The sequence below is a fragment of the Nitrospira sp. genome, from assembly GCA_037045225.1.
Taxonomy (GTDB): Bacteria; Nitrospirota; Nitrospiria; order Nitrospirales; family Nitrospiraceae; genus Nitrospira_A.
The window spans coordinates 3,670,038-3,726,768 of sequence record JBAOHZ010000009.1 but is presented as its reverse complement, the minus strand read 5'-3'; the positions used below and the strand labels follow the sequence as shown (position 1 = coordinate 3,726,768).

Below are 56,731 nucleotides of genomic sequence, written 5' to 3'. Positions count from 1 at the left end.
AATTACGCATCGTAGTTCAGATTGGGAGACAACCACCGTTCCACTTCGCCGACCGGCAGGTTCTTGCGCGTGGCATAATCCTCCACCTGATCGCGATTGATCTTGCCCACGGCGAAATACTTCGCCTCCGGATGCGCAAAATACAAGCCGCTGACCGCAGCGGCAGGCAGCATGGCATAGGATTCGGTCAGCGTCACCCCCGACTGAGCCTCGGCCTTGAGGAGATCAAAGAGCGTTCGCTTCTCCGTGTGATCCGGACAAGCCGGATAACCCGGAGCCGGACGGATCCCGCGGTACCGCTCGCGAATCATGTCCTCAGTTGTCAGCACTTCGGTCTTGCCATATCCCCATTCGACCCGCGCCTGCTGATGGAGCCATTCAGCAAAGGCCTCCGCCAGCCGATCCGCCAGGGCCTTGACCATGATGGAATTGTAATCGTCATGGTCATTCTCGTACTTCGCACAGAGCGCCGGCACGCCGATGCCGGCCGTGACCACAAATGCCCCCACGTAGTCGGCACGTCCCGAGTCCTTGGGCGCAACATAGTCCGCAAGCGCGAGGTTGAACTGATCGGCCGGCTTCTCCATCTGTTGCCGGAGCGTGTGGAAGGTGGCGAGCACCTCACGCCGATCCTGATCCCGATACAGCTGAATATCATCACCCGTGCTATTGGCTGGAAAAAATCCGTAGACGCCGCGGGCCGTCAGCAGATCACCCTGGATGATTTCTTCCAATAAGGCCTGCGCATCGGCCAGCAGTTCCTTGGCCTTCGGCCCCACCGTTGCATCGTCCAGAATCGACGGATACCGGCCGCGCAACTCCCACGTATGAAAAAACGGCGACCAATCGATGTACGGCACCAACTCCCGCAAGGGCATCCGATCGATCTGACGCAGGCCGATGAACGACGGCGTTGGAATATCGACCGTGGCCCACTCGGTCGCCAGCCTGCGCTTCCGAGCTTCTTCCAGGCTGCGCAGGGTCTTCGAGCCACGATCCTGATGCGCCTGACGGATGCGATCGTAGTCGGCGCGAACACCGGCCGAGAAACTCCCCCGCTGCTCGTCATTGATCAAACTCCCCACGACACCGACGGCCCGCGATGCGTCGAGCACATGCACCGTCGCATGACCGTAGGAGGGCGCAATCTTCACCGCCGTGTGCGCTTTGCTGGTGGTGGCCCCGCCGATGAGCAACGGCATCGTGAATCCTTGCCGCGTCATCTCCTTGGCCACATGCACCATTTCATCCAACGAGGGGGTGATCAACCCGCTGAGGCCGACCATATCCACCTGTTGCTCGCGGGCCGTCGCCAAAATCTTTTCGCAAGACACCATCACGCCAAGATCGATGACTTCATAGTTGTTGCATCCCAACACCACGCCCACGATGTTCTTGCCGATATCGTGCACATCGCCCTTGACCGTCGCGAGCAGCACCTTGCCGTTCGCCCGTGAGGTGCCCAAGCGTAATTTTTCCGCTTCCATAAACGGCATGAGATAGGCCACGGCCTTCTTCATGACTCGAGCACTCTTCACGACTTGGGGCAAAAACATTTTTCCCGATCCGAACAGATCGCCCACGATGTTCATCCCGGCCATCAACGGACCCTCGATCACGTCGAGCGGCCGGGTGGATTTTTGCCGCGCTTCCTCCACATCCTGATCGATGTAATCCGTCAGACCCTTCACGAGCGCATGAGCCAGGCGCTCCTCGACCGGTCTCGTGCGCCACTCATCGTCCTTGACCGCCGTCTTGCCCTTCTGCTTGACCGTATCGGCAAAGGTCACCAGCCGCTCCGTGGCGTCCGGCCGTCGATTCAACAACACGTCCTCGACCAGCGTCAGCAGATCTTTGGGAATCTCCTCATACACAGCCAGCTGTCCCGCATTGACGATACCCATATCGAGACCGGCCTGAATGGCATGGTAGAGGAACGCGGCATGCATCGCCTCGCGCACAACGTTATTGCCGCGGAACGAGAACGAAATATTGCTGACGCCGCCGCTGACCTTCGCCAGCGGCAAGTGCTGCTTGATCCAACGGGTGGCTTCGATGAAATCGACCGCGTAGTTGTTGTGTTCTTCAAGGCCGGTCGCAACCGTGAGGATGTTGGGATCGAAAATAATATCCTGCGGCGGCACTCCAACCTGTTCCGTCAGTAAGCGATAGGACCGCTCACAAATCTCGATCCGTCGCGCCACCGAGTCGGCCTGGCCCCGTTCATCGAACGCCATGACCACGATGGCCGCCCCGTACCGGCGGATGAGCCGCGCCTGCTCGAGAAACTTCGCCTCGCCTTCCTTCAGGCTGATGGAATTGACGATGCCCTTCCCCTGCAGGTTGCGAAGGCCTTCTTCGATGACCTCCCACTTGGAGCTGTCCACCATGATCGGCACGCGGGCAATGTCCGACTCCGCCGCCAGCAGCCGCAGAAACTTCTGCATCGCCGCTTTGGAATCCAACATACCCTCGTCCATATTGATGTCGATGACCTGCGCCCCGCCCTCCACCTGCTGACGCGCGACGGTCAGCGCCTTGTCATAGTCACCGGCCAGGATGAGCTTCGAAAAGGCCGGTGAGCCGGTAATATTGGTACGCTCCCCGACATTGACGAAGTTGGACTCAGGCCGTACCGTCAAGGCTTCCAGGCCGCTCAGGCGCAAATAGGACTCGACCTTGGACGGATGCCGCGGCGTCACGCCGTTCACGGCCAGCGCGATGGAGCGGATATGGTCAGGCGTCGTCCCGCAACAGCCGCCGACGATATTCAACCAACCGTTCTGGGCCCACTCACGCAACTGCGGCGCCAAGGAGTCCGGCGTTTCGGGAAACCCTGTCGGCAGCAACGGATTCGGCAATCCGGCATTCGGATGGCTACTCACAAAAATCGGCGCGATCTGCGAGAGTTCTTCGATCAGGGGACGCATTTCCTTCGGCCCCAATGCGCAGTTCATACCGACGCTGAGCAGCGGCACATGCGAGATGGAATTCCAGAATCCTTCGACCGTCTGCCCTGAAAACCCGCGATTGCTCCCGGCTTGAATGAAGGTAACCGAGGCCATGATCGGCACCTGCCTGGCCCCTTCCGCAAACAGCTGTTGAATAGCAAAAAATGCCGCCTTGGCGTTGAGCGTGTCGAAAATCGTCTCGACCAGGAGCAGATCCACGCCGCCATCCAGCAACCCGCGCACCTGCTCGCCATAGGCTCGCACCAAGTCGGGATACGTCGTCCCGCGTGCCGCCGCATCGTTCGAATCGGTCGAGACAGAGGAGGTTTTGGTGGTGGGGCCGATCGCCCCCGCTACGAAACAGCGCCGCGCGGGCTGCGCCGCGACGACCTGTGCCACGGCTCGCTTGGCGCATTCGGCTCCGGCTTTCGACAACTCATATCCCAGGTCGTCCATGCCGTAATCGGCCAACGACACGGACTGCGAGTTAAACGTATTGGTCTCGATGATATCCGCCCCGGCTTCAAGGTACTGCCGGTGAATGGCTTCAATGACATCCGGCCGGGTCACATTCAGGAGGTCGTTGTGTCCCTTGAGATCTTTGTTCCAGTTTCGAAAACGCTCTCCGCGAAACGCGGCTTCGTCCAGCTTATAACGCTGAATCATGGTGCCCATGGCACCGTCCAGGATGAGGATGCGTTCTCGCAGGAGGTCTCGAACTTCATGTACCGGCATGACTACCTATGTCTTTCTGCCATCGGGCGTCGGGTGTGTACCGACTGCGTCAATGGCTGGCAATGGAACGGCCATCATATCGGGAACGGACTTTTTTCAGCAAGCTGTTGCAAAGACTCTGCCTTGACATTGACTACCCTGGCCGATACGATGCCCACCATTGTCTGCCCGAGCCTGAGACAATCCTATGGCGCATCAGACAGTCTCCCGCCTGTTGGCCCTTTGCGTATGCTGCATCAGTATCGCCCTGTCGGGGCTCGATCCCCTGTGGGCAGGCCCCTATTTCGACGACGGCTACCTCGGACTCACCCAGACCGAACTGCACGAAAAGCTGGGCTTGCCACAGGCGGTCCGTGACCGCAAGTCCGCGCTGCGCGTCTTCACGTATTACCCGATCAACGATTGGGATCAGTACTTCAAGAAGGTCGTCTCGCCGGAAAACGGAGAAGATGTCTACACCTTCAAGCGTGAGGGCATCGACGTGCGCTATTCATTCAGCTATACCTTCGACCCGAACGACCACAACGACCAACGGCCGCTGTTTGTGCGTCTCGTTGATATCGAATTCACGCCACCGGTCTCCTTGAGCAAGATTCCCCAACTTGTGCCGGAGTTCAAACCTTCAGAAGAGGCGGCGGCGCCGGTCTTCCGATCCAACATCATGCTGCTCTTTTTTTCTGGGAGTCCCTCTCCTGAGGCGCGTTTTCTTGTGCGGGAAAAGGGGAAGGAAGCACTGGATTGGTCACTCACCTTCCAAATGTTTGCCCTGCAGGGACTGCCCGAACCCTTGACGGTTAAAGCTCCGATCGACCGTCTCGAAATCAGTACTCAGAGTCTTCCGCTGGTGAAGCTTCGCCAGCGCAATACCCACGAACCGGTCCTCAACCCCTACTCCAAGGCCTTCGCACAACAGCCGCCGCCGCCGCCGACTGTGAAAAAGATTCCGCTGCCGAAATACGCCGATTGAGTCGGTCCGAGCAGCTCTGCTCGCTCACGCCTCACCGCGAACATCGACCGGATGACACATTTATGGTATCGCATGAACCGTCACCCTGCCGGCGGTGAGTTACGGGGCGGACGGTTCGATCTGCTCTAACTGGCTGGCCGTGCGGGCATCTTGTGTACGATAACTGTGCTCGGTCTTGCTCTTCATCTTCCCCATCACATTGTCCATGGCCTGCTGCTCCGAACCCGGCTGAGAGGCGCCGGCGATGATCCCGATCGGGGATGACCCTACCACGGCAAAATGATAGACCGCCGCGACACCGACCAGCACCAGAGAACATTTGCAGAGCAGCCGTACGGCGGGATTCGAACTGAGAAAGATCAACACAAGCAGCGTCAATCCGCAGAAGCCGGCGACCATGACTACGGCGGTTTGATAGGCTGTGAACCCCTTGATTTGCCGCGATCCAACCTTCGCCGCCACGAGGGTAAGAATATCGCCGATCACCCCTTGAGAGGCCGCGGACCTGCTGAGGGTGGTCCCATCACTGGCCGGCTGCGCACCGCTTCCAGGCACCTCCCCGTTGGCCATTGTCCGCACGCGGCCGCGAAACTCCGCCGGCACTTGCTGCAGATTGTCCGTCAAGACGGCTTGGCCCTGCCCGTCGGTGTACACATAAAGCGGCCCTGCCTGTGCCATACCCCCGCCCTGGCACAGCAAGCAGAAGCCCATCATCACCACCCAATCCCGACATCGCCCCCTCGTGCAGAGCCATATCCTCATCGTATGCCCTCCAACAGACCTCCTTCAAGCATAGCAGGTCTCCCCAAAGGGGCCAGAAAGGGTGGTTCTTGCGCCAGATGGTTCCCCCTCCCTTGACGGACCGAAAAACGATTGTTTAGCATGCAGGAGCACTGCGACCAGTCTTGCCCATTCGATGACGGAAGGATCATTGTGACCGATCAGACGACCTCTGCAGCTCCCGTTTCGTCCCTCCCCCCGGCGGTGGAACCGACGCCGTTCATCCGCCAGCGGCCGGTCCGGATCATTATCTATACGTTCCTTGGATTATTCGTGGTCGCCCTGATCGCGTTTCGTTTCGTGCCGGGCTGGCTGGATCCGGACTTCTCGAAACACATCGAAAGCCACCGCGTGATGGTCGGCATGGACCGTAAACAGGTCCTCGAGTCCTGGGGATCCCCGAATACGATGAATGTGACGCACACCAGCGACGGATTGCGGCGTGAAGAATGGATTTTCGAAGATTGGGAAAGTCCGGCGGTCGTGAAACACCGCTACTTATATTTCGAGGAAGGCACGTTGATCGGCGGGCATTTTTCAGGATCGGATGTGCGGCTCCCCCTCCCCACTGCGCCTGAGCCGGTCAAACCGAAGGGGCACCCCTAGACACGCATTACAGGCACCCACCCGCGTCGTTCTTGGAACAGTCACCCTCTCAACCGTCCCCCATGGGAAAAGAGTCTGGCTCGGCAGGATCGAGGTGGGCGGTTAGCCTAGTTCCTCAGTCGTATCGCGAATCTGTAGGGCAAGGCGGCTGATCAACACCTCGGCTCGCTGCTTGTCGCGCTCCTCCACCATCACCCGGCTCCCCAACAGCGCCACCCCTGGGTACAATGCCCCGATATGTTCGTGCTGCACGGCGTAGGTGATTCCATTGCCGTCGAGCAGGCTCTTGATCAACGCCAACTCACCGACGTCGCCCGATTCGCACAGGGTCACCAGCTTCGTGGAACTCTCAGGGTGCTGTTTTGACATGACGGGCGGTCTCCCGATTCGCAGTTCGAAGCCACATTCCGATCAGGCTTGTCTGGAGGCGGCAGGCCGAGCGGCTGACAGTGCGCGATTCGTTGCAATTCTGTTGGTTGGTCAATACACTGACTCACGAGTGAGTGTTGCGCCTTTCATCAGGTCGGCCCTCTCACCTACGCGTGAGGCGAGAAGCATCCATCGGATGGCAGGAGCCGACGGCCCAATAGAAACGACTTACGGGGTTTCCGTGATCTGCACGCGCCGTTCCTTCCCGGCGCCCCCGGATACGGTCAGCACGCGTTTCCACTCGCGGACTTGGTAGATCGCCCAGGCCTGTGGCTGATCCTTATAGAAGGCATCCGGATCCTCGCCTGAGGCATTCAGATAGATCGGCTCGGTAAATCCTTCGTCCAGGACATAATCCAGCAGGCAGTCGGTGGTAAACCCCTTGCCATGCAGGGCCACTTCGGCAAGGAAGTTGAGAATCTGGTCGGAGTCTTGAATCGTGATAGGCTTCATCTGATCGGTGGCTGATTGTAGCCAGTGAGAAAGAAGGAAGGCAAGGCATGACACACAAGAGATTGACCCGTACGAAATTTCTCGAGCAGCTGTTGGCGATTATGGACCGCAAACACCACTGGGCCTGGCCGATCATCATGGGACCGGGAATCTCAAAAACCCAGCTAAAACTCCATTATCAACAGGAGTTCCTGGTCTACGTTCGCGACTTCCCTGTCCTGCTCGCCCGCGTACATGGGCAGAACCCGCCTCCCGACGTGCGACGCATGTTAGCCGAGAATATTTATGAGGAAGATACCGGCGGACTCTCCTTCGGCCGCTCCCATCCGGAACTCTTCAACGAGATGATGCGCGGTCTGGGCTTCGACGGTGAGACGTTTCGCAAAGCAAAACTCCTCCCGGCCAGTATGCGGTATCGGAGGTGGCTGGAAAAGGTCACGGCCAGTCGCGACTGGGTGGTGGGCGCAGCCGCCCTCGCCGTGTTTGTCGAGGGCAGTATCAAGGACCGGCAGGAGATCCAGGCTCCATCCAAGCCGAAAACCGAGGCCGAGATTGAAGCCTATATCGACGCCCATCCCCTGATTCGTCACCATGGGATCGGCCGACAGCATATGGATTTGATTCGCGCCCACCAGAAGGTGGAGGCAGGTCATCGACAGGATGCGTATACCATGGTCGTCAATTACGCCGAGACCCGAAGCCAACAAAACGCCGTGCTGGCCTGCGTGACCAAAGGCCTCGCCTTGTGGATGGCCTACCGCGACAGCATTGCCAAAGCCTGCAAGCTGAAGAAGGCCTAACCTGGATGAGACTGGCTCCTGTGCGGCTTCTGACACTCTGCCTCTTTCTGATCATCGGCTATCAGCCATTCGCTCTCGGGGCGCCTCTGGTTGACGACATGGTGCTCGTCCCGGCTGGTGAGTTTCGGATGGGGGCGAGCGAGGAAAGCGGGGGCCTTCCGGATGAGCGCCCGCTACGACTCGTCTACCTCAGTGCATTCTGGCTCGATCGCTACGAGGTAACTAACGCCGCCTATCAAGAATTCGTACAGGCCACCGGGCATCAGGCACCTGCCAACTCCGCCCCGGCCTTGACGTTGTGGGAGCGCAACGTCCCTCTGCCCGGCATCGAGGCACATCCCGTCGTCAATGTCAGTTGGTTGGATGCCGTCGCCTTCTGCCGCTGGGCGAACAAACGTTTGCCGACTGAAGCGGAATGGGAAAAAGCGGCACGGGGAACAGACGGGCGCACCTACCCCTGGGGCAACGAATGGACCTTCGAGCACAGCAACAGTGCGAGCTACTGGGCCCGTCACACGGTGCAGTTCGCCGATAGCACGGAGTGGGACGCGTTCTGGGTTAAAGGTGTCGGCGCAGCGATCTCGAAGGAGAAGGGACTCAAGGGCGAAATCCTAACCTTGCCGGTGGGCAGTTTTCTGGGCGGCGCCAGCCCCTATGGAGCCTTGGATATGGCGGGTAACGCTGCCGAATGGGTGCAGGACTGGTACAACCCCAACTACTACCGCGCGGCGCCGCTCACCGATCCACAGGGTCCTGAACGCGGGGCCATCAAGGCCATGCGCGGAGGTTCCTGGCTCAAACCGGCAATCAGCCTCCGCACGACCGACCGCGACTGGGGAACGATGGATAGCCGTCCGTCGGGAACCGGGTTCCGTTGTGCCCGAGATGCCTACTGATCGGGCTCTCTCCCGCCGCCGGGTCATGTCGCATGCCGAGGGCTCCGTTTCTCCCCTGTTCTGCCTGCTCAAATTTGAAGAGATCCTAGGTACCCTACACAATGGCCGCTATACTGCAGATACGCGCGCCGCATCATCGCTTCGCCGAATGCCGATCGTTCGAACACCGTACCATGAGACTCCACACCCGCAGCTTCACGACGACCGGCATCCTCGTCCTGCTGACAGTCCTCATTTTCCTCATCGAACTGACATCTGAATTCAGGCTGGCCACCTGGCTTCCGTATTTATTGCTACCTATTCCGGTTTCGCGCCTCTATCCACGACACATGTTCCTATATGCCGTGGGAGTATGGTCGCTGTTGATTGCGGCCGGAGGCCTCGCACCACTCCCAGCCGACGAAGCGACGAACGTGCTGGCCGGTCGCGCGATCGGTCTCCTTGGTCTATGGATCCTCACCTATCAGCTCGAGCGACAGCCGGCCGGCTGTCGCCTGGGCGAGAGGAGTCACTTCACAGTACCGGGATCGACACTTCGCCAGGTGCCGGAGTCTGCCTCCCAACCGGCGCAGCCGGTCCTGCCGCCTGCGCCGGAAACACAGAACGCCCGCATGTTACTGGTCGACGATTCCATTGAATCGCACACACTGATGGGATTCTATCTCCGGAATACGCCGTACGACCTGGAGCTCGCATCGAATGGCGAGCAAGCCGTCGAGAGTTTCCAGGCAGGTCGATTCGACATCGTCCTCATCGACCTGCACCTGCCCGGAATGGACGGCTTCACCGCCACCCGCACGATGCGCGAATGGGAAGCCTCTCAGAAGCGCCCCCCGACCCCGATCGTGGCACTGACCGCGAGCAGTGCTGCTGACATGCAGGCACAGAGCCTGGCGGCTGGCTGCACGGAATTCCTGACTAAACCCATTACCAAGGCACAATTGTTCACCACCTTGCGTAAATACCGCCTGCCTGCTCCGGCGTGCGACACAACGGCAGCGCACACTCAGAAGTCTTCCGAGGTGGCAGAGCGCATCGACGACGAACTCCGGCGACGCCGGCCGGCCTTTCTCGCCAATCGCCGCAAGGATCTCACCCTGATGCAGACCGCCCTGATTCAGGAAGACTATGAGACGATTCGAACCACTGGACACCGCATGAGAGGCCTCGCAGGCTCATTCGGGTTTGCCGACATCGGGGCGCTCGGACAACGACTGGAACAGGCGGCTCGATCCAAGGATCATCAGGCGATTCGGCGGGAACTCGACGGACTGGCGACCATCCTCGCCGGAGTCGATCAAGCCGCCTAAAACAATTTCAGGAGCCCCTTCGGAGGAACAGAGGGAACATGAGCATTCTGATCATCGACGACTTCCAGGAAGAGCGGGATCTGCTCCACACCATTCTGCAGAGCGCAGGATTCGGCCCGCTCCTCCCGGTCGGCACCGCGCGGGAGGGGCTGCAACTCCTCGGGGTCGGAAAACGTGGAAAGCAGACCAGTGGAATCGACTTAGTGTTGATGGACCTCGAAATGCCGGAGATCGATGGACTGGAAGCGTGTCAGCGCATCCGGATGGAGGAGTCGTTACAGGGGCTTCCTATCATCGTCATTACGGCGCATACGGAATCGAAGGATATTCAAGCCGCCTATACAGCCGGCGCCACGGACTATATTCGCAAGCCGGTCATCCCGGCTGAGCTGATCGCCCGGGTGGCCAATGCGCTCAGCTTGAAACAGGAAATCGATGCCAGAAAACTTCGCGAGCAGGAACTCCTGGAGCGGACCAAAGAACTCGACCATGCCTTCGAGCAGATGACCACGCTCCATGGTACGATCCACATCTGCGCCAAGTGCAAACGTGTGAAGAGCGACGGTTCCTATTGGCAACGCGTGGAAGACTACCTACGCCGGCAGGCCCGCACCAGAGTCACCGAGGCCGTCTGCGAGACCTGTCTGCATCAGGCCTATCCTCACCTGAAGTAACGACGTCCCCGTCACGGACGCCGTTCCTCTCCGACCTCCAACACAAACTCCACCGCCTCAACGCGCACCACCGGCATGATCAGGCCCCGCCCTTCTACTTCGTGGGAAAAATCGTAGATCAACGACTCCTCCGGAATCAGTCGACCGAGCATCAGCACCGAAACAGGAACAGGCCTTCCCTGCCGAGCTTGCACCCTGAGAGCGGCCGTATCCTCGCCGGCCAACGCGATGAGCGGCGACGGCAGATCCTCATACTTGAACCGCACCTCGCCCCATCCGGTCTGGTTGAACTTCGGCCCTAGCACCACATGAAATCCGCCCTCCTGCTCATCGAACCCGGACAGTTCGCCAAGCCAGACACAGGCAATCAGCCATTGTAGCGGTGCTTTCCCTTCACGCGTGGCATCGCGTTCGCGGTTCAACGCGAACAGTCGCTCATCGTGCCACGGATCATGGTGCCCCTGCCCATAGACCGTGGCCCAATCGGGTGGCGTGCCATCCAGCTCCACAAGAAACTGTTCAATCGATTGAGGATCGAGGAGACGATGCGTGTGAGCGGGAAAGTCCGCCAGAGCAGCCGCCATCTCTTTGCGCAACGGCCGAACTCCAGACGCTTCTTCCGCCCACGTGGTGACGGGAACCAGGCACCCCAACAGCAGGAGGGCAACCGCGAGGCGAACCCGTCTGTCGAAGCCACTCATGGACTCAGGCGGCAGACACCGCCACCTTTTGAAACAACTCGCGAAGGTCTTTTGTGGCCGGATGGTCCCACGACAATACGCCCATATCAACCAGGACTTGCAGCCGTGGTGAAGGATCCAAGCGGGGTAACGAGGCTGCCGGCACTGGCTGGGATTTCAAGACCTGCGCATAGACACCGATCCAGGATTCGGTCACCGCCCGCAGACCGGGGTCGGTGGCTTTCATTCTTCCCAGCCTGACTTCCTGCAACAACTTGATCAACGGGTCCGACTGTAACAGTGTCCCGATCGCACGACGCACCTGTGCTTCCTGCTCGTCCATGATGAGTATGATCCTGTGAATTAATTAGTTCATCGAACAAGAACCGGGGCCGCGAGGATCTCCACAGGAGCCACACCCACCGCCAGAGCTGGAGGTGACGGGCCATCCGCCGGTTGCGCCGACGCCGAAGGCGGAAAATTGCTTGTCCAGCCCCGTGCCCTTGCAGGCAGGACAGGCCGGCACAACGTCGCCCCGGACCAACAGTTCGAACCGATGGTTGCATTCCTTACAGACGTACTCAAATATGGGCATGGTGCTGTACTCCTTGAGATTTAAAATATTATAAGTAAGGTCGGATCCAGTTCGCAATCATCAGCCGATGGGAGTCCACCGATGTGGTCAGAAGATAAATCGTTTGTTTTTCGAATCAGTCTCGAAGCGCAATTCCCGGACGACTATGAAGGCCCGCATGATGAACAGGCCTGGCTTCGCGAATGGGAGCTGCAGATCAAGCCGATGCTCATCAAGAATCTGTTCGAGACGTTGAGAGAATATCCCGCGTGGAAGGCGCATGTCCGCAATCGCGGAAAATCGCCGACGGAAGAAATTGAAGTCGCGATGACCCGTGATTTTTCACCCGCCCCCTAACCGAACGAACGCCATGCGTCAGGCGACCGGCCGCGGCCTCTACATTCACGTGCCCTTCTGCCACCAGCGCTGCCACTTCTGCGCCTTCTATCTCGAAATCCATCACGCACGCGCCGCAGAAGACTTTCTAGGTTCCCTGCTGACCGAACTGCGCCTCTACAGCGAGCAACGGCTCTTTGGATCGGAACCGTTGCAATCGGTCTACTTCGGCGGGGGCACGCCCACGACCCTGTCCTCCCAGCAACTTGCCACCGTCCTGTCGGCGGCGAGAGAGATGTTCGGCCTTCACGAAGAGGCTGAAGTCACCGTCGAAGCCCACCCGGAATCAGTGACCCAGGACAGCCTGTCGCACCTCCGCCAAGCCGGATTCACGCGGGTGAGTTTCGGCGCCGAATCCATGAGTCAGCTCGAATTGGATCGAGTCGGACGCCCCGGCAGTCCGATGAGCACCGTACAGATGGTGACCGCTGCACGTAAGGCCGGCTTCACCGACCTGAACCTCGACCTCATGTATGGCCTCCCCGGACAAACCATCGACAGTTGGGAAACCTCGCTGCGCCAGATAGTCGAGCTCGCGCCCACTCACCTCTCCTGTTATGCCCTGACGGTTGAAGACGGCACCGCCTTGCAGACGGCGATCCGGCGGGGCACTGTCCCTACTCCTGACGAGACCCTACAAAATGAGATGGAAGATCTGGCGGAGGACGTTCTGGCTCGAGCAGGTTTTACCCGCTACGAAATTTCCAACTATTGTCGTCCCGGATTTGCCAGCCGACACAATCAGTTGCACTGGACCGGCGGAGACTACCTCGGTCTGGGTCCCAGTGCGCAATCCTATGTCGCGGGCCGTCGGTTTGGGAACGTGAGCGATCTGAGCGACTACAAGGCCTCGCTCCAAAACGGCACCTTCCCCGTCACAGAATCTGAACAACTCACGGCAGCCGACGACGCCTGCGAACGACTGATCTTTGGTCTCCGGCTGACCGAAGGGGTCCCGCTCAAAGAAACGGGCGCGCTGGCCTATTCAGCATTGACCCAAAAGGTCGACGAATTGATCCGCGACGACATACTTGAATATCAAGGCGAGCGGGTGAGACTCACCACCAGAGGCCGTCGCTATGCCGATACTGTCGCAGTGGCTCTATTGGCAAGCCTGGAGGCCTAGTACTGTCCCCTTCTCCCATTGACTTCAGTGCCCGACAGAGGGGAGACTGAGACATTGAAAGGAGGCCTCCGTCATGCCAGTGAACATGGACCCCAGCAAGCGCCGCCGACGTCAGTCCGTCGAACAGGCTGCGGCCGCCGCCGACCAGGACAGCAGTCAGACCAAGCAGTTCGGAGAAGATACCGAAGCCGATCGGGAAAAAGCCATTGCAGACGCGGAATTGAAAAACCTCTGGGACGCGACCGAAGTCATCGATATGGATACCTGGTGAACTAACCCATCAACGAACAACGACCGATGCGGCCGATTCACGGTCGCCACTCGACCACATACCGACCCGATCTCGCCCTTTTCTGACTGTGATACCATTCATGAACGCCTCGCCCTCCCGCAACGCCCTTTTTCATCCGTTCCACCTCTGTGCCCCACAGACCCTTGAGCTGTTGCTCACGCGGTACGACACCGTCCATTTCCGCGACTACATGGCGCTCCGTCTCTCTCCAATGATGGGACTCACGGCCTATCAAGATCGTATGGGTGACGATCACCCTTTGCTCGTGGCGAGCGGCCGCCTGGTGCAAGGCTATCCAGTCAGCGGCCCATTAGACGACACCGCCGTGGCGGCCATCGATCGCGACCTGAGCGATTCCCGTTGGCGCAGCCTGTTCCATGAGGGGCTCAGAACCGATCGACGTTTTCAACGCGGGCTGTTCGAGCTGACGCATGCAATGAGGATCGGATCGTCGCTGGTACCAGGCCCGGCTGCGTTGCTCCGACTGCTTGAGCCGGACCGCGCAACCGCGCTCTACAACGGTGCCCTCGTGCAACGCCTTGCAAAACCGACCCTGACACTGGAGGAGGCCTATCAATTTGAATATGGTCTGGCCCTGTTGAAGACCACCGCCGCGCAGGTCTACACCCTTCGCCTCGCCCGTGCACACCACCTGATACCGGTCACCGACTCCCACACCCACCATGTGCTGCTGAGCCGAACTCTGGTCCGCGAGGGAATCGACGTTCCTCACGAATATGTCGGCACACACGTGGGAACCGTCTCGTCGCCCGTCACATCCGTGCTGCATGAGTAAGCACCCCTCCTCATCCGCACGGATCGTGACACCGCAGCACCACTGTCATAGGTTCCGGTTGCACTCCGCCCTACCTCACCTGCTACACTCTGCACCTGGCGAGACGACCGTATGAGCACCCTCACCCCTGTCATGACCCCTGACGCCCTCGACACGACCGACGTGGGCACCGGCGACGATCTCGAGGCACGGGTCATCGTATTTAACTGCGATTGCCACACCTATCAGCAGGTCATCGCGCTCTTCTGCAAATGTATTCCCGGAATGAACTCATCCCGGGCCTTCGAACTGGCCTGGCGCGTCGATCATGAGGGCCAAGCGACGGTCTATTCGGGCGAGCGGAAGGCGGCGGAGGAGATCGGGAAGAAACTGGCGGCCGGAGGATTGCGGGTCGGAGTGCAGTAGAAAAGACGCCGGGCCACGGGCTGGTCTGCGCCGAGGGCCTCGACGCAGACCGAATTTATTTGGCTCGTTTCTTTGCCTCGGTGGCCTTGGCAGGTTTTGGCTTGCCGGCCGCTGCAGGCTGGGGGGTGGACGGTTTCGGACTGCTCTTGGCGCTACCATGCGCACTTTTGACGACTTTCGCCGGTTTGCTGCTCGCCTGGCTGGCTTTTTGTTCTTGCGCAGCCGCCGCCTTATAGTAGGACTTGTTGAGCTTACTGAGCATGTCACCGTTCAGCACACGCACCTGATACAATTCGAACAGCTTGCTGATGGCCTTGGGGTCGCCCTTGCGCGCCAGTCCCAAAAGCCGCCGCCGTTGGTTCATTTCTTCTTCTTCAGTATGAGACGCTGCTCGCCGCTCCATAGCGCTCCTTTCAACGAATGCCCGAAACTCACTGCACAACTACGCCAAATTGCCGGATGAAATGCCTCGCAGTGTAACAGATTCGGCCTAGCCAGTACTACACAAACCTCGGCTGTCCGGGAGAAATTTTAACGGGCCGGCCCGCTTGAATTCACCCGGCTCACCGACGGCGCCTCGGGTTGTAGATGAGTGACCAAGCTCTCTATAATCGTTTTTTAGCCTTCCTCACGACACAAAGGAGCACCCGATGGAACATGTTGCAGCGAGCGATACACAACCCACTGTTGCCGACGACCCCCAGGCCCGCGCCCTACTCCAGCGAGCCTTCGAAAGCACGGCCCGATGGCAGCCGGATTTTCGAGGATTTTCGGCCGACCTGACCGTCAATACCAACGGTCAGCAGGTGCGGGGAACCGTCGTGGTCAAAGGACCGCGTGAGGTGACGGTGCAGCTGCCGGACGAAACCATTCAGAAGTGGGCGCAGGAACAGATCGGCATGATCGCCGTGCACCGCGCGCCCCGTAAATTCGAGGAATCGGACGGCAAACACCGTCTCACCATGGAAGCCGGCGAGGACCATCCGCTGGGCCGCCGCTTGGACATCCACGGCGACGGCATGCAGTCCTTCTATCGCATCAAGGACAACCGCATCACCCAGATCAACCGGAAGATGCCCCAAGTGGCATTCACGATCAACGTGGAAGAAAGCAGCACCACGCAGGACCAGAAGCAGCTGACCACCAAATACACGGTCTATTATTTTGCGCCGCAGGATGCCAAGCTGCGCAACGTCGAAAGTTTTACCGACACCCATGTGCGAGTCGGGAGCTCCGACCTACCGGCCACACGCCGCATCATTTCGTACGATAACGGCGCGGTCTTGGTTCGAACCTTGACGTTCACCAACCACAAGTTGCTGTCCTAATGGATTTACGCAAGACGTTCCCGCGCAGCATGCGCGTTACTCTGGAAGGACATGTGCACCTTGCGCGCATGATCGACAAGTGCCGCGCCGTGCTCGCGGGAACCGAAGGCGAGTATATCTATCCCTGCCCCATGGATGACCGGCTCATGGAATTCGCCGGTATCACGGCAGATCAATTCACTACGGCGGTGACGCACCACCAGACAGATACCGGCGTCGCGCAATGGTTCCGGCAAACAGCGATGCCTCGCAGCCAGGCCGAGTTGGAAGCCTGGAACCGAATGATGTTGAACAGGGGACCCACGACACCGGAGAAGCAGGCATCCTTCAACAAATACCGCGACGCAGTAGATCCCTCCCGCACCGACCTCACCAGCTGGGCCGACCTCCAGGACCTCGAAGAAGGACGGACGGTCCCACGCAGAGCCTAGGTGTTGATGGCTGGTGATGCCCCAAGCAGAACCGTATCCAAATAGATTCCCGCTGTATCTCTTCGAATACGTTGTGTTGACGGTCACCTATACGTATGACGCACATTCCTGATGAACAGTCCTGATCTTGGCTCAGATTGACGTGCCTCCCTCAGGACTGTCGCACAATCAGGACATGATCGCATAAAGACGAACTGGCACATGAATCGCATAGACCATCCCCATAGACGTCGTACAGTCGTCCACGCCACCACCATCTGTAGGAGGTACCGACATGGCGCTTGTTCAACAGAATCTTGTTCCCGCGACCGGTGACCATCTCATTACGCTCGACACCGAAACCAACCTCGAATGGCTCAGCCTCGACGCAACAGCCAACCTGTCCTACCTGGAGGTGCTGGGCGGCGCCGGCGGGTACACCACTACCTACGGGTTCCGTTATGCTACCGGCCAGGAAATCGGGCTGCTGTGGCAACATGCGGGCATCACGAAATACGGCCTCACCCAGGTGGTGCCGTTTCCTCAAAGCAATTACGCGGCGATGGAAACCCTCATCGAATTGATGGGAGGCGCAGCGCTGTATCCGTCGACCACCAGTGGTTCAGTCCTGGTCCAGACGCAAGGCATGATGAAGTTTCGAGGCCTGGGGGTCCCAACTCCAATCATGCCCATGAGTGTCGGACAGCTCTGGCTCTTTAAGAACAATCCAGGCGGATCCTACGCTGATACCAATCCGGCTGGAAACGCAGGGAAACGAACACCTGAAATCGCCTCCTATCTGGTGCGCGATCGAATCATGCCCGCCGGCGCTCTCTCTCGTGGCAAATCCGCCAAGGCAGTGAACGCCCGGAGGGGGAAGAAGAAAGGCTGATCCACAGCCAACCCCGTAGCTCCATGAAGCCGGACAGAATCGGCTTCATGGAGCGCACGCGGCCTCACTCCTGCACCTCCGCTGAGACGAAGCCCCACCCTGTTCTCCGCATTGATTTGTTTTACTCAGAGGCATAGGCTAGAGATGTCCATACGGGAGCATAATCCTGCACACGCATGGTGATCTTATGACGTCCAGTACCACGACAACGGGTAACCAACCGCTCTTTACACCGGAACAGGCGGGCGACCACCACATCTCCGCCAAATCCGTTCTCATCGCGATCGATGACTCGGATGAGTCCGCTCGCGCCCTCCACTATGTCGGATCGCTTCTCCGGGACATTCGAGACGTGAAGGTGACCTTGTTTCATGTGCTAAACCCCATGCCCAGGGAGCTCATGGAACACGGAGGCTCAGAGAATCCCGAGACGGAAAATCATCTTGGCGAGCAGTTGCGGAAGGATCAGGAGGAATGGCTTCGCGCTGAAGGTACCATTGAATATCCCATCCTGATAACGGCCATGGAACGACTCGGGCAGACCGGGTTTCCACTCGATCGTGTCAGACTCAAGGTGGGACATGAGCGCGATATTGCCGACAGCATCATGGACGAGGCCAAGGCCGGCGGGTATGGTACCGTCGTAGCCACACGACATAGAACGACGGGGAAGAAGCGACTCTTCGGCAGCAGTATCACCGACCGGCTGGTGCGAGACCTCCCAGGCGTCGCAGTCTGGGTACTCGGATAGGCATCAAGAATGTCGAGGGACGTTAGTCCGCGTCACGCAAATCACGAGCATCGGCAAGCAACAGATACGCCTCCCCCCACTGGTGCGGATTACCGAGCCCCCACGGCTCATCAAGATTGATCGGCCTGAAACGCAGGCCGTAGATTCCACCATACACCACGTGCGCCAAGCCGGCTCCCGAATCTTCGACCATCTGTGCAAAGGCCTGACAGGCCGGTGATTGTTCGTTGTCGCTCCAACCAGTCACCCAATACCATTCGCCCGCAGGGTTTCGCTCATAGAGCCGCGCCTGAACGACCGGTCGAGCCGGTCCAACGGCTTTGAAGCGCGCGAACAGACTGCTGTCGCAATTGTCATTCGACTCAACTTCCACGATCATGGGACGCGCTCCTCGTGAATCTCCATTCACTGCTGAACGTGACTGTATTGAAGCATACACCGTTATCGAAGGTGAAGAATCGACTCCATCCTACCCCTACCGGCATACCAGCATCTCATGGACTCCACCCGCGCCATGGAAAGCGATCGGTTAATCGACTCGACAGATGAGATGACACTCCCGGATTTATTGCCTCTCGAATCCCATCCGCTCTTGAGTCGCTTCGTAGCACAGACGTCGACGCCCCCAATCAACAAAACGTCGAGAGAATAAATGTGTAATCGGTGATGCCGGACAAGAGTCCAGTCAGGTACACATGTATCATGTCTTATCACCAGGACAGGATCCGATCAACGGGCCATATTCTGTTGAGCGACACTGGCACAGCAAAGCGCCTCGTCGCCCTTCCCGTCGTCAATGGCGACGCAGCAATTGAACGGCATCAGAAAGATGCCATGGGGATCGCGTGCGACACTGGCTCGACCATTCTGCAGAACCTGGATCACCTCGATATAAACAGGCCGGAAGAGCCTGCGGGACAGCTCCCAACTACTACCTGGAACCAAGTGTTCGCCGCAGTCGACCAGCTGGTTCGCAACAGGCAGCTGATCCCCCGACAACCGTCTCGGTTTGAGTGTGTACGTACCCCCTCCTCGGCAGCTACATTCGAACGGAAGAACTCGGTAGCTGCCCCTCACGCTTATCGGTCATGCTCCGAATCGCACCTCGTTCAGGAAAGGATATTCCCATGGTGACGATCATTGCGGCCTGCTGTGTGTGCAAGCACGTCCGGGACGGACTCCCCACAGACGGAGAGGAAGAGGGAAATTGGTTACCGCTGCAGACATATTGCAGCAAATATCAATTTGAGGAGAGGGATCTCAAGCTGTCCCACACCTATTGCCCGCCCTGCATGACGCGCTATCGGCTCTTACTGTTCAACACGACCGCCGACCGTCATGCGATGCACCTGTAGTATCGTGAGATCGGGAGCCTGCTCAACCGATTCACGCTCCTTCATCTGCGACAAATTCTGATCGCGGTGCTCGGAGCATTTGAACAGATCAACCTGACGGCAAATCAGGTCTTCCCATCCGGCAACCAACTGACAGCCATATTAAGGGGACGCGGCACTGGCAAAAACGACAAGCAAGTCGTTTTCGAAGGCATCAATGTGTTCGAGATGAACCAGGACGTAAACACTCAAATCAAGTGGGGCTACTGGAACCCAGCCGCAATGATGGCGCAGTTGCAGTGGTGAAAAGCAGTATTTCCATCTCCCGCATAGACAGCTTCTGGTACTTTCTTTAGAATGACGGCGTGGAATTTGAGTGGGATCGGGAGCAAAGCCAAGCGAAATCTCCAGAAGCACCGGATCTCATTCGATGAGGCAGTGACAGTCTTCTACGATCCGCTTTCGGCAACAGTGAACGATGTCGATCACTCGTTCAGCGAACGACGATATTTGACGATTGGCTATTCTGCCCGCAGCCGTCTCCTTGTAGTCTCCCATACAGATCGAGGGACGGTCGTAAGAATCATTAGCGCCCGTCTAGCAACCGCGGGAGAAGGAAGCGTCATGAAACGTAAGCGGAAAACTCCATCGGATGACGTGCGGCCGGAGTATACCTTTGACTATGCGACAGCGGTCCGGGGAAAGTATTACCCACGGCTGTTGAAAGAAGGAGCCAATATTGCCGTCCTAGAGCCGGATATTGCCGAAGTGTTTCGGGATTCAGCGGCAGTCAACGCAGCCCTCCGTTCACTCCTAGAGATATCGGAAACAACCCGACGCCTCATCACCCGGCCAAAGCGAGCATTACGCAAGAAAACCTCTGTGTGAACCGCCTGAGACACAGTCTATCCCTCGCAAACCAAACTCATCAGCTGAACGGATCTGGCGGATTTCGAAGAAAGCGAGTAAGTGCGGAAACGTGAATAGCCGCCATCTCTAGCTGACGTGCAGGCACTCTAAATCATTCCCGACACGATTCTTTCCAACAAGCCCAATTTATCGCGTGTCCTGACGGTCAGAGTGTTAAGCGAAGTTGTCATTCTGGCTCGGCCGATCTTTTGCCAGCTAGGATGCTTGGTGTTGGATTTGCCTGAATTCTTGGTCGTGCGTGCTGTATTTGTAAACACGCCGAAACGCAGAAATCGGAACTCGTCCGATGTGAGCGGCCTCGATGATCGGCATTATCTTTCTTCCCAGTTCATTCTGTTGTTTCCATCGCTCCAAAAGCGCCGGCCCGCCAACAAAACTATTATTGATCGCCGAACGATCCAGTTCGATCCAGATCGACTCATCCCATTTGTGAAAGCATGGGACAAACGTCTGCCACATCGAATTCGGATACTTCTCGTTGTATATGGACTCATCAAAGCTTGAGAAATCGAAGACACTTACAGCGCCTATGCTCCGCACAAACGGATAAAGGACAGGACCGCCTGCAGTTCCCCATCTGTCCAGATCAGGGATGAGCGGGTCTGGAAGAATGCCCCCTGCATCCAAGATGCCTTTAAAGCGTTCAACGCTAGTCGTGTGCCATATACCTTCTCTAAGAATTTCTGGAAACATTGCGGCATCTCGCTTGCTGTGTGTGCGTCCGCATCGGTGGCGGGTTAGGCCTACCTGCGCCACTTCAATCTGTTGGCATCGTGCGGCACAATCTCACTGGCAAACGCCACAAAGATTGTGACAGCCCCACTAAACAGAACTCCACCAATAGTCGGTAACGCATGCCACTTACCTATGGCGAAAGAAGACCAAAAAGCTAGGTCGGCAAAGATTAGGATTAGCACAAAAGCCGCAAGTGCAGCGTACTTGAGAGTTGAAGCTGCGACCCGAACGGCTGAACACGTGAATGCACCGCCTAAATACATATGCGTCATGACGTCTGCGGCAACCTTCATCAAGCCATCCAGTGGTGCCCCACGATATAACGTAATCGATAAGTTATTGATGAAGCCTCCCACGAGGTACGCCAAATAGCCGCATACTGCTCCTGGCAGCAATGCAATCCACCTGACGGTCTTCAACGAACTTCCTCCCTATCGCCACACGCCGCAATTGAGAGACCGAGCTGGCGGGCGAAGCCCGCTTGCGAAGATCTGGCTCGAATTGCCTGTTCGGCCTCCATCTATGGTAGAGCAAATGGACCACAATTCACCTCGTGGTTCTGTGTATCCGCCGGTGCCATATTAGAGAACAAACTTCGAAACAGGTTACTCTCGAGAGATTGTGGATCTACCCGCTCCTGGATTAGCGGGACAATCTTTGCGGCCGCATTCACCAAGAGAGGGACTACGTTGAGAAAAACTTGATCCATTCTGAGATGATAGTGTATCGCGTATTCGCCGAACCTAGACGAGCCGAGGTACGCTCGAATCAATTGACAGGTCTCTTCGCGCAATTTGCTTTGTGCGCGAGGTAAAGCAAGAAGGCGATCAAAATCGGACCACGAGATATACACGTTGAAGGTGTCTGCATCTGGTCCATCGGTCGGGGGAAAGTCAACGAGGATGTACTGCTTCATCCGCCCAGGATTCTCGGCTTCTTGATAGTGAAAGGTATAGAGAGTTCTGACCTTTCGCGCAAGGTTGTGATGCCGGGCGTTTCTTAGCGCGAGAATGGTGGCAAGAGGAGGGGTACGGTACCAGTCGATGGGCTCAGGTTGAACTTCCTTTTGAATCGCATCATAAAGGCTGTGAAATCCGTTTAACACTGATGCAAGGCCCGTCTCGATGTTCCCAACGGCCTCGGCCCGATCTGTAACCAGGAGCCCATATCGATTGGCTCGTAGGTCCGCTTCGAGCAAAACCCGTAGAGCATGCGAAAGGTCTTCAAACGTGATTGAGACGTCGTTCATCACTCGGGATGTATGTGCAGCCTAATTGTTTATTCTCTGGTTCCGTATAAGATGCAAGATGAGAGGCAAGTGCCATGCGACCCAGGGTAAGCCCCTGTGGAGTCCTGTCAGCATTGCAGCGTAAAGCCGAATGATTTCATCGAGGCTCTTCGCTGCATCTCATCCATAGAATGGCCCGCTTGGTCTCCTACTGCGTGCGTCGGACGAGCACCTGTCTACAATGCTCCTTCAAAACTTGTTTATTTTTCACCTCTAAGAGGGGCAGCCGGGCTGGTTCCAATTGAGCGCGTCCAACGAGGGGAGTCTTCGACCGCGCGTTTCGGAAGCACGTTTCTCTGATGCTCCCTCCAAGCTTGCTCACTCCGCCTCACAAAAGAGGGTGGGCTGGTGGGTCCTCGACTGGGCGCGTCCAACGAGGGCCTTCTTAGGCCGCGCGTTGCGCGACCAAGAGGACCCATCAGCCCACCCTCTCCCCTACTTCCACCCCTCCCCGCTCATCCCGCCGCCGTGGCCGCCGAAGTTTCCGCCAAAACCGCCCTGCCCGCTCCCCCAATATTCACCACGCCGCAGACGCCCGTAGGGATGGCGCAGGTCCGGGCGGCTGAGCCACCAGAAAAACCAGAGCGCGCCGCCGGCCGTGGTGATGGTGATCCAGAATCCGAGTCCGCGAAAGTGCGCTTTCTGCACATTCGACACACGAATGTCCTGGGAGACCGATGCCAACCCCACGACGGTTCGATAGAGTCCTTCGCCGAAATGGCCGTTCTTGATGGCCGGGTCGAGGTATTCGTGCCCAACCTTCCCGACGACGTTCCCGCCCATCACCGGCAGCATCCGCCGTCCCATGGTGACGGCCGCCTGCCGTTCCTGCACCGCCAACAACACCAAGACCCCATGCTCGTTCTGAGCCGACCCGATGCCCCATTTCTGATAGAGCCCCACTGCGTAGTCGTTGGCCGAGCCATAGGGTTTCAGGGTGGGTACGGTGACGACCACCATTTCCACCCCGGTTTTGCGTTCAAGATCCTGGCAGACGGAACGGATTCGCGCGCGCCACTCGGCGTCGATCACCCCGGCATGGTCGCTCACATAGCCCTGCGGGTCATAGGAAGGCACCGGCTCACGAGCGATTCCGAGCGGCACGGCGACGAACAGCAGCAGAAGGCCCAACCCCACAATAAAACCGATGTTGCTCCTGGATGGACGACTCATCGCGGCGCCACCGTCCCATCCGGGCGGATCAGCGCGATCAACGCCCCAAGGTTCGCCGCATACCGCTCAAACAAGCGCGGCACCTCCACCGGACCAGGTGAAATAATGCCCCGCTTCAACTCAAGCACATCGGTGAACCCGGCGAGATCGAGTCCCGTCATCGTGCGGATCCCTGCGAGCAACGCATCCGACTGAAACAGGGCCGGCTGTCCGGCAATCCGTTGCAGGCCGCGCAAGCAGGGCAGCAAGGCGGTCAATGAGAGCAGCAACAATATGGTCATCGCTTCTTCCGTGCCGCCGCCTTCGATATATCGTTGCCGCAGACGCACCAGGTTCCCTTGAATGCCCTGCTGCACTTGATAGGCGATATGCGTCCGGTCGATGTGCATGCCGATGAAGGGATCCCGGCCCCAGAGCACGCGATGGTGTTCCTGAATTTCCAGGTATTCAAGCGGGAATACGGTGCCAGGCCGCGTGAGTTCAGCCTCCGTCACCAGAAGCGGCACCACGAATTGTTCACGACTCCATCGTTTATGCGCCTTGGCATAGCGCTTCAGGCCCTCGCGTTCGTATCCGGACAACATGAGCAAGAGATTCAGGTTCGAACGGCCGGGCAGGAATTCTCCACCCACGGCGCTGCCGTACAGCAGAATGCCTTCCAACTGCGAACCCAGCAGCGCAGTGGTTTCCTTCACGTAGCGCTTGAGCAGTTGCTGAACCTCGGAGGGAATATCGAGTGCGGTTGGTTGTGTCACAAACACCTCTGTCGTGGTTGGGGTGGGATGCTGAAAAATCCCTCCAGCGGCGTTCTCGCCTCGTTCAGGCCCTCAACGTACCGCAAGGGTACGCCTCGGCCCTTCACTCGCTGCGGCCTTGCTGGACGGCTTTTTGAGCATCCCCAGGGGAAATTCGTTCTCGCCCTGATGGTTGCAGGATAAGAAATTCTCGTAACCTACAAGGAAAGTCATCACCTTATGTTTCGGTCGCTGATTTCTGATCTGCGCGTGGATCGGGCAACAATCCAGCAGCCATCACTCGATCCACCAATGAAAACGGCGGGCAGCTTCGCAATCCTGCCGTAGTGGAGAGCACACGATAGCGCAGTCTGGCATTACGGTCGAGCGTCCGGAACACCCGATTCCGCAGATACGCGATCACCGGATTGCCGGTATTCCAGAATCGACATTGCTCATCGGCCAGCCGCTGCAACATCATCACGTGTGGCCGCCTCGCCACTTCAAATGCGCGCAACGACTCAGCGGAGAAATCATTCTTCTTCAACCAGCCGGGAATGAGATCCGCCACCACTACCGCATCCACCATCGCCTGCATGCGCCCCTGAGATGCATGCGGATTCATGGCATGGGCCGCATCCCCGATAAGCAGGGCGCCGTCGGCCACCCATCGATCGGTTTTGACACGCCCGGTCGGCATGTACCCGGTCTGGCTCCAATCGACCAGTCCTTCAACCACACCTTCCATACTTGGATCGATCCTGACCCAGGCTCGTCGCAACGCTTCAAGCCCACGGGCTTTGACCGCCTCGTACGATCCGGCCTTGATCATAGAGAAGGCATAGACTTGTTGCCCGGCGGCGGGGAAGAGGCCCAGAATTTCGCGTTTACCCACCAGATATCGCGCTTCATTAAACTCGGGCGGCGCCTTGAGAATCGCAATGAGATAACTTTCGGGATACCGGTAGAGCTGAGCGGTGATACCGAGGGATTCGCGCACTTTGGACAACGCGCCGTCGGCGCCCACCACCAACCGCGCAGAGATATCGACCGGTTCACCATGACGTGTCGCCTGCAAACCGATCACCCGCGAGCCGTCGAGCCGAAGACCGGTAAACGTAGAGTCGTACCACAGCCCGTCAGGATTCTGCTTCTCCAGCGCATCGAGAATGGCATGGTGTGCCACATTCGGCAGCGTCACCAGGGCGCGATTGTAGGGCGCCGGCAGATCTCCGTAGTCCACCGTACAGAGCCGCTCCCCACCCGCCCGGCAAAAGTTGAATCGACGCACCGGTCGCACGGCATGGGGAGGCAGCTTGTCCAGTAACCCCAACCGATCAAGCACCCGCTGCCCATTCGGCTGCAGGATCTCGCCTCGCAATCCCTGCGGCGGCCCGGCAGCCCGCTCCAGCACCAGCGACCGCACCCCCTGCTGCGCAAGCATCAGCGCCAACACGGCGCCTCCGCCGCCTGCCCCAACAATCGCCACATCGGTCTCGATCATTCCACGTCCCATGCGCGCCCCGTCCTACTGCGCCCAGACCATAAATCGTTCGTGGTCATCCCACATGGTGAGAAACTTCTCACGCGCCTTCGCGGTCAATCGCGCATCGGTGATGACATCGAGGCGTTCGTCATTGTACCGGTTCCCGCTCGTCGTATGGTTGGCTGAGCCGGAGGTATTGATGGCATCGTCGATCACGACCTGTTTCAGGTGCATCAAGGCATCATGCCGGTTGATCTTGATGGGCACGCCCGCCAACCGTAAAGTATTCACGGCACTGTGCTGCTTCGGATCGTTGAGCCGCTCGCGGTCGGTAATCACCCGGACATCCACCCCACGGCGTTTCGCCTCCACCAGCGCCTTCACCACCGAGGGCGCCGTTAAGGCATAGACCGACACATAGATGTACCGCGTCGCATGGGCATAGAGGCCAACGACCCGATCAATGGGCCGATCCTCCGGCGCATAATAAACATCAATCGTAGCGGAGGCACAGACAGGGAGCTGCACCAGAAACACAAACCCGATAACAATCAAAGCAATCGGTGTAGGACAGGTCGGACGACTCATGCGTGATCAAGCTGGCAGAAGAGATTCGATGAATGCAAGTGAACTTCGCTGACCTACTGATGAAACACAGAACGCTTCACGTATCGGCACGCGAGTCGAGAACGCCGCTGACGGAGGTTTTCAGCATCCTGCTAGAACAGATCACTCTAGGTCGAAGAGCGTTCGGAAATGGTCGTCCGATTCTTCCCAGGCTTGCGGCGACGTTGTCGACAACCACTCGCGTAAAAAGCCCTTCTGCTCCGGCGTCAACATCTGCTTGATCTGATGCGACCGGCCCTGCAAGGGCTGGAGAAAGCCGGCGCGCGTCCGGAAATCGAGCGTCGCGGTCCGCACATAGATGTTGGTATACATGGAGGGACGCTCGTCCTCGCCTTCCCCCTGCACCCACACCGACAAGAATTTTTCCATCTGCAACCCGGCGCTGTCCAAGGCCGGTTCCGCATCATGAAACAGCTCGTTTTCCGACTCTTTCAGCGGAGCCGCCTCATGCGCGCGAAATAAGAAATTTTTCTTCCACATGCCCTACCCTCCAGACCGGCGCATACTGTAAGCTAGGCATAGTGAAAGTCAAGAAAGCGGCGGCCTGCCCCGTGCGACTCCGCAGCAGCCTCCACAACATCGACGCAGTGAGGTCTGTTGCCTTGACAAAACAAGAACGCGTTTGCTAACTTCTTGAAATTATTTAGCAGTTTACAAAAAACCTCTGTGGGCTCAGGCAAATAATCAGCACCCACACGTAAGGCGCAACAAGAATACCTGTTCCCAGGATACTCAAAACGGCTGTCCAGCAAGGCCACAGCGAGGTCCACGGCGCGAAGTATCCGTAGCGCGCTCCGTGTGTGGATCCCGGCAAGACGGTGAGCCGGCCGTGGCTTACGACACATCAGACTTGGCACGAGGCGAGAACGCCGCTGGCGGACGTTTTCGGGATCCTGTCAGACTCTCACCTTTTCAGGAGCGGATATGCAGGTCATGATCAACGGCAAGGCCGAAGAGATCGCAGGGGGCAGCGTGCTGGAGCTCTTGAAAGCCAAGAGCATCGAGCCCCAAATGGTGGCAGTCGAAGTAAATGACACCATGCTCGAACGGACACATCTCGAGACCACACAGCTAAAAGACGGCGATCATGTGGAGTTTCTGTTCTACATGGGCGGTGGCCGGTGACCGTCAAGGCCCATACAGATATCACCGAGCTGATCGGCGGAACCCCGCTGGTTCGACTCAACCGTCTGAGCAAACCGGGCGGGGCCACGATTTACGCCAAGGTCGAATCGTTCAATCCAGGCGGCAGCATCAAGGACCGCATCTGCCTGAACATGATCAACGAGGCCGAGCGCCTGGGTAAACTGAAGCCGGGCGGCACCATCGTGGAACCGACCAGCGGCAATACCGGCATCGGCTTGGCGCTGGTGGCGGCGGTGCGGGGCTACAAGCTCATTTTGGTGATGCCCGAAAGCATGAGCATGGAACGCGCCAGCCTCCTGTCGTCCTATGGCGCACAGCTCGTCCTCACCGCCGCGTGGGAAGGGATGAAGGGCTCGATTAAAGAAGCGGAGAGCATCGTCGCGCAGAATCCGTCGTATTATATGCCCGACCAATTCTCCAACCCGGCCAATCCGGAGATGCACCGGAAAACGACCGGCCCGGAAATTGTAGATGCGCTGGATGGACGCGTGGATGCCTTCGTCGCAGCGGTCGGCACCGGCGGCACCATTACAGGCTGCGGTGAGGTGATCCGCCAACGGAATCCGGCCGCGAAGATCGTCGCCGTCGAGCCGGCCGGTTCGCCCGTGTTGTCGGGCGGAGACCCGGGGCCTCACAAGATTCAGGGCATCGGCGCCGGGTTCATCCCGAAAGTGCTCAACCGGACATTACTCGATCGCGTGGTAACCGTCACCGACGATGAAGCGTATCAAACCGCGAAACTGCTCGCGAAGAAGGAAGGGCTGCTGGTCGGCATCTCTGCCGGCGCCAACGTCTTCGCCGCGCAAAAGATCGCCGAAGAATTGGGACCGGGGAAAAATGTGGTCACGATCCTCTGCGACACCGGCGAGCGATACATCAGCATCGAAAAGTATTTCAATATTTGACCATTTCGTATGAATGATTGAGGGGGGGATGCTCAAAATGGTCTCTCAGCAAGGCCGCAGGTGAGAGGAACCTGGAGGCGTACCCTCTGGGTACGTTGAGGACTTCCTCGAGCCGAGAACGAAGCTGAAGGGCATTTTCAGCATCCCATACAAGATGGAATTTACAGAAACACAGATCAATCGCTACAGCCGGCATATTCTTCTTCCCGAAGTCGGAGGCAAAGGCCAGAAGAAGATCGTGCAGGCGAAGGTCCTGATCGTCGGCGCCGGGGGGCTCGGCTCGCCTGCAGCGCTCTATCTCGCGGCTGCGGGGGTCGGCACCATCGGCCTCATCGACAGCGATGTCGTGGATCTGAGCAACCTGCAACGGCAAGTCATTCACCACACACCCGACGTGGGTCGCCCGAAGGTCGTCTCCGGCAAAGAAAAGATTCAGGCGCTGAATCCCGACGTCACCGTGGTGATGTACGAAGAACGACTCACCGCCGGCAACGCGCTGAAAATCATGAGCGGTTACGATGTGGTCATCGACGGCGTCGATAACTTCCCCACGAAGTTTCTCATCAACGATGCCTGCTTCTTCGCCGACAAACCGTTGGTGCATGGAGGCATTCTGCGATTCGATGGTCGCGTCACCACCATTATTCCGAAGAAATCGGCCTGCTATCGCTGCGTGTTTAAGAAGCCGCCACCCGAGGGACTCGTCGCCTCCTGCCAGGAGGCCGGTGTCATCGGTGTGCTGGCCGGCATCATCGGCACGATTCAGGCCACCGAAGTGCTGAAGCTGATCCTCGGCATCGGTCGCCCGTTGACCGATCGCCTCCTGGACTTCGATGCGCGTCGCACCCAGTTTAGAGAGATCCGCATCAAGCGGAATCCTGATTGTCCGCTCTGCGGTGAACGGCCCACGATTACGAAGCTGATTGAAGACGGCGACGTCGCCGGGCCGACGTGTGCGCTCCCGGGTCAACGTAACTTGTAGCGAAGGTGTCTCCATGTCGAAAATGAAAGCGCTCGTGTGCCGGGAATGTGGGAAGGAATATCCACCCAAAGCCATCCACGTCTGTGAGATGTGCTTCGGCCCGCTCGAAGTGAAATACAACTACGACGAGATCAAAAGCACGATCTCCCGGAAAAAGATCGAACAGGGTCCGAACAGCATGTGGCGCTATATCGACCTGTTACCGGTCGAAAGCACCGCGATTATCGGCCCCCATGCGGGGTTGACGCCGTTGGTGCGGGCGAAGAATCTCGGTGCCTATCTGGGCATCGATGAGCTCTACATCAAGAACGATACGGTCAACCATCCGACCCTGTCGTTCAAAGATCGGGTCGTTTCGGTTGCCCTCACGCGCGCGCGGGAACTCGGCTTTGAAACGGTCGCCTGCGCTTCAACCGGCAACCTGGCCAACTCCGTCGCAGCACACGCGGCGGCAGCGGGCATGAAATGTTATGTCTTCATCCCGGCCGACCTCGAAGCGGCGAAGGTGCTCGGCAACCTGATCTACAAGCCGAATGTGGTCGAGGTCGAGGGCCACTACGACGATGTGAACCGACTCTGCAGTGAAATCGCGGGCGAGCATGGCTGGGCCTTCGTCAACATCAACATTCGTCCCTACTATGCCGAGGGGTCCAAAACCCTCGCATTCGAAACGGTCGAGCAACTCGGCTGGCGCACGCCGGATCAGGCCGTAATTCCCATGGCTTCCGGGTCTCTGCTGACGAAGATCTGGAAGGGACTGCACGAAATGCATGCCCTGGGGCTGGTCGATTCCGTGCGCACGAAGATCAACGGCGCACAGGCTGAAGGCTGCTCCCCGATCGCCACCGCCTTCAAAGCAGGCCGGGATTTTTTCAAACCGGTCAAGCCGAAGACGATCGCCAAATCCCTCGCCATCGGCAACCCGGCCGACGGCTACTACGCCTTGAAAGCCACCGCGGAGAGCAAGGGCGCGATGGACTCGGTGACGGACGAGGAAGTGGTCGAAGGGATCAAACTGCTGGCCCAGACCGAAGGCATTTTTGCCGAGACAGCCGGCGGCGTGACCATCGGGGTGCTGTGCAAGCTCGTGAAGCAGGGGCTGATCAAGAAGAACGATGTCACGGTCGCCTATATCACCGGCAACGGGCTCAAAACCCAGGAAGCGGTCGTGGACGCCGTCGGACGTCCGTTCCGCATCCAGCCCAGCCTGGTGAACTTCCAAAAAACATTCAAAATGGGAAAGAACAGTGGTGGTGACTCATGATTAAGGTTCGTATTCCAACACCCCTGCGTCCCCTGACGAAGGGTCAAGGTGAGGTTGAATCTGCGGCAGCCAACATTGTGGACATGATCGGATCGCTCGACGCGACCTACCCGGGATTGAAGAGCCGGCTCTGCGATGAAAAGGGCGATTTGCGCCGGTTCGTCAATATTTACGTCAACGAGGAAGACATCCGTTTTCTGGACGGGAAAGAAACCTCGTTAAAAGACGGCGACGAAGTGTCGATCGTTCCCGCGATTGCCGGAGGATAACCATGATCAGCCTACGATTTCATATTCGTTTTCCCGAGAACAAGATCAAGGAGCCGATCATTTATCAGATCGGGCATGAGTTCAAGGTGGTGACCAACGTGCGCCGGGCCGACGTGCGCGAGACAACCGGCTGGATGGATCTCGAATTGACCGGCGAGACCGAAGAAATCGAACGTGCCATCGACGGCATCCGGACCAAGGGCTGCGTCGTCGATCCCATCGAACTCAACGTGGTGGAATAACAATAAGAGAAGTGCACTTCATGAAGCGTGTCTCGTATTAGATCTTAACCGCTTCACGTTTCACGAACGACGAGAGACGAATCGAATGGAATTTACCGAACAACAAATACAGCGCTATAGCCGGCACATCATCCTCAACGAGGTCGGTGGCAAGGGACAGGTCAAGCTGTCCAAGGCCAAGATCCTCTTGATCGGCGCCGGCGGACTCGGTTCGCCCGCCGCCCTGTATCTGGCGGCAGCCGGCATCGGCACCATCGGTCTGGTGGACGGCGACGTGGTGGATCTCTCGAATCTCCAGCGGCAGATTCTCCATACGACGGCCACCATCGGCGTGCCCAAGGTGGAATCCGGGAAGAGGATGCTGTCGGCCATCAACCCCGACATCACGATCAAAACCTATCAACTGAACGTCGATACCGAGAACATTCTGGGGCTCGTATCCGACTATGACATCGTGCTGGACGGCTCCGACAATTTCACCACGCGATTCCTGGTCAACGATGCCTGTTTCTTCGCCAAGAAAACGCTCATCTCAGCGAGTATGTTCCGCTTCGAGGGACAGCTCACGACCATCAAGCCGCATGCCGGATACCCCTGCTACCGGTGTCTCTACCCGGAACCTCCGCCGGCCGGATTGGTCCCGAACTGCCAAGAAGCCGGGGTGTTGGGTGTGCTGGCCGGAACCATGGGCATCCTGCAGGCTTCTGAAGCGATCAAGGAAGTCCTGGGGATCGGCGAAACGATCGCAGACAAACTCGTGATCTACGATGCGCTGGAAATGAAGTTCCGGAAAGTGTCGCGCCCGAAAGATCCGCGTTGCCCCCTCTGCAGCGCCACGCCGACGATCAAGGATTTGGGCGGAGATTACAGCGTCGCCTGCACCATCTGATATGCCCGATCTATCGATTCCGCAGCATATCCTGGATCAGATTGTCGCGCATGCCCGCGAGTTAGCGCCGTTCGAGTGCTGCGGTCTGCTTGCCGGCACGAATAAGACTGTCACGCACCTCTACCGCATCACCAATATCGTGGCCGTCGAAGGCGCGGAAAAACTCTCCACCTTCGATGACGACAAGGTCGCCCATCTTGAACGGCTGTCCCCGGAAGAACGAGCTGAGATCGCCTTCGTGATGGACATGGCGGATTTTTCGGCCGCCAAAAAAGACATTCGCAAAAACGGCTTGGACCTCCAGGTGGTCTACCATTCCCATCCGAAAGACCCGGCGCGCCCCTCCCACACCGACATCAAGATTGCCACCGACTACGAAGAAATCTGGGAACGTATCAATCTTCCTGTCCCAGCCTACTTGCTCGTGTCGCTCATGCACTCCCCCGCAGCGGACATTCGCACCTACTGGATCACCGACGGCAAGGTTCGCCCTGCCGACGTGCATATCCTGTAGACATCGCGCCGCTGCGACAAAACCACCCGGCTCCCTCTACCAATCGACCGGCAACGATGCCATAATTACGTTTTGACCTTGTCGCGGAAGGGAGCATTCGATGCGTTCTGGCCTGCTCATTCTCGGACTCATTCTGTGCCTGACCGGAGTGACGAACCCTGGACACACCTCCGCCGCCGAAAAGAGCTACTACAGCCCCATCATCAACGTGGACGTCGAAAACAGCCGCATTCTGATCTCAACGCTCGGCGCGGTGTTTTGGGTGGAGGTTCCCGAGGAGGCCAAGGCTCACATCGAAAAACTACCGCAGTCAGGGCTCGTCGATATTGTGGTGGAAACACGCGAGGGGCAACCGCCGCTGCTGAAAACCTGGAAGGTCAAATCCGGCGAATCCACCTGTCTGCACTTCGACGGAAAAGTCTGCAAGTAGGGAAGAAGCGTTGCGCTTGGCCCTAACTTGGTTGGGTTGGTATATATCTCCGCATATAATGTGTGACGTAGGCATCAGATAGCTTCGCATCTGCCAGCCCTGAATTGATACGCTGAATGTATTCCTGTTTAGGGCTGCCTTCGACCGTCACTGGATCCACATAGACGAGCGCCACTTTGGCAAGCCCCTCATGCAACACCGGAAGCTCGGCCTTCTGATACGAGCCTGAACTCACGCCTTCATACTTATCCAACGACGCTTCATCCGTTGCAGAAATTTCGAACAGGACACCTTCGACGTAGTCATTCATCGATTCAACGACGTTCGCGTATCCACGCTTCGAAATAATCCAACGGTAATCGAGAAGACAGGCGACACCAACTTTCTTGCTTTGTGAGCATCGTTTTTCCATTTGGGCGCTCCACATATTGGAGCCGTAGGCAAAGTAGAGTCGCATGATTAGTGCCTCGCCTCAGCTGCGCGCTTTCTTTGCTGCGAGTCGGACGCCTTGTTGCTCGAGTTACCTTCGAGACGAGAGGAAACTTCTTGTGGTGCCTGATGGACTCAATGGCTAGGCTCACGTCGAGATCCGGCCAATATAGGTGAAGGAAAACTGAACCATGGAGAAGGAAATTCTGTGCTTCCCTTGGTTTCCTTCATCCCTATTCGAGCCCCACTCGAGTAGGGTTTTTGCGATGGGCAAAGATTAGCGCGAAGAAAGACTGACTGCCATACGTTTGTATGGCGCGTACAGAAGGAATGTCGCAACATCAAACGCTGGAGTTGAACGGTGGCGTAGCCATCCGCCTTGAACATGTTGTTAGCCCCAGCCTTGTTGACGACGAGCAAGGTACTGCTCGTACTTCTTGCGAGTAGCAAGGCTCAAGCTGTCTTGCCTAAGGTAGTTGCGTCGTGCTTCGAATGTAATATGACCGAGAGAGTGAGCTCTGGATAGACGTCCGTTGCAGGCTCGGCAAGCGAGAACCAAATTTGTTAGCTCGTCACGGTCTGGAGCCGATTGCGGAAGTAGGTGATCTACTTCTGCAAAATAATAGTGTTCAAAGGACGCAAGTAGATCGCAACTGCAATACCGACAGTGGCCTTGATCGCGTTCAAACACCTCATGCCACCGATCGGCACCAGCCTTCATGGAGCCCTCCAAAGGACTAATAATGTTTAGGTCGTTCGCATAAGTGCCGAATCAGCAAAGTTCTATACATGTAACAGGCCAGCAATTGTCGTGAAGGATGGACAATCGTCGTTGTCGGCTCATGAGTTGCGCTCATGAAACCATTTATTGCGTGACCTTATGCGGATCGGCGCCATGCACCCACTTTGAATGACTTCACAGCCGCTTCGACGCCGTCAGAGATATCGATTCAGGCCAGCCCTCCAAGGAGAGTCGGCGACAACCGGCCCACCATCTCAAGGAGGATTACTGGGGCATAATAGCATGGGGGATTCGACACACCACATCCGATGCGGCACTTCTCACAAATGACGTAGCACTATTCCGAACTGCCCAACATGTCGTCGACCAGGGGACGGTTGATATCCGTACACCCCATACAAATGGTATCGAAGAGCGATTCGTGGTCGGACACGAAATTGCGCGGATCGACCAGATTTTCGGCAAAGACCTGTTCGTAACACACATCACACAGCATCATGAGACCACGTGACACGGACACTGTTTTCCGGCCTGTACTCCCCGCCATAACTCCCTTCCTTTCTATATACGTTCCGGTGCGCGCAGCTCGCGCTACACCGATCCCTTTTGCCTTGCGATCCAGAAATCTTCAGGCTCCAGATCAACACCACACACCGCACACTCATAAATCGATTGCCCCTCCGGCAACCGGATTTCCGTCCGGTCGATCCGGCCTCGACAGACATGATAAAACCGCCCCCGGGCGTCCTCATTATCGAGCGGATCGCTTTCGTATATCAGCACCATGTTTTCCTCTTGCTCCTTCGTATCAAGGCATGAACCGTCGTTCGTCTCTCGCATCTCGTCGTTCGCAACGAGGATCAGAAGGCATCGTGCTGCGCCATACAATCTTCACGAGATGCGCTTCACGAACGACGCTTCACGAGATTGTCCTCCTGCTAGATCTTGAACTGGGCCTCGTACAGCCCGGCGTAGACCCCGCCCCGTTTCATAAGGGCGTTATGGTTTCCCTCTTCAACAATCGTCCCCCGCTCCACGACAATGATACGATCCACATCGTGGAGCGTCGCCAGGCGGTGCGCGATGATGAACGTCGTTCGTCCCTTGGTCAGCTCATTTAAGGCTTCGCGAATCTTCACTTCGGTTTCAGTGTCGATATTGGAGGTGGCCTCATCAAAGATGATGATCGGCGGATCTTTCAGGAGCACACGGGCAATCGACACCCGCTGCTTCTGTCCGACCGACAATTTCACCCCGCGCTCCCCGATCCAGCTATCATACCCATCCGGCAGTCGGGTGATAAAGTCATGGGCTCGCGCCGCGCGGGCGGCCGCCTCGATACGCTCATGACCGGCCGACAAATCGCTATAGACGATATTCTGACGCACGGTGCCGTTGAAGAGAAAAGGCTCCTGCTGCACCAGGCCGATCTGGCCTCTCAAAAAATCAAGCGGCAGATCTCGCACATCATATCCATCCACCAGCACCGCGCCACTGCGGACGTCGTAAAATCGCATCAACAGCTTCAATAACGATGTTTTTCCGGCTCCGCTCGGCCCAACCAGGGCGATCCGTTCACCCGGCCTCACCGTGAGATTCACATCGGATAAGACGGCGCCGTCCTTTTGGTAGCCGAACCCTACATGCCGATATTCCACCGCACCGCTCATCCGTTCCGCGGGTCGCACGGCACCGGGCCGGTCTTCAACTTCCGGCTTGGTGTCGAGAATCTCGAATACGCGCTCGCTGGCCGCCAGCGCATGCTGCAGCATGTGATTCAAGGAATGGATTTCATTGATCGGGGTATAAAAAAGTCCGAGGTAGGAGAGGAACATCACCAACTGGCCGACCGTCAATTCCCCCGCGAGCACTTCCCCTGCGCCGTACCACAAGATCAACACCGTGCCGGTGCTGCCCACAAACACCATACCCGGCCAGTACCAGGACCAGAGGAACATGGCTCGCAGGCTGTTCTGACTGTATGCCTGGCTCAAGGTCTCAAACCGTTTCCGTTCATACTCATGCTGATTGAAGCCGATCGTCTCCTTGATGCCGGACAAGGCATCCTGGAGATAGGCGTTGAGGTCCGCCACACTTTTACGCATCTCGGCATAATATCCGTGCACCCGGCGCGTAAACCAGGCGGCACAGACGATCAGGATCGGAATGGGCAGCAGCGAAAGCAGTGCGAGCTTCCAGTTCAGGAAAAACATCATGATCGTGATGCCGACCAGGGTCAGCGAGGCCGTCAGCAACCCCTCAAGCCCATCCACGAAGATCCGCTCGACATGTTCGGTATCGCTGGTCACCCGGGTCATGATCTCGCCGGTCGAGCGGTTCTCGAAATAGCTCAACGACAGGCGTTGCAGCGCCCCGAACACCTGCATGCGTAACGCGTGAACGGCCTTTTGTTCGAGCAGGTTATTGAACCGGACCCGCATTGAACTCATCACGTTCCGCAGGACATAGGAGCCAAGTAGCGCTCCCAATACTCCGGGCAACATCTCAGGACGCTTCGACTGGATCACATCGTCGATGATGATCTTGACGAGATACGGCGGAACCAGTTCGAGCGCCGTGGCGAGACCCGCGCATAGGAAGGTCACCACCGCCAGCATCCGGAACGGTTTCAGGTACGACAGGACGCGTAGAAGCGAGCTCACGACGACTCGGGGATCCGCGACGGATCAGATGACACTGGCTGGTTCCTTCTGCCAATACTTCTGAAATTCATCCATCTGGGTGAGAGTGGAGAAGTCGGTCATGCGGTCGATGAATAACGTGCCGATGAGATGGTCCAGCTCATGTTGAATACAGACGGCGTACAAGCCGCTGGCTTCGAAATCGAACGGCTTCGCATTCCGATCCAACCCGGTCACTCGAACGGTCGAAGGGCGCGTCACTTTGCCTCGCAATCCATCGACGCTTAAGCAGCCTTCCCATCCTTCAACCTGCTCAGGCCCGTAAAACTGGATCGTCGGATTGATGAGGACCGTCTTGGGAAAACCGCCTTCACCGGGACAATCCATCACGACGAGCTGCTGCGACCGCCCCACCTGCGGAGCGGCTAGACCGATCCCCGGTTCGTCGTACATGGTTTCGAACATATCGTCGATAAGTTGCTGAAACGCCGCTTTTTTTATCTCCCCCAGGGTCAGAGGCAGGGCCTTCTGCCGGAGAATCGGATTACCGAGTTTACTGATCGCCAAGATCGCCATCCTGCACCTTTTCTGTCAATATCTATCTCATTACGCGAGCAATTCAACCCGCGCAACCGGTCTCTTCCATACCTACCACGGCCTTTTGATGCTCCGCAACCACCAGAATCCGGTCGTCAGCCGGCCCGTTTCCGGCTCTTCGGCTCCGGCATTTCAAACGTCTCTTTCGACTGATTCCACCATTCGATCCATTCCTGCGCCCAAGCCTGGCGATCCTGCTTGCTGGAGGCATCCCAGTCGTGAAATTCCGTCTCATGCCGGGTTAAGGTCCAGAGCGACTGCACGGCAGACAGGGCCACGAACCGTTCGTCGTCTCCCAGCAGATCGATGAGCGGTTGAATCACCTCTTTCCGACGGACATACCGCGCTTCAACCGCCGCCGCCTTGCGAATCGACGCATTGGCATCTTTGGTCATGACTTCAATCGCCGGCGCGGCTTGCATCGGATCGAGCCGCACGGCAACCCGGAGGGCATGCTCACGAATGCGGGGAATTTCGGAATCGAGTCTCGCCGTGTCCAGCAAGGCCGGCACCGCTGCCGGAGACTTGATCATCGACAGCGTCTCAATGGCATTGTACCGAATGCGAGGACCGGGCAGCGAGAGCGCCTTCGTCACCACCGATAGCACCGGCTCGCCCAAGTGCACGAATTCACCCATCGCCCAAAACTCCTGCTTCCCCTCCAACAACGGTAAGAGCGCCTCAGCCCGCTGCAGTTCCTCAGGGGTGAGGGCCTTGGTATTCGGAGCGACCGACACATCCGGAACCGGCTCGGACTTGGGCGGCGCCTCATACGGCATCTGCACCGGCCACACCACGGAGGCCGACCACGCCTGCCCCAACATCCCTCCCATCAAGCCCAGACACATCACACCACGGATCACCACCCGACAGACCACCTGACGGCTCAATCCCTTCATAATGACGTACCCCTTACAGTCTTGATCATGAATATGGAACGGTCGGTTCCTGGCCCCGTTCGACCGTTCGCGTGCTCGCCGTGCGACGATGCACGACTTCATACAATACCGGCAATACGACAAGGATCAGCACGGCCGCCGTGAGCATCCCGCCCACCACCACCCGGGCCAGCGGTTGTTGCGCCTGCGAACCGATCCCGGTGGCCAAGGCCGCCGGGAGCAACCCGATGGCCGCCGCCAGTGTCGCCATGAGAATCGGGCGCATCTGCACATCCGCGCCCTTCAACACAGCCTCGCGCAAATCCAGCCCGTTGAGACGAAAATCCTCGATACGTGAGATTAACAGGACTCCTCCGAGAATCGCTACTCCCAGCGTCGAAATCACACCCACCGCCGCAGAAATGCTGAAATGGGTACCAGTAAAGACCAGCGAGAAAATGCCTCCGATCAACGCAAAGGGAACCGTGACCAGCACCAAGAGCGCATTCGTAAGCGAGTTGAACGTCGTATAGAGGAGAAAGAGGATGATCACGAGACTTACCGGCACGATCATGGTCAGCCGTTTCTGTTCGGCCGTCAATTGATCGTACTGGCCGGCCCATTCAAGCCGATACCGCTCCGGGAGCGAAACCGCTGTGGCCATCTTCGCTTGCGCCTCCTTCACTGTGCTCTCGAGGTCGCGATCGCGCACGCTGAACTTGATGGGAATATAGCGTTCGTTGTTTTCCCGATAAATAATGAACGCGCCGGTCTGCGTTCTGATCGTCGCCACCTGTTTTAAAGGGATCCGCGCACCATCCGGCGTACTCACGAGAATATTTCCGATCGTTTCGGCATCCCGTCGAAATTCGGGCAGAAAGCGGACGACCAAATCGAAGAGTCGCTCCCCCTCGAACACCTGGGTTACTCCCTGCCCTCCCACCGCCGCCTGTACGACCGCATTGACATCGGAGACTCGCAGTCCATAGCGGGCACTGGCCTCCCGATCCACCTGGATCAACAGATTGGGCTGTCCGACCAAGCGGAAAATTCCCAAATCCTTCACGCCTCGCACGCCCTTCATCACCGCTTCGACCTCGACCGCCTTCGCTTCCATGGTCTTCAGGTCGTTGCCGAAAAGCTTAATGGAGTTCTCTCCCTTCACGCCGGACATGGCCTCTTCCACATTGTCTTGAATGACTTGCGAAAAGTTGAAGACAATCCCGGGAATGACTTTTAGCCGCGCCTCGATCTCCTCCACCAACTGGTCCTTGCTCAGCCCCGGCCGCCACTCCTTCTGCGGCTTCAGATTCGCGAGGAACTCCGCGTTGAAAAAACTCGTGGGGTCGGTTCCATCGTCGGGTCTCCCGAGCTGAGAGACGATCGTGACCACCTCGGGCGACTGCCTGAACATCTGCCGGATTTCTCCGGCCAAGCGAGCAGCCTCGTCGTAGGAAATATCGACCGGCATGGTCGCGCGGACCCACAGATTCCCCTCCTCCAGTGCCGGCATGAATTCTCCACCGATGAATTGCAGCGCCCCGAATGCCCCGACCAGCAGCACCAGCGCCGCGCCGATCACTTTCACGTTGTGGCGCAGAGCCCATTGCAACACCGCCAGATAGGTCCGGCGAATCGCACCGACAAACCGCGTATCTTCTTCCTTCACCACACCCGTCAACAGAAGGGAGCAGAGCACCGGCGCCAGCGTAAACGCCATGAGCAGCGCGCCAAAGAGGGCAAAACCATAGGTGATGGACATCGGCGCGAAGATCTTTCCCGGTACCCCGGTCATCGTGAACAGGGGAATGAACGCCACGACGATGATGGCCGTGGAAAAGAAAATCGGCTGGCCCACCTGGCGCGCGGCGCGCACAATTTGTTGCGGCACGGTGAGACCCAAACGGCGATCATGGCCGAGATGGAAAAAAATACTCTCCACCATCACCAGCGTCGCATCAACGATGATGCCGAAATCGATCGAGCCGAGTGAAATAAGGTTGGCCGACTGCCCGATCATCACCATCATCGTGAACGTAAACAGCAACGACATGGGAATCGTCAGCGCCACAATGAGCGACGCACGGAAATGCCCGAGAAAGACGAACAGGATCACGAACACGAGGACCATGCCGCTGATCAAAATGTCAGTGACCGTTTCAACCGTGGTATGGATCAGAGCGGTCCGGTCATAGAAGGTCTTGATCTTCACCCCTTCCGGCAATTTCCACTTATTCAGCTCCTCGACCTTGTCCCGCACCCGCTCCAGGACGGACAGCGCCTTGTACCCGCGCTGCAGGAGAATCACTCCTTCCACCACGTCGTCGTGGTCGTCGATTCCGACCTTGCCCAACCGCACCCGATGCCCCACCGACACGGTTCCCAGCGTCTTCACGAAAATGGGAGTGCCTTCCTTTGCGGCCACCATCACATTTTCAATGTCCGCCAGACCGTTGATCAGCCCCAGGCCACGGATATTGTAGTTTTGAGCGCCCACTGTCAGGTAATTGCCGCCGACGTTGGCGTTACTGTTCGTCAAGGCCTCCATGACCTGCGCCAGACTGACCTGATAGCTGATCAATTTCCCGGGATCGATATCGACGTGATATTCCTGCGTCGTTCCTCCGAAGGCCGTCACATCGATGATGCCCGGGACGCGACGGAACTCGCGCCGAACCTGCCAATCCTGAATCGTCTTGAGGTCCGTCAGGCTCGTCTTTCCGTCGCCGGCCAGTTCGTAGCGGTAGATCTCCGCGATCGCCCACCAAGGCGACAGAGCCGGTTGCACGTTTTGAGGAAGACTGACGGTGGCCAGACGATTGATGACTTCCTGCCGGTCAAAAAAGTACTGCGTCCCGAAATCGAAATAGATCTTCACGTCGCTTAACCCGAAAATCGAGAGCGAACGGATATCGGTGAGGCCCGGCATGCCGTTTAAGGCGACCTCGATGGGAACCGTGATTTGCCGTTCGATTTCTTCCGCGGACCAACCGGGGAACTGGGTGATCACCTCCACCATCGGAGGCGAAGGGTCCGGATAGGCAACGATGTCGAGCTGTTGGAAGGCATAGAGCCCGCCGAAGAGAAGAGTGAACCCGAGCGCACAGACCAGGAAACGCTGGACGAGCGAGAGCTCGACGATTCGCACGATCATGAGACGAGGACCCGCCGGCGAGAATAGACATGCAGGATGATGCGCTGACTCATTACCTCGCCTCTTGTCCCTTCACCAACACCGCGCCCTTGATCACAATGCGCTGACCGGACGTCAACCCCTCCAGAATGCGAACCTGGCCACCGGAGACGTTCGACACCAGTACCTCGCGCTTCTCGTAGTGCTGAGGCGTATCCACCACATAGACGAAATGTTTCCCGTCGATCTCGACGACCGCCTCTTTGGGAATCGTCAGGAACGGCGTCGCATCACCGACGTCCAGCCTCAGCCGAGCAAACATTTCCGGCTTGAGGCGCTGATCGCGATTGTCGACCCAGGCCCGAACTTTGATGGTACGGGTGTTCGGATCGACGACATCCCCGATCGACGCCACGACGGAAGCGAAATCGGTCCCCGGATAGGCCTCCACATTGATACGTCCCACCTGACTGACTTTCACCAAGGCGAGGTCCCGCTCATAGACATCGGCCACGACCTGCAACCGATCCAGATCGGCCACCGTGAATAAGACCTGGCCGGCGTCACTGCCGACAGACTGCCCAGGAGTGACGGCCCGCTCGACCACGGTGCCGGTCAAGGGACTCTTCATCTCGAAGCGCGAGGTAATACGCTGTTGAGCGAGCGGCTTCTCCAACTCTTGAGCCGGAATGCGCAAGGACAACAACCGCTCTTTCGCTCGCCGGAATTCAGCCCGCGCTTTGATCAAATCGTTCTCGGCCTGCTTGAGGTCCTTCAGGGCCAAAGCCTTGGTGGCAAACAATTCCTTCGCAAGTTCCTGCGCCCGCGTGGAGTACTCCAACTCGGAGGCTTCTTTCACGAACTCCGAATAGGCGGCGGTAATATCGGAACTGTCGATGACCAGCAACGTCGCGCCGGCCTCCACGTGGTCGCCCAGCTTGGCCCGCACCTCCACCACACGTCCTTGCAGCGGAGAGGAAATTTTCGAATACCGGTCTTCGCCGTAGGCCACCTTGCCGACCAGGACCAGCTCGGGTTGGATGGGTTTGAAATCCACCACGGCCGTTTCGATCTGCCCCGTGGACTGTGGCGGAGACTCAACGGCAACATGTTCCGGGGTGACGGGTGGCTTCGAAGACGCTGGTTCCTGCGTTTGGCTACAAGCCCACAGCGACAGCGCCGCGGCCATTCCTGCGATCGGCCTCGCCCCAGAGATCATGAGGTAATCTCCTGCCCGACCGAACTCTCCAATTGAAACAGGTTCCGCTGATAGGTAAAGAGGGCCTCGATGAAATTCTGTTGGATTGTCCGGGACGTCCGCGCGGCGTCGAGGAGATCCAAAATCGTGGCGCCTCCCCGCTCATAGGCGCGTTCAACGATGGTGAAGGTGGAACGGGCATCTTCCAGGACTCCCGCCAGATAGGCTTCCACCAGCCGGCGACTCTGGAGGAGATTGCGGTAGGCCACATCCACCTGGTTTTCCACCTGATTCACCGTGCGATCCAATTCAGCCTGCGCGGCCTGCACGCCGACTTCAGCCTGGACGATCCCGCCTTGGTTCCGATTGAATAACGGCAGGGGCACTCCGAGATTTAGGATTCCCATCTGCTGGTTGTCGGGACCTCGCGAGCCCTGCACCGAATAACCTGCGCCGATCGTCACATCCGGAATCCGAAAGGCTTTGGCCAGTTTGAGATCCGCCTCTCGTTGCGACAGAGTCGCCCGCCGGCTCTTGATATCGGGGCGGACATCCAGGGCCACCGACCTGAGCCGTTCCATGTCGGGATCCACGCGCCGGTAGTCCATTTCGGTCGTCAGCTCCAGCTTCGACGCCGGAGAGAGCCGCAGCAGTTGCCGGAGATCGGCTCGGGCGGACTCGCCCTCCTGAATCGCCTCGATCACTTGAGATTGGAAATCCACCACCTGGAGACGAATTCGGATCAGATCGACTTCGGCAATGTAGCCCTTCTTAAAACGGATCGTATTGACGTCCAGAATACGCGCAAATCGGTCTCGGTTTTCTTCGGCCAGAGACAACCGGCGCTGTGCCACCAACACTCGATAGTAGGCGTCCTTGATCGTGAACCCCAACTGCCGGACGGCATCTTCAAAATCCGCTTCCGCCGACTGCACCCCGAAGCCGGCGCTTTCGATGCGGTAGCCGCGCTTGCCGGCCAATTCAAACAATTGCTGCACCTGCATGGTGAGGGCGCCGGTTTTAGCCAGCGTATTGCCCTGCGTAAACGAAGCCACGTTTCCCACCTGCGCCACCGGATTCGGAAAGAGCCGTGCGGTAATCTGTTGTCCTTTGCTGGACTCGATGCCATACCTGGCGATCAATAAATCCAGGTTCTGCTTCAGGAACAAGGCCATCGCCTCGGACAGGTCCAGACGGGCCACCGGCGGAGAAAAAGGGGTCGTCTTGGCCGGAGTCGGCTCAGTCGCCTGCGCAATCCCGCCACCAAGCAGACCAAGACCTAGCAGGCCGATCACCAGCCAGAGCCCACGACTCAAAGCCGATGGACAGGAGCCGTCCTTCCGGCGATTTCTGAATTGGAACATATCGTCACACAGTGTGCAGGAGTATCGAACCATGCAGGACAGCGCGCGCATTATACTGATTCTCCAGTGCATTTGAAACAAGACCCGTACCCATCACTCACTGCATTTTTAGCTCCGTCCAGGCCCGGTCATAGAGGCGGATCCCCCGGCCGACATCCTTCATCCATTCCAATCGACCCAGTTGGTCAAGCGGCGGATAGACCGCCGGATTATTCCTCGTTGAGGCGCTCACCAATTCCCGGGCCGGCCGGGAAGCGGAGGCAAAACGCAGCCGCTCCGACGTGCGCGCCGCAACCTGAGGCTCCATGAGATAGTTGATAAAACGCATGGCTAACTGTTTCTGAGGCGCCGTCCGAAGCACCACCAGGCAATCCGCCCACAAAGTCGCCCCTTCCTTCGGGACCACATAACGAATGGAAGGCCGCTCGGCCATGGCCCTCGCCACCGGTCCTCCCCAGGCATGCGCCAGGACCACCTCCCCTGAAGCCAACAACTGATCGTAATGATCACTCGTATAGAGCTTCACCAGGGGTTTCTGCTGCAGCAACCGCTCCTTTGCCGCCTCGATCACCTGCGGATCCGTGCTGTTCATCGATTGCCCCATGGAACGCAACACCGCGCCGAAGACTTCACGCTGGTCGTTCAACATACTGATGCGGCCTTTGTAACGCGGATCCCAGAGGATCGCCCAACTATCCGGCGGCGTTGGGATCACCGCGGAGTCGTATCCGATCCCCACGCTACCCCATAGATACGGAACCGAGTAACGTCGCTCCGGATCGAAGGGCAGAGCTTGTAAATGCGGTTCCAAGAACGAGGCGTTGGGGAGCGCCGGCTGGTCCAACTCACTCAGCAGCCCCTGCTGGATCATGATGGCCACCATGAAATCGGAGGGTACCGCGACATCATACCCCGTGGCTCCGCTCTGGAGTTTGGCCAACAACTCTTCATTGCTGCTGAAGGTATCGATGACCACCTTCACGCCCTCGCGTCGTTCGAAGTCCTGAATCAGCTTAGGCCCTACATAGTCGGACCAGGTGAAGTAATGCAGGACCGGTCGGTTCCCGGCAGGATCACCGACTGAATCTTGCCCGCAGGAAGACATGGTCAGTACCAAACAGATGAGGCACAGCCCCCATTGGCTCAACCATCGAAGACGAGTCCCCACTTACACCTCGCGGCGTTGCAGATGAAGGGAGAGGGCAACACAGGCCATGGAAATGGCCAGCAGCAGCGCGGACAGCGCATTGATCTCAGGCGTCACACCGGATTTGATCATCGAATAGACCTTCAACGGCAGGGTCGTCGCGCCGGGACCGGCCGTGAAGAACGTCACCAGAAAATCGTCGAGCGAGACCGTAAACGCCACCAGCACCGCGCCCCAGATCGCCGGACGCAAGAGCGGCAACGTGACATGCCGGAAGACCTGCCAGGAGTCCGCGCCCAGATCGGCCGCCGCCTCGCCTAACGCCGGATCTAATTTGCGTAACCGCGCGCGGATCATGATGGTGACCAGCGGAATATTAAACGCAATGTGGCCAAGGATCACCGTGGTGAGACCAAGCGGCATCTTGAGCAGCACGAAGAGCAGCATCAACGCCACGCCCATCATGACTTCCGGAATGACGAGCGGCAGCACCAACCCGCCTTCGATGAGCTGCTGCCGGCGCAGGGGCATGCGCTCCATGCCGAGCGCCATCAGCCCGCCCAGCAGGGTCGCGCCGATAGTCGAGCTCACGGCAATGAGCAGGCTATTCGCAGTCGCGGCGAGCAGCGCCTCGTCATGCCAGAGTGCGACATACCACTTGAGCGTCGTTCCTCGCCAGGCCATCGACAGGTGGGCGGTATTAAACGAGTAGAGCACCAGCACGAAAATGGGGCCATAGAGAAACAGCATGGCCAGAATGCTGACGAGGCTTAGGCTCGCCAATCCTCGCCTCATCGTCCCTCCAGCGGCCCGGCAGCCCGGGCAGCATGACGATAATACAACCCCACCGCGGCCGTCACGATCCCCATCAGCACGAAGGACACCGCCGATCCCAAGGGCCAGTCACGCACCACCAGATACTCGTGTTGAATGAGGTTGCCGATCATCATGCTTCTCGCCCCGCCGAGGAGGTCCGGTGTGATGAACGAGCCGATCGACGGGATGAAGACCAGGACACAGCCGCCGACGATGCCCGGCATGGTGAGTGGAACCACGATCCGCGTGAAGACCGCCCAACGCGAGGCGTACAGATCCCAGGCCGCCTCCACCAGGAGCGGGTCCAGCCGTTCCACGGCGACATAGAGAGGCAACACCATAAAGGGAAGGTACCCGTATACCAGTCCGATCACGACGGCCGCCGGTGTGTACAGCAATTCAAGCGGGGCGTCCACTATTCCGAGCGCGAGCAACAGGCCGTTCACAAGGCCGTCCTGGCGCAGCACAATCATCCAGGCGTAGGTTCGTACGAGAAAATTCGTCCAGAACGGTAACATCACCAGCAGCAACAACACCGGCTGCCACCGGGCCGGACTTCTGGCGATCATGTAGGCGAGCGGAAACCCGAGCACGAAGCAGATCGCCGTGGTGAGACTCGCGTACAAGAACGATTGCCCGAGAATCTTGCCGTACAGGGGATGCCACAGATCCAGATAATTCGCCGCCGTGAACTCCCATACAATGCCGCCGTAGGTTCCACGGGAGGCAAAACTGATCGCGAACACCAAGGCCAGCGGCGCCAGAAAAAACAGGCCCATCCACAGCAGACCGGGAACGGCCAGCCAGCAGGAACGGCAGGCAGACCCAAGAGGTGCGGAGGAAGATGATGTGTTGCGGACAGGCATGGTCACTCGAAAAATACCCGCGCATCAGCCAAGGACCAGTGGAGAAACACCGGATCTCCCGCGGTGAACGGAGCCTGCGATGTGCCCGAGGCCATTCTAGTTTCCCATACACGGTCACGGCCGACCCGTACCAAATACTTCGTGTCACTCCCGGCAAAGAACACCTTCTCCACCCGGCCGGAGAGTACCGGATCGGAAGTAGACAGCCGCTCGTGCGCCATCCGGATATGTTCCGGCCGAAGCGAGAGTGTGGCTGAACGACCGGCCTGTTCGGTGGAAGCGATGCGTACGGAAACCGATGGCTGCTCGTGATCGGCCGGCCGAAACACGCGCTCCTCCCCGACCAAAGATCCGATCGTACCCGGCAATTCGTTCGACACGCCGAGAAATCGAGACACAAACAAATTACACGGCCGCTCATAGACCTCGCGTGGGCTCCCGACCTGCCACATGCGCCCCTGGTGCATAACGGCAATACGGTCCGACATCATCATCGCCTCTTCCTGATGATGCGTGACACAGACACAGGTCAGCCCCGCCTGCTCTTGGATAGATTTCAGCTCAACCTGCATGGCCTGCCGCAGCTGTTGATCCAACGCCGCCAACGGTTCGTCGAGCAAGACCACAGCCGGTGTGTTCACCAAGGCACGAGCCAGAGCCACACGTTGCTGTTCGCCGCCCGACAATTGAGAGGGCATCCGCGTTTCTCTACCAAACAGCTTGACCATCCCCAAGGCCCGGCGCACCTGCTCATCGATGCGCGCGGACGAGATGCGACGCATCCTCAGGCCGAAGGCCACGTTGTCGAACACGGTAAGGTGAGGAAATAAGGCGTAGGATTGAAACACCAGATTCACCGGCCGGCGATTCGGCGGCACACCGAGCATCGATTGCCCGTCGATCAGCAGGTCGCCTTCGTCCGGATCTTCGAAACCCGCCAGCATGCGCAAGACCGAGGTTTTTCCTGCTCCACTCGGACCGAGAATGGAAAAAAACTCGCCACGCCGGACCTGGAAGCTCACCTGATCCACGGCCGTGACCGCACCGTGGCGGCGCACGATCCCACGGATATCGATCGTCGGAGGTATGGAGGGAATAGATGGGTCAGAAGGGTACAACGGAGGGGTGGAAAACGTGGCCATCGAAGGCTAAATTCAAACCGCCGCGCCGACAGCCACGGCTCACTGATCCAAATCAACTTTGGCGCTGACATCGCGCAAGTGCTTCCGCACCCGCACCCGATGCTCATGTTTCCGCAACAGTTCACGGCGAATGACGTCCCGATCCTCCGCCACAATGCGCACCAGCCGATCGTTATCTTCGGCATGATTCCGCACCAGCTCAGACAAGCGCTGGACCTGTCGTTCCAAGCGTTCCAGTCGCCACACCATTTCCATCATCGGATTCGCGGCCTCGATATCGGGTTTAACGACTGCCCGACGGGCATTCTGTTTCTTCATGTCCGCTCCTTCGCATTGAGCTCGACCGGATGTCGGAACCGCACGTTGAATCGTAGTATCATCCGAGTTCGAAGTGAAGTCAATCATTCTGCGTCCTTTCTATTCGTCTGTCGTCCTGCTACAATCTGCCCGTCTATGGCTAAGATCTTCACCATGGTGCTGGCCGGCGGGAAAGGCGAACGCCTGAATCCCCTCACGGACCAGCGCGCGAAACCCGCGGTGCCGTTCGGCGGGAAATATCGCATCATCGATTTCACGCTCAGCAACTGCCTGAATTCCGGCCTGCGACAGATGGCCGTTCTGATCCAGTACAAATCGCATTCTCTCGACCGGCACATCCGCAAAGGATGGAACATCCTCAATCCCGAGTTGGGCGAATACATCATATCCGTCCCTCCTCAACAGCGGATCAGCGAAGAGTGGTACCGCGGCACGGCCGATGCCGTGTATCAAAACCTTTTCCTGCTCGACAACGATCAACCAGAGTTTCTGCTGGTACTGGCCGGTGATCACATCTACAAGATGAACTACGCCGACATGTACAACCTGCTGATCGAAAAGCAGGCAGACGCAGTGGTCGGCGCGATCGAAACGCCCTTGGCGGATGCCAATCGTTTCGGCGTCATCGCCGTCGATGAAGACCGGCGAATCCTGAGCTTCGACGAAAAACCGGAGAAGCCGATGCACATCCCCGGCGACCCGACTCAGGCATTCGTCTCGATGGGCATCTACCTGTTCCGCACCGATGTCGTGCGGGAACAGCTGATCCGGGACGCCAAAGAGGGCACCAAGCACGACTTTGGCAAGAACATCATTCCGCGTATGATCAAGGAGCAGCGCGTCTATGCGTTCAAGTTCCAAGACGAAAATAAGAAAGCGGTGAAGTACTGGCGGGACATCGGGACACTCGATGCCTACTGGGAAGCCAATATGGACCTCGTCGCCGTCGATCCGCTGTTCAACCTCTACGACCAGGAATGGCTGATCCGCACCTACCAGGGACAATTCCCTCCCGCCAAGTTCGTCTTTGCCCAGGACTTTCAGGGAGGCCGCATGGGCGTAGCGCTGGACTCCATCGTGTGCGGCGGCTGCATCATTTCCGGCGGCCGTGTGCAGAACTCGGTGCTCTCGCCGAACGTCCGGGTCCACGACCACGCCGATGTGCGCGAGTCCGTCGTCATGGAGAACGTGGTCATCGGCGAACATGCCCGCATCAGACGCGCGATCATCGACAAAGACGTGATCATTCCGCCCAAAACCGTGATCGGCTTCGACCCGGTCGCAGATCGTCAACGTTTCAAAGTCACCGACTCCGGATTGGTGGTCATCTCAAAGGGAATGAAACTGCATGCCGCCGTCGATTCATCCGGTTGATCTGGTCGCGACACTCCGCCAAAGAAACCTCACTCCTGCGATTATCTTTCTCACATCGAGACGGGCCTGCGACGAAGCGATGCAGTCGTTCGAGCGCAGCCAGGTCACCCTGCCCAAGACACAACAGGAACAGATTGCCCGCGTCCTGACACAGGTGACCGAACAGTTTCCCAGCATTGCGGAACACCCGCTGATCGACACCGTCCAGCGCATCGGCGTGGCGGCGCATCATGCGGGCCATCTCCCCTCCTGGAAGATCGCCGTCGAAGAACTCATGCGCACAGGGTCTCTGGATGCCGTCTTCGCCACCACCACCCTCGCCGCCGGCGTCGACTTTCCCGCCCGCACAGTGGTCGTGACACAATCCAGCATCCGCAAGGCGCGCGACTTCACCGACTTGACCGCCAGCGAGATCCAGCAGTTGGCCGGCCGGGCCGGTCGCCGCGGCAAAGACCTGGTGGGATTCGCCGTGATCACCCCGTCACCCTATATCGATCTCACCGTTCTGACCAAAGGGCTCACAGGACAACCGGAGGCAATTCACAGTCAATTCGTCATCAGTTACCCGATGGTGCTGAACCTGCTCAAAGCCCACCCGCGCGAACAGATCCAGTCCATTCTCGCGAAAAGCTTCGCCCAGTTTCAGTTGAATCAGCGCACCGCCGTGCTGGAAACCAAACTCGATGGACTGCGCGCTGAAATGGAACCCTTTGGTCCGCGAGTCTGTTCGGACTGGATCACACAGTGGCAAGTGTTTGATCAGGCCCGGAAACGAAAAAAACCTCGTGGCCCGGCGGCCAGGCAGGAATCACCCGATGTCGCCGCACGCCTGCATTTTCTCACGCCCGGACGCGTCGTGGGGCTGATCCGGGGACGCGGTATCATCCTGCGCCAATATCGAAGCAAGGGCCAACATGCGCCGATGGTGACCTTACTGCGGGACGGCGGGTCCCTCAACGAATGCCCCGCCTCGATCGTGACGCAGGTATTCGACCGCACGTTCGACTGCGAAGAAACGTCCGCCTATCCCTGGTGCACTCCGCAAACATTGGAGCAGCTGACGCATCACCTCCTGGATCTACCGCCGCGTCTCCCGATTCTGCCGATTCTGACTCATCAGAACGAAGAGATCCCGCTCGACAGTTCGATCATCCAAACGCTGGGCGACTTCGCCTGCCCCACCTGTCCTTCGCGCCAGGCCTGTCAACGCGATTTCCCCAGGGCCTCCCGGGTTCGCCAGGAAATCCAACGCCACATGAAATCGATTCAAGCGCTGCAGACCAGCTTGTGGCACCGGTTTCAAGAACGCATCGATATCCTTGAGCGCTTCGGTTATCTCAACGCCACGGCCCAACTCACCGCCGACGGCGAGTGGGCGCGATTGATTCGCATCGACCATTCTCTCCTGATCACGGAACTGATCCGGGCCGAGGCCTTCGGCGCCATCGATCCGCCTCTGCTCGCCGCCGTGATGGCCAGCATCGCGCATGACGACGATCGTCCCGGCTCGTTTCCACGCGGCAGCGCCGGCCTCGTCACCCTTCTGTTCCAAGTCCGCAAGCTGGCAGAAAGTCTCGTGCCGCACGAGGCGCCGCCGATGCTCCGTGCCGATGTCGCCGCCCTCACCGAGCGATGGGTGGCGGACCAAACGCTGACCTGGATCGGCCTGGCCCGGCTGACCACGATGGCCGAGGGCGACATGTTCCGCCTGTTCGCACGCACGATCGAATTTCTGTCCCAGCTCAAGACGCTCAAGAGCACCCATCCTTCATTGGCAGAATCGGCGGAAAAAGCCATCGCGGCGATGCGCCGTGGCGTCTTGGAGGAGCTGCCATGAACTCGTCGTTCGTTCCTCGTGAAGCGTCGTTCGCGAAACACACGATTCTCGCGCATTCGACGGATCAATGCAGGATTCCGTTTCCATTCTTGCGTGTCACATGTCACGCTTCACGCTTCACGGGGATCTCATGACCACGCACGAGCTCGAACAACTCTTGATGCAACAACCGGTCTCCCTCCTGCACCGATTGGCACGGGGACGCATCAGTCGGCATTTTCGTTCTGGCAAACGTAAGCTCGTCGAGCTGCTCCTCCAGGCTTCGGCTGAAAATCGCCCCGGACTGGAATCCGATCTGGCCGCCCTCATCGAGGAACAAGCACACCGCCAACAGGCGACGCCCGTTGAGACACCGCCAAAACCGAAGGGGCCCACAAGACCAGCCACATCCCCCATCTCAGCACGCCCGCATCGGGCGGATGACCATGGTCACCATGAGCCGCCGGTCTCGCTGCATGAATGGTTATCGGGCATCGGTATCCCGCAGGCACAGCCGTTTGTGCCGGATCCCTGGCAGGTAGAGGCGCTGGCGCGACTGGCCGAAACCGACGTGGTGGTGAGCGTCCCCACCGGCAGCGGAAAAACGTATGTCGCGATCGAGGCGACGAAGCGGGCGATGCAGGAGAATCGCACCGTTATTTACACGTCTCCCCTCAAAGCCCTCTCCAATACGAAATTCACCGAGTTCTCACGATTGTTCGGTCCGGGCCAAGTCGGGATCCTCACCGGAGACCGCCGCGAACATGCCCAGGCTCCCCTGCTCATCATGACTACGGAGATTTTGCGGAATCTCCTCTACGATGCCGCGGGAGGCGAAATCGACGTCCGCCTTGATACCTTGGGACTGGTGATCATGGATGAATCTCAATACCTCGCCGATCCGGAACGCGGGGTGGTGTGGGAGGAAACCTTGATTTTCTGTCCATCGCAGGCGCGCCTGCTGCTGCTATCCGCCTCAATCGGCAATCCGCAAGATATCGCGGATTGGCTGACCGCCATCCGGCCGAATCCCTGCGCGCTCATCCGCCATACCAAGCGATCGGTCCCCCTCCGGGCCGGCTACCTCCATCCGAACGAAAAGTTGACGCCCCTCTTCCGGACTGCCGGAATCCCCTACGGACAACCCCACCTGCTGCATCCGGAAGCCAAGCGACTCTTTACGGAATACGAAGAAGAAACCGGTCCATCTCGATCACGCTGAGCGCCGGTGCCGAATACCGTCGCTCGTGAAGCGTGAAACGTCTCTCGGCAGACATCCGAGCTGATAGCTGATGGCGGGAAAGAAGAGCGTATGGCTCATGGATGAAGACAGAACGCCGCGGGTTGCGGTCGTTTCCAACTATACGCCATAAGCAATACGCTATTTGCTCCTGTTCTGGATCGAGCGACGAACGACGATTAGAACGAATAGGTCAGGCCGATGGTGGGGCCGTGTCGGAGGGTTTGGAATTGGTTCAAGGAGGCCGTACTCGACGAGCCGTCGGAGCCGTAGAGTTTCCACTGATCACCGGCGAGCACGCGGTTCCAGAACACGCGATACCCACCTGTTAGGTAGAGCCGGTCCCAGATTTTTATTCGCAGATTGATATCTGAATTGGTCCCCAGGCCAAGCCCCGTCATTCTGAGGCTCGGATCCTGCGCGAGATCGGTTCTGAGGTGATGCACATCCTCATTGTTCAAATAGGACAAGAGCATCGCTATTTTGGCCTCAATGCTGATGCGCTTATCGAGCCGATACTCGACCTCGCCGCCGAATCGGCCTGACAACCAGGTGGACGTATTGGTGATGGCCGTCTGATTTTGAAACTTGATCGTACCGGCTGGTGAACAACGAAAATCCTGGTTCGGAGAAGATGCCGTGGTGCATTCGGCTTGTGCGACCCCGTTTGCCACGTGCCGTTCCCGCCAGTATTGCAGCCCCACGAACATAGCCAGGCTGCCCTTATTTTCAGGGAAGCTGTGCGTGGTCATGCCGATATCACCGTTGAGATACCAGAGATTGTCTCCGCCGATATCGCTGTACGTGCGCGAGAACCGATGTTCCCCACTGACGGTCGCCCCTTGCGCTGCAGCCCCCTGCGCGCTCAAGAAGTCATCGTCCGTGAGTCGTCCTCCTCCGATCGAACCATACCCGAAGGCACCGCGAAAAAAGACTTTGTTCTTCAACTTCACACGACCGGTGATTTCGGTAATGTTCGTGCCGGTATCCTTGTACTGAAGTTTAGAACTGGGGTTCCCGAGGTTAGCATCGAGAGCCGACGCATTGTGACTCCACTGGGTGTTCCCTTGACTGAACCATTCGGATAAGCCGATGTCGACGCGAACGATGGAAGAGGACGAGGCAGGCGCAACTTCGGCCCTGAGCGGCAGCGCCGCGCAGCTCATCAGGAGTCCGATTACCGCACCGACTATATATCGACCTGCGATCATATCTTCAGAACTCCCTTTGCCAGCCTAGGCAATACCACGGTCATCACAATCTCTTTCTCTTTCAACTTACGTATCCCACCGGAATTGCGCGCCCACTGATATCCTACCTGTGAAGTACGGTCAACAACTTTTTCGGCCCTAGGCGATGAGACGATCCGTAGAATACCCGTATGCTTCACACATCCCACTCAGGACAGGCAGCCATACACGTGAGTGGTGTCGCTTTTGAACACAAAGGTGCCTATCCCCTACAGTCGGAAAAATTTTCCCCCTCGCGTTTTTTACGGGACAACTCCTCACGCATGATACCTGGAACGCGCAAAATTTTTGCTTGCCTATTCGGTTTTCTTCAGTTAGTTTCAGCCCTGACGCATTTCCCGACGGGATTCTCACCGAACTCCGCTGAGCGATTCCCGACAAACAATTAAGAAGAACGCTGGAACGATTTGTTGTGGCACAACTGTTGCTCACCAACTAAGCGTTGCTTTTTTAATTTCGGAAAAATACCTAGGGGAGTACGAACTATGCAGTTCCACCACCGCACACAGATTCAGCACCTAGTACGCATTCCGCGGCAACGGGCAGCGAAACTTCTTGCAGGGATGTTGCTGACTCTGTGGTTGTGTGACCTCGCCACCGGGGGATCCACTGCGCTGGCCCAAAACATTCAGTTCACACCCAGCTCCCTGTCCATGACCGTCGCTCAGGGAGGAACCGTCAGCGGCACCCTCAGCTTGAAAAAATCCGATACGGCGCAGCACACGTACTTCATCAGCGCCAACCAATCCTGGATCTGGCTGAATCCACCCTATGGCAGCACCCAAACCATCAGCACCGAAACAGACCTGCTGACCGTCACGGTGAATACCGCCACCATGGGACTGTCCGCTGGGACCTATTCAGGCACCATTTATATTGGACAATCAGGGCCTGGCGTCTCCACGACTTGGCGCATTCCGGTAAGCGTCAGCGTGACAGCCACCGGCACCACGTCGCCGCCGCCCCCTCCACCATCCACGACCCCGCCTCCGTCGACCACGCCGCCGCCCCCGCCGCCTTCAACGACGCCACCGCCCCCACCTACAACGACGCCCCCGCCACCGCCACCGACCGGTTCCTTGACGTCATTACTCCAAGCCTTCCCATCCGCCCTCTCGCTCACCATCGCGAAAGGGAGCACAGGCTCTGGCGTCTTTTACCTGCAAAAATCAAGCACCCAACAGAGCACGTATAACATCAGTGCTGCCCAATCCTGGACCGCCCTCAATCCGCCCTATGGCAGCACACAGACCATCACCACCGAGATCGATCCCATCACGGTGTCCGTCAATACCTCGGCCATGAACATCGGCACCTATTCAGGGATCGTCTATATCGTCGAGAGCGGCCCCAACGGATCGCAGACTCTGCGCATCCCTGTCGCACTCAATGTCACGGCGACTGGGACCACACCGCCGCCACCACCGCCGCCGACTTCAACGACGCCCCCTCCACCGCCACCATCGACCACACCACCACCACCGCCGCCTTCAACGACGACGCCCCCGCCGCCGCCACCGACCGGTTCCTTGACCCCGCTGCTCCAAGCGTTCCCATCTGCACTGTCGCTCAGTACGGCGAAGGGAAACACGGTATCCGGCATCTTTAATTTGCAGAAGTCGAGCACCCAAATGAGCTCCTACAGCATCAGCGCAGCCCAATCTTGGACGGCGTTAAACCCGCCTTATGGCAGCACCCAAACCATCACCACCGAGATCGATCCTATCACGGTGTCCGTTAATACCTCGGCCATGAACATCGGCACCTACTCGGGAGTCGTCTATATCGTCGAGAGCGGCCCCAACGGCTCACAAACCCTGCGGATCCCCGTTTCGCTCTCGGTCCTCGCGAGTGGTACCACACCACCGCCGCCCCCACCCTCGCCGACCGGCGGCGCCACGTCGCCACCGCCGCCTCCCTCGGGAACGGCCACCGGTACCGTGACGATCTCGTGGACCGCCAACAGTGAGGCAGACCTGAAGGGGTATCGCGTGTATGTAGGCACCCAATCCGGGAGCCGCGCCCAGGCGTTCGACGTCGGGAATGTCACCTCCACTAGATTGACATTGCCGCTCGGCAGCACCTATTTCTTTGTTGTCACTGCCTACGATACGACTGGAAACGAAAGCTCGCCATCAGGAGAGCTGAGCAAGAGTCTGTTTTGAAAATATCTATGCCGGACAGGCTTGACCGTTCTTCCCTCAAGCCTGTATAACGGGCGCTACACCTTTGAGCCCGCTTCGAAGGAACATCCCTTCGAGCGGGCTCAAAAAATGTCCCATGCGCCCGTAGCTCAATGGATAGAGCATCTGACTACGGATCAGAAGGCTACAGGTTCAAGTCCTGTCGGGCGCACCACTTTATAGTCCCAACCAGCTGACGATCTCTTTTTCCCCTCTGCCGCTCAACCAGAAGCGTTCTCTCAATTCCCGTGCTCCGCTCGCGGACAGCCTCACACAGTCCGATTCGCCACCGGAGCTGAGCGCTGTACGTCCGCCTGCTCCCGATCGTCTGAAGTCCGTTCCGGCGTGGTCGGAGCGAGACCGGTTTGGAGACTGATCACAATGGTGATTCGCCCGG

The 56,731-nt window shown here is 58.2% G+C and carries 61 protein-coding genes and 1 tRNA gene (1 of these 62 running past the window's edge); 32 read left to right on the top strand and 30 right to left on the bottom strand.

From position 1 onward, the window contains the following. Positions 1–2 precede the first annotated feature (2 nt). Complete coding sequence (gene metH, locus V9G17_18410) at positions 3–3,686, bottom strand: methionine synthase (protein MEI2754570.1); 3,684 nt, start codon at positions 3,684–3,686, stop codon at positions 3–5. 187 nt (positions 3,687–3,873) lie between these two features. Here metH and V9G17_18405 point away from each other — a divergent pair, with 187 nt between their 5' ends. Then, positions 3,874–4,653, top strand: a complete 780-nt coding sequence (locus V9G17_18405) for a hypothetical protein (protein ID MEI2754569.1) — start codon at positions 3,874–3,876, stop codon at positions 4,651–4,653. 99 nt (positions 4,654–4,752) lie between these two features. Here V9G17_18405 and V9G17_18400 read toward each other — a convergent pair whose 3' ends face one another. Continuing rightward, positions 4,753–5,331, bottom strand: a complete 579-nt coding sequence (locus V9G17_18400; GenBank protein MEI2754568.1) for a hypothetical protein — start codon at positions 5,329–5,331, stop codon at positions 4,753–4,755. Positions 5,332–5,586: 255 nt separating this feature from the next. On the opposite strand from V9G17_18400, the gene V9G17_18395 reads away from it, so the two are divergent. After that, complete coding sequence (locus V9G17_18395) at positions 5,587–6,039, top strand: hypothetical protein (protein ID MEI2754567.1); 453 nt, start codon at positions 5,587–5,589, stop codon at positions 6,037–6,039. Between the two features lie 102 nt (positions 6,040–6,141). Here the strand turns inward: V9G17_18395 and V9G17_18390 are convergent, their stop codons facing one another. Next, positions 6,142–6,408: a DUF2007 domain-containing protein gene (locus V9G17_18390; GenBank protein ID MEI2754566.1), complete on the bottom strand. Its 267-nt coding sequence runs from the start codon at positions 6,406–6,408 to the stop codon at positions 6,142–6,144. Between the two features lie 228 nt (positions 6,409–6,636). Next, positions 6,637–6,921, bottom strand: a complete 285-nt coding sequence (locus V9G17_18385; GenBank protein MEI2754565.1) for a hypothetical protein — start codon at positions 6,919–6,921, stop codon at positions 6,637–6,639. Positions 6,922–6,968: 47 nt separating this feature from the next. On the opposite strand from V9G17_18385, the gene V9G17_18380 reads away from it, so the two are divergent. From V9G17_18380 to V9G17_18365, 4 genes are all read left to right on the top strand, one after another. Then, the gene (locus tag V9G17_18380; protein ID MEI2754564.1) at positions 6,969–7,721 is read left to right on the top strand and encodes an iron-containing redox enzyme family protein; all 753 of its coding nucleotides are present in this window, start codon (positions 6,969–6,971) and stop codon (positions 7,719–7,721) included. Positions 7,722–7,726: 5 nt separating this feature from the next. After that, the gene (locus tag V9G17_18375) at positions 7,727–8,617 is read left to right on the top strand and encodes a formylglycine-generating enzyme family protein (protein ID MEI2754563.1); all 891 of its coding nucleotides are present in this window, start codon (positions 7,727–7,729) and stop codon (positions 8,615–8,617) included. A 173-nt stretch (positions 8,618–8,790) separates the two neighbouring features. Then, positions 8,791–9,927: a response regulator gene (locus V9G17_18370; GenBank protein ID MEI2754562.1), complete on the top strand. Its 1,137-nt coding sequence runs from the start codon at positions 8,791–8,793 to the stop codon at positions 9,925–9,927. A gap of 38 nt (positions 9,928–9,965) precedes the next feature. Beyond that, complete coding sequence (locus tag V9G17_18365) at positions 9,966–10,601, top strand: response regulator (GenBank protein MEI2754561.1); 636 nt, start codon at positions 9,966–9,968, stop codon at positions 10,599–10,601. 11 nt (positions 10,602–10,612) lie between these two features. Here the strand turns inward: V9G17_18365 and V9G17_18360 are convergent, their stop codons facing one another. Next, positions 10,613–11,302 (bottom strand): hypothetical protein, encoded by a 690-nt coding sequence (locus V9G17_18360; protein ID MEI2754560.1) that lies wholly within the window; start codon positions 11,300–11,302, stop codon positions 10,613–10,615. 4 nt (positions 11,303–11,306) lie between these two features. Further along, positions 11,307–11,624 (bottom strand): hypothetical protein, encoded by a 318-nt coding sequence (locus V9G17_18355; protein MEI2754559.1) that lies wholly within the window; start codon positions 11,622–11,624, stop codon positions 11,307–11,309. Between the two features lie 333 nt (positions 11,625–11,957). On the opposite strand from V9G17_18355, the gene V9G17_18350 reads away from it, so the two are divergent. From V9G17_18350 to V9G17_18330, 5 genes are all read left to right on the top strand, one after another. Next, positions 11,958–12,212, top strand: coding sequence for a hypothetical protein (locus V9G17_18350; protein MEI2754558.1), 255 nt, complete (start codon positions 11,958–11,960; stop codon positions 12,210–12,212). A 13-nt stretch (positions 12,213–12,225) separates the two neighbouring features. Further along, positions 12,226–13,377: a radical SAM family heme chaperone HemW gene (hemW, locus tag V9G17_18345; GenBank protein MEI2754557.1), complete on the top strand. Its 1,152-nt coding sequence runs from the start codon at positions 12,226–12,228 to the stop codon at positions 13,375–13,377. Between the two features lie 73 nt (positions 13,378–13,450). Next, the gene (locus tag V9G17_18340) at positions 13,451–13,648 is read left to right on the top strand and encodes a hypothetical protein (protein ID MEI2754556.1); all 198 of its coding nucleotides are present in this window, start codon (positions 13,451–13,453) and stop codon (positions 13,646–13,648) included. A gap of 100 nt (positions 13,649–13,748) precedes the next feature. Then, complete coding sequence (locus V9G17_18335) at positions 13,749–14,465, top strand: hypothetical protein (GenBank protein MEI2754555.1); 717 nt, start codon at positions 13,749–13,751, stop codon at positions 14,463–14,465. Between the two features lie 111 nt (positions 14,466–14,576). Next, positions 14,577–14,870 (top strand): ATP-dependent Clp protease adaptor ClpS, encoded by a 294-nt coding sequence (locus V9G17_18330; protein ID MEI2754554.1) that lies wholly within the window; start codon positions 14,577–14,579, stop codon positions 14,868–14,870. A 55-nt stretch (positions 14,871–14,925) separates the two neighbouring features. On the opposite strand, the gene V9G17_18325 is transcribed toward V9G17_18330, so the two are convergent. Further along, positions 14,926–15,273 (bottom strand): hypothetical protein, encoded by a 348-nt coding sequence (locus V9G17_18325; protein MEI2754553.1) that lies wholly within the window; start codon positions 15,271–15,273, stop codon positions 14,926–14,928. A gap of 247 nt (positions 15,274–15,520) precedes the next feature. Between V9G17_18325 and V9G17_18320 the strand changes: the two genes are divergently transcribed. The 4 genes from V9G17_18320 to V9G17_18305 all read left to right on the top strand — a co-directional run bounded on the left by V9G17_18320 (position 15,521) and on the right by V9G17_18305 (position 18,251). After that, positions 15,521–16,198, top strand: a complete 678-nt coding sequence (locus V9G17_18320) for a DUF3386 domain-containing protein (GenBank protein MEI2754552.1) — start codon at positions 15,521–15,523, stop codon at positions 16,196–16,198. After that, the gene (locus V9G17_18315; GenBank protein MEI2754551.1) at positions 16,198–16,629 is read left to right on the top strand and encodes a DUF5069 domain-containing protein; all 432 of its coding nucleotides are present in this window, start codon (positions 16,198–16,200) and stop codon (positions 16,627–16,629) included. The genes V9G17_18320 and V9G17_18315 overlap by 1 nt, the downstream gene beginning before the upstream one ends. A gap of 274 nt (positions 16,630–16,903) precedes the next feature. Further along, complete coding sequence (locus V9G17_18310; protein ID MEI2754550.1) at positions 16,904–17,500, top strand: hypothetical protein; 597 nt, start codon at positions 16,904–16,906, stop codon at positions 17,498–17,500. A 187-nt stretch (positions 17,501–17,687) separates the two neighbouring features. Beyond that, positions 17,688–18,251 (top strand): universal stress protein, encoded by a 564-nt coding sequence (locus V9G17_18305; protein MEI2754549.1) that lies wholly within the window; start codon positions 17,688–17,690, stop codon positions 18,249–18,251. A gap of 22 nt (positions 18,252–18,273) precedes the next feature. On the opposite strand, the gene V9G17_18300 is transcribed toward V9G17_18305, so the two are convergent. Further along, entirely contained in the window at positions 18,274–18,630 is a 357-nt protein-coding gene (locus V9G17_18300; GenBank protein MEI2754548.1) for a hypothetical protein, read from the bottom strand. Positions 18,631–19,378: 748 nt separating this feature from the next. On the opposite strand from V9G17_18300, the gene V9G17_18295 reads away from it, so the two are divergent. The 3 genes from V9G17_18295 to V9G17_18285 all read left to right on the top strand — a co-directional run bounded on the left by V9G17_18295 (position 19,379) and on the right by V9G17_18285 (position 20,473). Further along, positions 19,379–19,606, top strand: coding sequence for a hypothetical protein (locus tag V9G17_18295; GenBank protein MEI2754547.1), 228 nt, complete (start codon positions 19,379–19,381; stop codon positions 19,604–19,606). Between the two features lie 66 nt (positions 19,607–19,672). Continuing rightward, the gene (locus V9G17_18290; GenBank protein MEI2754546.1) at positions 19,673–19,891 is read left to right on the top strand and encodes a hypothetical protein; all 219 of its coding nucleotides are present in this window, start codon (positions 19,673–19,675) and stop codon (positions 19,889–19,891) included. A 318-nt stretch (positions 19,892–20,209) separates the two neighbouring features. Beyond that, positions 20,210–20,473 (top strand): hypothetical protein, encoded by a 264-nt coding sequence (locus tag V9G17_18285; GenBank protein MEI2754545.1) that lies wholly within the window; start codon positions 20,210–20,212, stop codon positions 20,471–20,473. Between the two features lie 237 nt (positions 20,474–20,710). Here the strand turns inward: V9G17_18285 and V9G17_18280 are convergent, their stop codons facing one another. The 6 genes from V9G17_18280 to V9G17_18255 all read right to left on the bottom strand — a co-directional run bounded on the left by V9G17_18280 (position 20,711) and on the right by V9G17_18255 (position 27,038). Then, on the bottom strand, positions 20,711–21,208 hold the full coding sequence (locus tag V9G17_18280; GenBank protein MEI2754544.1) for a hypothetical protein: 498 nt from the start codon (positions 21,206–21,208) through the stop codon (positions 20,711–20,713). Between the two features lie 1,765 nt (positions 21,209–22,973). After that, positions 22,974–23,711, bottom strand: coding sequence for a TPM domain-containing protein (locus V9G17_18275; GenBank protein ID MEI2754543.1), 738 nt, complete (start codon positions 23,709–23,711; stop codon positions 22,974–22,976). Continuing rightward, on the bottom strand, positions 23,708–24,466 hold the full coding sequence (locus V9G17_18270; protein ID MEI2754542.1) for a hypothetical protein: 759 nt from the start codon (positions 24,464–24,466) through the stop codon (positions 23,708–23,710). Before V9G17_18270 ends, V9G17_18275 begins: the two co-directional genes overlap by 4 nt. A gap of 217 nt (positions 24,467–24,683) precedes the next feature. Beyond that, entirely contained in the window at positions 24,684–25,961 is a 1,278-nt protein-coding gene (locus tag V9G17_18265; GenBank protein ID MEI2754541.1) for an FAD-dependent monooxygenase, read from the bottom strand. Positions 25,962–25,973: 12 nt separating this feature from the next. Beyond that, positions 25,974–26,519, bottom strand: coding sequence for a phospholipase D-like domain-containing protein (locus V9G17_18260; GenBank protein MEI2754540.1), 546 nt, complete (start codon positions 26,517–26,519; stop codon positions 25,974–25,976). A gap of 141 nt (positions 26,520–26,660) precedes the next feature. Then, positions 26,661–27,038, bottom strand: coding sequence for a hypothetical protein (locus tag V9G17_18255; protein ID MEI2754539.1), 378 nt, complete (start codon positions 27,036–27,038; stop codon positions 26,661–26,663). Positions 27,039–27,482: 444 nt separating this feature from the next. Between V9G17_18255 and thiS the strand changes: the two genes are divergently transcribed. The 9 genes from thiS to V9G17_18210 all read left to right on the top strand — a co-directional run bounded on the left by thiS (position 27,483) and on the right by V9G17_18210 (position 33,199). After that, positions 27,483–27,683, top strand: coding sequence for a sulfur carrier protein ThiS (gene thiS / locus V9G17_18250; GenBank protein ID MEI2754538.1), 201 nt, complete (start codon positions 27,483–27,485; stop codon positions 27,681–27,683). Further along, a complete protein-coding gene (gene cysK / locus V9G17_18245) occupies positions 27,680–28,609 on the top strand; it encodes a cysteine synthase A (protein MEI2754537.1) in 930 nt (309 codons plus the stop codon). Before thiS ends, cysK begins: the two co-directional genes overlap by 4 nt. Positions 28,610–28,763: 154 nt before the next feature. Beyond that, on the top strand, positions 28,764–29,591 hold the full coding sequence (gene moeB, locus V9G17_18240; GenBank protein ID MEI2754536.1) for a molybdopterin-synthase adenylyltransferase MoeB: 828 nt from the start codon (positions 28,764–28,766) through the stop codon (positions 29,589–29,591). A gap of 13 nt (positions 29,592–29,604) precedes the next feature. Beyond that, positions 29,605–30,855 (top strand): threonine synthase, encoded by a 1,251-nt coding sequence (thrC, locus tag V9G17_18235; protein ID MEI2754535.1) that lies wholly within the window; start codon positions 29,605–29,607, stop codon positions 30,853–30,855. Next, a complete protein-coding gene (locus V9G17_18230; protein MEI2754534.1) occupies positions 30,852–31,124 on the top strand; it encodes a MoaD/ThiS family protein in 273 nt (90 codons plus the stop codon). Before thrC ends, V9G17_18230 begins: the two co-directional genes overlap by 4 nt. Positions 31,125–31,126: 2 nt before the next feature. After that, on the top strand, positions 31,127–31,366 hold the full coding sequence (locus V9G17_18225; protein MEI2754533.1) for an NIL domain-containing protein: 240 nt from the start codon (positions 31,127–31,129) through the stop codon (positions 31,364–31,366). A gap of 85 nt (positions 31,367–31,451) precedes the next feature. Beyond that, positions 31,452–32,255 (top strand): molybdopterin-synthase adenylyltransferase MoeB, encoded by an 804-nt coding sequence (gene moeB, locus V9G17_18220; protein ID MEI2754532.1) that lies wholly within the window; start codon positions 31,452–31,454, stop codon positions 32,253–32,255. Between the two features lies 1 nt (position 32,256). After that, the gene (locus tag V9G17_18215; GenBank protein ID MEI2754531.1) at positions 32,257–32,769 is read left to right on the top strand and encodes a M67 family metallopeptidase; all 513 of its coding nucleotides are present in this window, start codon (positions 32,257–32,259) and stop codon (positions 32,767–32,769) included. Between the two features lie 100 nt (positions 32,770–32,869). Continuing rightward, on the top strand, positions 32,870–33,199 hold the full coding sequence (locus V9G17_18210; GenBank protein ID MEI2754530.1) for a hypothetical protein: 330 nt from the start codon (positions 32,870–32,872) through the stop codon (positions 33,197–33,199). 22 nt (positions 33,200–33,221) lie between these two features. Here the strand turns inward: V9G17_18210 and V9G17_18205 are convergent, their stop codons facing one another. From V9G17_18205 to V9G17_18140, 14 genes are all read right to left on the bottom strand, one after another. Next, on the bottom strand, positions 33,222–33,656 hold the full coding sequence (locus V9G17_18205; protein ID MEI2754529.1) for a gamma-glutamylcyclotransferase family protein: 435 nt from the start codon (positions 33,654–33,656) through the stop codon (positions 33,222–33,224). A gap of 1,051 nt (positions 33,657–34,707) precedes the next feature. Then, positions 34,708–34,917 (bottom strand): hypothetical protein, encoded by a 210-nt coding sequence (locus V9G17_18200; protein MEI2754528.1) that lies wholly within the window; start codon positions 34,915–34,917, stop codon positions 34,708–34,710. Positions 34,918–34,961: 44 nt separating this feature from the next. Beyond that, positions 34,962–35,156: a hypothetical protein gene (locus V9G17_18195; GenBank protein ID MEI2754527.1), complete on the bottom strand. Its 195-nt coding sequence runs from the start codon at positions 35,154–35,156 to the stop codon at positions 34,962–34,964. Positions 35,157–35,308: 152 nt separating this feature from the next. Beyond that, complete coding sequence (locus tag V9G17_18190) at positions 35,309–37,033, bottom strand: ABC transporter ATP-binding protein (GenBank protein ID MEI2754526.1); 1,725 nt, start codon at positions 37,031–37,033, stop codon at positions 35,309–35,311. A 24-nt stretch (positions 37,034–37,057) separates the two neighbouring features. Next, positions 37,058–37,588: a peptide deformylase gene (def, locus tag V9G17_18185; protein MEI2754525.1), complete on the bottom strand. Its 531-nt coding sequence runs from the start codon at positions 37,586–37,588 to the stop codon at positions 37,058–37,060. A 116-nt stretch (positions 37,589–37,704) separates the two neighbouring features. Continuing rightward, positions 37,705–38,508, bottom strand: a complete 804-nt coding sequence (locus V9G17_18180) for a HEAT repeat domain-containing protein (protein MEI2754524.1) — start codon at positions 38,506–38,508, stop codon at positions 37,705–37,707. 25 nt (positions 38,509–38,533) lie between these two features. Next, a complete protein-coding gene (locus tag V9G17_18175; GenBank protein MEI2754523.1) occupies positions 38,534–41,641 on the bottom strand; it encodes a CusA/CzcA family heavy metal efflux RND transporter in 3,108 nt (1,035 codons plus the stop codon). Positions 41,642–41,693: 52 nt separating this feature from the next. Then, on the bottom strand, positions 41,694–42,839 hold the full coding sequence (locus V9G17_18170; protein ID MEI2754522.1) for an efflux RND transporter periplasmic adaptor subunit: 1,146 nt from the start codon (positions 42,837–42,839) through the stop codon (positions 41,694–41,696). Continuing rightward, a complete protein-coding gene (locus V9G17_18165) occupies positions 42,836–44,182 on the bottom strand; it encodes a TolC family protein (GenBank protein MEI2754521.1) in 1,347 nt (448 codons plus the stop codon). The genes V9G17_18170 and V9G17_18165 overlap by 4 nt, the downstream gene beginning before the upstream one ends. Positions 44,183–44,279: 97 nt before the next feature. Next, positions 44,280–45,350 (bottom strand): spermidine/putrescine ABC transporter substrate-binding protein, encoded by a 1,071-nt coding sequence (locus tag V9G17_18160; protein ID MEI2754520.1) that lies wholly within the window; start codon positions 45,348–45,350, stop codon positions 44,280–44,282. Then, positions 45,351–46,124, bottom strand: coding sequence for an ABC transporter permease (locus tag V9G17_18155; protein MEI2754519.1), 774 nt, complete (start codon positions 46,122–46,124; stop codon positions 45,351–45,353). After that, positions 46,121–47,011, bottom strand: coding sequence for an ABC transporter permease (locus V9G17_18150; protein ID MEI2754518.1), 891 nt, complete (start codon positions 47,009–47,011; stop codon positions 46,121–46,123). The genes V9G17_18155 and V9G17_18150 overlap by 4 nt, the downstream gene beginning before the upstream one ends. Before the next feature lie 2 nt (positions 47,012–47,013). Beyond that, complete coding sequence (locus V9G17_18145) at positions 47,014–48,153, bottom strand: ABC transporter ATP-binding protein (GenBank protein ID MEI2754517.1); 1,140 nt, start codon at positions 48,151–48,153, stop codon at positions 47,014–47,016. A gap of 39 nt (positions 48,154–48,192) precedes the next feature. Further along, positions 48,193–48,471, bottom strand: a complete 279-nt coding sequence (locus V9G17_18140; GenBank protein ID MEI2754516.1) for a hypothetical protein — start codon at positions 48,469–48,471, stop codon at positions 48,193–48,195. Between the two features lie 135 nt (positions 48,472–48,606). On the opposite strand from V9G17_18140, the gene glgC reads away from it, so the two are divergent. The 3 genes from glgC (at position 48,607) to V9G17_18125 (ending at position 52,883) form a co-directional block, all read left to right on the top strand. Then, entirely contained in the window at positions 48,607–49,845 is a 1,239-nt protein-coding gene (gene glgC / locus V9G17_18135; GenBank protein ID MEI2754515.1) for a glucose-1-phosphate adenylyltransferase, read from the top strand. Further along, positions 49,820–51,682, top strand: a complete 1,863-nt coding sequence (locus tag V9G17_18130) for a helicase-related protein (protein ID MEI2754514.1) — start codon at positions 49,820–49,822, stop codon at positions 51,680–51,682. The genes glgC and V9G17_18130 overlap by 26 nt, the downstream gene beginning before the upstream one ends. A 130-nt stretch (positions 51,683–51,812) precedes the next feature. Continuing rightward, a complete protein-coding gene (locus V9G17_18125) occupies positions 51,813–52,883 on the top strand; it encodes a DEAD/DEAH box helicase (protein MEI2754513.1) in 1,071 nt (356 codons plus the stop codon). Between the two features lie 197 nt (positions 52,884–53,080). Here V9G17_18125 and V9G17_18120 read toward each other — a convergent pair whose 3' ends face one another. Next, positions 53,081–54,112 (bottom strand): hypothetical protein, encoded by a 1,032-nt coding sequence (locus V9G17_18120; protein MEI2754512.1) that lies wholly within the window; start codon positions 54,110–54,112, stop codon positions 53,081–53,083. Between the two features lie 524 nt (positions 54,113–54,636). Here V9G17_18120 and V9G17_18115 point away from each other — a divergent pair. Both V9G17_18115 and V9G17_18110 read left to right on the top strand, forming a co-directional pair. Continuing rightward, a complete protein-coding gene (locus V9G17_18115) occupies positions 54,637–56,316 on the top strand; it encodes a hypothetical protein (GenBank protein ID MEI2754511.1) in 1,680 nt (559 codons plus the stop codon). Positions 56,317–56,433: 117 nt separating this feature from the next. Beyond that, a tRNA-Arg gene (locus V9G17_18110) sits at positions 56,434–56,509 on the top strand. Between the two features lie 94 nt (positions 56,510–56,603). On the opposite strand, the gene V9G17_18105 is transcribed toward V9G17_18110, so the two are convergent. Then, on the bottom strand, positions 56,604–56,731 hold the 3' end of the coding sequence (locus V9G17_18105) for a Na-translocating system protein MpsC family protein (protein ID MEI2754510.1). 316 nt of this gene lie beyond the right edge of the window; only the last 128 of its 444 coding nucleotides appear in the window; its start codon lies beyond the right edge, outside the window; it ends in the stop codon at positions 56,604–56,606.

Bases quoted from the DNA above. Each gene is read 5' to 3' on its own strand.
- V9G17_18200 (MEI2754528.1), bottom strand. From the start codon at position 34,917: ATGGCGGGGAGTACAGGCCGGAAAACAGTGTCCGTGTCACGTGGTCTC.
- V9G17_18385 (MEI2754565.1), bottom strand. From the start codon at position 6,921: ATGAAGCCTATCACGATTCAAGACTCCGACCAGATTCTCAACTTCCTT.
- V9G17_18310 (MEI2754550.1), top strand. From the start codon at position 16,904: ATGGCGCTTGTTCAACAGAATCTTGTTCCCGCGACCGGTGACCATCTC.
- V9G17_18275 (MEI2754543.1), bottom strand. From the start codon at position 23,711: ATGAGTCGTCCATCCAGGAGCAACATCGGTTTTATTGTGGGGTTGGGC.
- moeB (MEI2754536.1), top strand. From the start codon at position 28,764: ATGGAATTTACAGAAACACAGATCAATCGCTACAGCCGGCATATTCTT.
- V9G17_18305 (MEI2754549.1), top strand. From the start codon at position 17,688: ATGACGTCCAGTACCACGACAACGGGTAACCAACCGCTCTTTACACCG.
- V9G17_18180 (MEI2754524.1), bottom strand. From the start codon at position 38,508: ATGAAGGGATTGAGCCGTCAGGTGGTCTGTCGGGTGGTGATCCGTGGT.
- V9G17_18205 (MEI2754529.1), bottom strand. From the start codon at position 33,656: ATGCGACTCTACTTTGCCTACGGCTCCAATATGTGGAGCGCCCAAATG.
- thiS (MEI2754538.1), top strand. From the start codon at position 27,483: ATGCAGGTCATGATCAACGGCAAGGCCGAAGAGATCGCAGGGGGCAGC.
- V9G17_18365 (MEI2754561.1), top strand. From the start codon at position 9,966: ATGAGCATTCTGATCATCGACGACTTCCAGGAAGAGCGGGATCTGCTC.
- V9G17_18340 (MEI2754556.1), top strand. From the start codon at position 13,451: ATGCCAGTGAACATGGACCCCAGCAAGCGCCGCCGACGTCAGTCCGTC.
- V9G17_18405 (MEI2754569.1), top strand. From the start codon at position 3,874: ATGGCGCATCAGACAGTCTCCCGCCTGTTGGCCCTTTGCGTATGCTGC.
- V9G17_18380 (MEI2754564.1), top strand. From the start codon at position 6,969: ATGACACACAAGAGATTGACCCGTACGAAATTTCTCGAGCAGCTGTTG.
- V9G17_18295 (MEI2754547.1), top strand. From the start codon at position 19,379: ATGGTGACGATCATTGCGGCCTGCTGTGTGTGCAAGCACGTCCGGGAC.
- V9G17_18165 (MEI2754521.1), bottom strand. From the start codon at position 44,182: ATGTTCCAATTCAGAAATCGCCGGAAGGACGGCTCCTGTCCATCGGCT.
- V9G17_18120 (MEI2754512.1), bottom strand. From the start codon at position 54,112: ATGATCGCAGGTCGATATATAGTCGGTGCGGTAATCGGACTCCTGATG.
- V9G17_18125 (MEI2754513.1), top strand. From the start codon at position 51,813: ATGACCACGCACGAGCTCGAACAACTCTTGATGCAACAACCGGTCTCC.
- V9G17_18195 (MEI2754527.1), bottom strand. From the start codon at position 35,156: ATGGTGCTGATATACGAAAGCGATCCGCTCGATAATGAGGACGCCCGG.
- V9G17_18255 (MEI2754539.1), bottom strand. From the start codon at position 27,038: ATGTGGAAGAAAAATTTCTTATTTCGCGCGCATGAGGCGGCTCCGCTG.
- V9G17_18325 (MEI2754553.1), bottom strand. From the start codon at position 15,273: ATGGAGCGGCGAGCAGCGTCTCATACTGAAGAAGAAGAAATGAACCAA.
- V9G17_18370 (MEI2754562.1), top strand. From the start codon at position 8,791: ATGAGACTCCACACCCGCAGCTTCACGACGACCGGCATCCTCGTCCTG.
- V9G17_18215 (MEI2754531.1), top strand. From the start codon at position 32,257: ATGCCCGATCTATCGATTCCGCAGCATATCCTGGATCAGATTGTCGCG.
- V9G17_18285 (MEI2754545.1), top strand. From the start codon at position 20,210: ATGAAACGTAAGCGGAAAACTCCATCGGATGACGTGCGGCCGGAGTAT.
- V9G17_18130 (MEI2754514.1), top strand. From the start codon at position 49,820: ATGCCGCCGTCGATTCATCCGGTTGATCTGGTCGCGACACTCCGCCAA.
- def (MEI2754525.1), bottom strand. From the start codon at position 37,588: ATGGCGATCTTGGCGATCAGTAAACTCGGTAATCCGATTCTCCGGCAG.
- V9G17_18390 (MEI2754566.1), bottom strand. From the start codon at position 6,408: ATGTCAAAACAGCACCCTGAGAGTTCCACGAAGCTGGTGACCCTGTGC.
- V9G17_18335 (MEI2754555.1), top strand. From the start codon at position 13,749: ATGAACGCCTCGCCCTCCCGCAACGCCCTTTTTCATCCGTTCCACCTC.
- metH (MEI2754570.1), bottom strand. From the start codon at position 3,686: ATGCCGGTACATGAAGTTCGAGACCTCCTGCGAGAACGCATCCTCATC.
- V9G17_18375 (MEI2754563.1), top strand. From the start codon at position 7,727: ATGAGACTGGCTCCTGTGCGGCTTCTGACACTCTGCCTCTTTCTGATC.
- V9G17_18225 (MEI2754533.1), top strand. From the start codon at position 31,127: ATGATCAGCCTACGATTTCATATTCGTTTTCCCGAGAACAAGATCAAG.
- V9G17_18145 (MEI2754517.1), bottom strand. From the start codon at position 48,153: ATGGCCACGTTTTCCACCCCTCCGTTGTACCCTTCTGACCCATCTATT.
- V9G17_18330 (MEI2754554.1), top strand. From the start codon at position 14,577: ATGAGCACCCTCACCCCTGTCATGACCCCTGACGCCCTCGACACGACC.
- V9G17_18280 (MEI2754544.1), bottom strand. From the start codon at position 21,208: ATGTTTCCAGAAATTCTTAGAGAAGGTATATGGCACACGACTAGCGTT.
- V9G17_18355 (MEI2754559.1), bottom strand. From the start codon at position 11,624: ATGGACGAGCAGGAAGCACAGGTGCGTCGTGCGATCGGGACACTGTTA.
- V9G17_18315 (MEI2754551.1), top strand. From the start codon at position 16,198: ATGGATTTACGCAAGACGTTCCCGCGCAGCATGCGCGTTACTCTGGAA.
- V9G17_18140 (MEI2754516.1), bottom strand. From the start codon at position 48,471: ATGAAGAAACAGAATGCCCGTCGGGCAGTCGTTAAACCCGATATCGAG.
- V9G17_18400 (MEI2754568.1), bottom strand. From the start codon at position 5,331: ATGGCACAGGCAGGGCCGCTTTATGTGTACACCGACGGGCAGGGCCAA.
- V9G17_18265 (MEI2754541.1), bottom strand. From the start codon at position 25,961: ATGGGACGTGGAATGATCGAGACCGATGTGGCGATTGTTGGGGCAGGC.
- glgC (MEI2754515.1), top strand. From the start codon at position 48,607: ATGGCTAAGATCTTCACCATGGTGCTGGCCGGCGGGAAAGGCGAACGC.
- V9G17_18150 (MEI2754518.1), bottom strand. From the start codon at position 47,011: ATGCCTGTCCGCAACACATCATCTTCCTCCGCACCTCTTGGGTCTGCC.
- V9G17_18155 (MEI2754519.1), bottom strand. From the start codon at position 46,124: ATGAGGCGAGGATTGGCGAGCCTAAGCCTCGTCAGCATTCTGGCCATG.
- V9G17_18115 (MEI2754511.1), top strand. From the start codon at position 54,637: ATGCAGTTCCACCACCGCACACAGATTCAGCACCTAGTACGCATTCCG.
- V9G17_18350 (MEI2754558.1), top strand. From the start codon at position 11,958: ATGTGGTCAGAAGATAAATCGTTTGTTTTTCGAATCAGTCTCGAAGCG.
- moeB (MEI2754532.1), top strand. From the start codon at position 31,452: ATGGAATTTACCGAACAACAAATACAGCGCTATAGCCGGCACATCATC.
- V9G17_18320 (MEI2754552.1), top strand. From the start codon at position 15,521: ATGGAACATGTTGCAGCGAGCGATACACAACCCACTGTTGCCGACGAC.
- V9G17_18175 (MEI2754523.1), bottom strand. From the start codon at position 41,641: ATGATCGTGCGAATCGTCGAGCTCTCGCTCGTCCAGCGTTTCCTGGTC.
- V9G17_18300 (MEI2754548.1), bottom strand. From the start codon at position 18,630: ATGATCGTGGAAGTTGAGTCGAATGACAATTGCGACAGCAGTCTGTTC.
- V9G17_18230 (MEI2754534.1), top strand. From the start codon at position 30,852: ATGATTAAGGTTCGTATTCCAACACCCCTGCGTCCCCTGACGAAGGGT.
- V9G17_18360 (MEI2754560.1), bottom strand. From the start codon at position 11,302: ATGAGTGGCTTCGACAGACGGGTTCGCCTCGCGGTTGCCCTCCTGCTG.
- thrC (MEI2754535.1), top strand. From the start codon at position 29,605: ATGTCGAAAATGAAAGCGCTCGTGTGCCGGGAATGTGGGAAGGAATAT.
- V9G17_18210 (MEI2754530.1), top strand. From the start codon at position 32,870: ATGCGTTCTGGCCTGCTCATTCTCGGACTCATTCTGTGCCTGACCGGA.
- V9G17_18260 (MEI2754540.1), bottom strand. From the start codon at position 26,519: ATGAGTCGTCCGACCTGTCCTACACCGATTGCTTTGATTGTTATCGGG.
- V9G17_18170 (MEI2754522.1), bottom strand. From the start codon at position 42,839: ATGATCTCTGGGGCGAGGCCGATCGCAGGAATGGCCGCGGCGCTGTCG.
- hemW (MEI2754557.1), top strand. From the start codon at position 12,226: ATGCGTCAGGCGACCGGCCGCGGCCTCTACATTCACGTGCCCTTCTGC.